Raw genomic sequence first — 57,671 nt, 5'->3', positions numbered from 1 at the left:
CCATCTGATAGGGCTGCAGGACGTAGGAGCGGATCTGGTGACCCCAGCCGATCTCCGACTTGGTGGCGTTCTCGGCGTTGGCCTTCTCTTCGCGCTTCTTCAGCTCGACCTCGTAGAGGCGGGCGCGCAGCATCTCCCAGGCGGTCGCCCGGTTCTTGTGCTGCGAGCGCTCGGCCTGACAGGCCACCGCGATGCCGGTCGGGATGTGGGTCAGGCGCACCGCCGAATCGGTGGTGTTGACGTGCTGGCCGCCGGAGCCCGACGAGCGGTAGGTGTCGACCCGGATCTCGGACTCGTTGATGACGATGTCGATCGAATCGTCGACCACCGGGTAGATCCACACGCTGGCGAAGGAGGTATGGCGGCGGGCGTTGGAATCGAACGGCGAGATGCGCACCAGACGATGGACGCCCGACTCGGTCTTGAGCCAGCCGTAGGCGTTGAGACCCTTGATGCAATAGGTCGCCGACTTGATGCCGGCCTCTTCGCCGTCCTGGTTTTCCAGCGCCTCGACCTTGTAGCCGCGCCGCTCGGCCCAGCGCACGTACATCCGCGCCAGCATGTTGGCCCAGTCCTGGGACTCGGTGCCGCCGGCGCCGGCATGGATTTCGAGGTAGGTGTCGTTGGAATCGGCCTCGCCCGACAGCAGCGCATCGACCTGACGCTTGGCGACGTCGTGACCGAGGTCGCGGATCGCCGTCTCGGCCTCGGCGATGGTCGCCTCGTCCGATTCCATCTCGCCGAGCTCGAGCAGGGTCAGATGGTCGTCGATCTCACGCGCAATGGCCCGCACCGTGTCGATCGACTTGGTCAGCTGGTCGCGTTCGCGCATCAGCTTCTGCGCGCGGGCCGGGTCGTTCCAGAGATCGGGGGATTCGGACAGGGCGTTGAGCTCGTCCAGTCGTTTCAGCGCGACATCCCAGTCAAAGATGCCTCCTCAGCAGGCTGAGCGCCTGCTGGATCTCGTCCACGATGGACTGGATCTCTGCCTTCATCGGTGTTCACCTCGAAATACGCCGGTTCGGATCGCCGCCCGGGAAAGGCGCGGACCATAGCGACGGGTCGCGGCCGTGTAAACGGCGGCACCGGCGGCGCGCCGCCCGTGCCGTCGGAGGTCACAGCGAGAAGCGGTATTCGGTGCGCTGACGATAGAGTTCGCCCGGGCGCAGCACCGCGCTCGGGAAGCTCGGCTGGTTGGCGGCGTTCGGCCAACGCTGCGGCTCCAGGCAGAAGCCGGCGTTGGGGCCGTAGCGGCGCTCGTCGAGGCCGGGCACCGACACGTCGAGGCCGGAGCCGTCGTAGAGCTGGATCCCCGGTTCGGTGGTCCACACCTCGAGGGTCACCCCGGTCTTCGGTCCCCGCACCCGGGCGGCGAGGCGCGGCAGCGGCACCGGCGCCTCGGCGAGGGCGAAATTGACGTCGTAGGCCACGCGGGTGCCGTCGACCTCGCGCCGGATCGGCCGGGGCGCGCGGAAATCGAAGTCACTGCCGGCCACCGGCAGGATCTCGCCGGTCGGGATCAGATCGGGGCGCGACGGCGTGTAACGGTCGGCGAAGATCGTCGCCTCGTGGTCGAGGATCGAGCCGGTGCCGTCGAGATCGAAATAGGCGTGGCCGGCGATGTTGACCAGCGTCGGGCGATCGGTGGTCGCCTCGATCTCCATCACCAGATGGGTGCCTTCGAGCGTGTAGGTGGCGCTGATCCGCACCAGGCCGGGGTAGCCCTGATCGCCGTCGGCGTCGACGAGATCGAAGCGCACCCGATGGTCGTCGGCGAAGCCGATGTCCCACACCCGCTTGTCGTAGCCGAGCGGGCCGCCGTGCAGCTGGTTCTCGCCCTCGTTGAGCGCGAGCTGGTACTCGACGCCGTCGAGGGTGAAGCGGCCGCCGGCGATGCGGTTGGCGCAACGCCCGCACACCGCGCCGAAATAGGGCGAATGGGCGACGTAGTGCTCCAGCCGGTCGAAGCCGAGGATCAGCGGCAGCGCGCCGTTCGGCGTCATCAGACGGATGTCGCGCAGCGCCGCGCCGCGGTCGAGGATCGACACCGCGAGCGGGCCGCCCTTGCCGAGCTCGACGTCGTGGACGACCCGCCCGTCCCTCAGAGTTCCGAACGGTATCACGGACATGGGAGGCCTCCCTCGCGTTGCGCCCGGCCGGGCTCGCGCCACTCTAGCCGGCGGCGACGTCGGTTCAATCGGTAGATCGCCGCAGGGCGGTGCGCGGGCCGGCGCGGCGTCAGGCCGCGCGGCCGACCTGGACGACCTCGCGGGTGCGTTCGAGGAAGCGGGCGACGGTGTCCTGGAGCCGGCGGTTCTGGTCGGCGAGCACGTCGGAGGCGCCGGCCACCTCGATCGCGACCCGACCTGTGGCGCCGGCGGCTTCCGCCACGGTCACGACATTGGCGGAGACGTCGTCGGTGGCGGTGGAGGCCATCTGCATCGAGCGGGCGATTTCCTGAGTGGCGGCGCTCTGCTCCTGAACCGCCGCGGCGATCACCGTGGCGGCGTCGGAGATCTCGCCGACGATGCCGGTGATGCCCTCGATCGCCGCCATGCAGCGCGCCGAGCGATCGACGACGGCGCGGATGCGGCCGGAGATTTCTTCCGTCGCGGTGGCGGTCTGACCGGCCAATGCCTTGACCTCGATCGCCACGACGCCGAAGCCGCGACCGGCCTCGCCGGCGCGCGCCGCCTCGATGGTGGCGTTGAGGGCGAGCAGCTTGGTCTGTTCGGCGACACCGCGGATCATCTCGACGACCCCGGCGATGTCGCCGACCGCCGCGGAGAGATCACCGATCGCCGCGCGCGATTCGGCGACACGGTCGGCGGCGCGGTCGGAGATGCGCAGCGCTCGCTCCGACTGACGCGAAATGTCTTCGACGGCGCCGGTCAGTTGTTCGGTGGCGGCGGCGACCGAGGCGACGGTGACCGAGGTCTCTTCGGCCGAAGCGCCGATGGTGGTCGAGCGCGCCTCGGTGTCGGCGGCCGAGTCGCGCATGGTCACCGCCGAGCGCGACAGGCCGACCACGGCGCCACCGAGCGCCCCGGCGACGCCGCCGACGGTGGTCTCGAACTCGGTCATGACCGTGCCGAAGGCCACCAGACGGCCGTCGATGGTGTCGACCGCCTCGTTCATGGTGCGGGCGGCGGCCCCGAACACCCCGACCATGCCGCGCTCGACGATGCGGCGATGGCGGGCGCCGTCGCGCACGCAGGCGAGCGTGGCGCGGGCCTCGCGGACGAAGGCGTCGGAGGTGTCGAGCAGGCGGTTGACGTCGCGGGCGAGCCGCGCCACGGCACCGCCGTCGGGCAACAGCACGATGCGGCGCTCGAGATCGCCGCGGGCGGCGTGGTCGAGTACCTCGGAGATGAGCGCGAACGAGGTTCGCGCCCGGCGCACCTGCGACAGGCAGGCGCCGGCCAGCAGGGCGGCGACCAGGGCGGCGACGGCGACGGCCGGGCTGCCGACGACGGCGCCCTCATAGACCGCGACGGCGGCGAGCAGGACGGCGAGCCCCGCCGCCAGTCCCTCAGCGCGCGAGAGAGAAGACGAATTCGTCATAGCCGATCCTCAGGTCGCGCAGGGTGGCGTGGAGCGCCGCGGTGGAGGCGGCGAGCCCGGAAGCACGATCGGCAGCGGCGTCCTCGATCGATTTCAGGCGGGCATAGAGCGGGGTCACCGCGGCGATCGCCGAACGGTCGGGAACACGACGATTGGAGTGATAGCCGACGATGCCGCCGTCGGCGGCGAAGGACGGCGTGATGTGGGCGAACACCCAGTAGTGATCGCCGGTCGCCGCCATGTTGAGCACATAGGCGAAGATCTCGTCGCCGCGGGCGATGGTGTCCCACAAGAGCTTGAACACCGCGCGCGGCATGTCGGGGTGACGAATGATCGAATGGGGCTGGCCGATCGCCTCGTGTTCGGCGAGACCGGCGATCTCCAGGAAGATGTCGTTGGCATAGGTGATGACGCCGGCCGTGTCGGTCTTGGAGACGATCACCTCGTCGAGAGCGAAGGTCCGCTCGATGCCGGTGGGGCGCACCGTGGCGGCGAATTTCCGCCGCGCCGGGGGCCTGGGGGAGGTTTCCGATCGTTCGCCGCGCCCGAATGGCATCGCTCTCTCCGAAATGACGTGACGGCACTCTCCGGCGCGCAGAGTGAAGAACTCACTAACATCTACGGGAAATTCTTCGGTTCACACCGCGGTGCTGCCCTGCGTGGCGGCTTGGGCTCGACGATGGGGTCGTGATGCGGACGTGAGCCGACGGCGGCAGACGCCGATTCGTCGAAGATTCGAGACTCGGAGAAAATGTCAGGCGTTTCGCCGAGCAACGGGGTGGGATGCGGCGAATAGTCCGCTCGCTCCATTCGGATCCGCCACATTTCATCTCGGCCGGAACGGACGCACGTCTTCGCCGATCGGCGTCTCCCGCGCCGGCCGTGCCGATCTTGCGGCGGCGCTCGTCAGCTCTCGGCCAGTGCCGCGGCGAGACGGCGCCAATGGTCCTCGGGTCCCGGCAGACCGAATCGCAGCAGCGTCGGGTCGTGGGGGAAGCGGCGGACGTGGACGCCGGCGGCGGCGAGGCGGTGGCGGACCGCCGAGGCCTGCGGATGGGAGACGAGGCGGAACAGCGCGGTGCCGCCGACCGGGGTGAAGCCGGCGTCGGCGAGCAGGCCGTCGAGGCGCTCGGCGGCGGCGGCGAGCCGGCGGCGGGTCTCGGCCAGCCATTCCGCATCGTCGAGGGCGGCCTGCCCGATGCCGATCGCCGGGCCCGACACCGCCCAGGGGCCGAAGGCGCGGCGGATCTCGGCGGCGAAATGCGGCGCGCCGAGGACGAAGCCGAGGCGCAGACCGGCGAGCCCCCAGGTCTTGCCGAAGGAGCGCAGCACGATCGTCGACGGCGGCAGATCGGCGGCGATGCTGGCGGCGGGATCTTCGACGTCGACGAAGGCCTCGTCGACGATCAGCGTGCCGCCGCTGCTCGCCAGGGCATCGGCGATCGCCGCGAGCGCGGCGGGCGAGAGGCGCCGGCCGTCGGGATTGTTGGGATTGACCACCACCGCGACGTCGGCGCCAACCAGATCGATCGGATCGTCGACCACCATCACCGAGCGCCCGGCGTCGCGCCAAGTGCGGGCGTGTTCCTGATAGGTGAAGCCGAGGATCGCCACGCGGGCGCCGGGAAGCACGCGCGGCAACATCTGGATCGCCGCCTGAGTGCCCGGGGTGGCGGCGACCCGGGCCGCATCGCCGACGCCATAGGCCCGCGCCGCGGCGGCTTCGAGGGTCGCGACGCGGGCCGGTTCCGGCAGGCGGGTCCAGTCGTCGGGATCGAGCGGCGGCAGCGGATAGGGCCACGGGTTGATGCCGGTCGACAGATCGATCCACGGCGTCGGCGCCTCGGGGTGTTCGGCGCGCACTTGCGCGAGGTCGCCGCCGTGATAGACCGGGCTCGCCGCCTGCCCTGCCGTCGCCGTGCGTTCCGGACCGTCCATGTCGCTCGCTCTCTCGCCGTCGTCGACGCCGACCCTCGCGCTGATCGCCCTGGCGATCGAGGCCGCGGTCGGCTATCCCGCCCCTCTCTACGCTGCGATCGGCCATCCCGTCACCTGGATCGGCGCGGTGATCGCTGCGCTGGATCGTCGCCTCAATCACGATGTCGACAGTTTCGCGCGACGCAAGGCGGCGGGCGTCCTGGCGCTGATCGCCGTCCTGGCGCTGACCGGCGGGGTCGCTCTGGCGATCGTCCTGGTCCTGCGGGCGGCTCTACCGGGTGCTGCGGCGCTCGTGGCGGTGGCGGTGGTGGCGGCGAGCCTGCCGGCCCAGCGCAGCCTCGACGTCCATGTGCGGGCGGTCGCCGACGGGCTCGATGCCGGCCTCGACGCCGGACGGCGGGCGGTCGGGATGATCGTCGGGCGCAACACCGGGGTGCTCGACGGGGCCGGCGTGGCGCGCGCGGCGATCGAGAGCCTCGCCGAGAACTTCTCCGACGGCATCGTCGCGCCGCTGTTCTGGACGGCGGTGGCCGGTCTGCCCGGCGGCGCCCTCTACAAGGCGGCCAACACCGCCGACAGCATGATCGGCCATCGGACGCCGCGCCACGAGGCCTTCGGCTGGGCGGCGGCGCGCTTCGACGATCTCGTCAACCTGCCCGCTTCGCGGCTGGCGGCGCTGTGGCTGATGGCCGCGGCGCTGGTCGTGCCGGGGGCCTCGGCGGCGGGGGCGTGGCGCGCGATCCGCCGCGACGCCGGCGGCCACACCTCGCCCAACGCCGGCTGGCCGGAATCGGCGATGGCCGGGGCGTTGGGCTTCGCGCTGGCGGGCCCGCGGGTCTATGGCGAGAGCCTGCTCGACGCCGCGGTGATGGGCGACGGCCGCCGCGACCTCGGCGCCGCCGACATCCGCCGGGCGCTGACGCTCTACCGGGTGGCGCTGGGGATCCAGGCGGCGGTGTTGGCGGTCGTGGCGGTAGCGATCGGGTGAGCGGCGGCGGGCGCGTTCAGGGGACGGCGCCCTGCGGGGACCGCCGAAACTCGACGTCGACCCCCAGGACCGTCTTGCGGTCCGGCGACACGTAGGCTTCCGGCGCGAAAGTCACCACGAGATGGCGGTCGTCGGTCCAGACCGGCGGGCGCTCGAGCCGATCGAGAGCGTTCTCGTCGAAACGCAACACCGGCTGCCATTTGCCGAGCCCCCAACCCTTGGCCCGGCGCATGCGGATCTCGCCGTATTGCTCGCTCATCCCGAGGCCGAAGCCATGATCGCACCAGACGAACGCCACTTCGCGCCGCCCGTCGGGCGAGGGATGACGTGACCGGATCACGTCGACCTGAACATCGAGCGCGAGCCATACCCAGGCCACGGCCCCGGCCGCGAGCGACGCGACCACGGCGATCGGCACCAGGGTCAGGATGGCGAGCATCCGCCCGCCCGAAGATTCACTCGAGGATCTGGTCATCGGGATTGCCGTGAGAGTTGGCAGCTTCCGCTCCGTGCTCACCCGTCGCGGTCGTCCCGCGGGTGCCGGTCTCTCGCCGATTGCAGCACGTCTTCCTCGTGTAGACCAATGTCCGATCGGCCGTGAGCGGGCGTTCGGCGGCGATCTGCCCGACGTCCCGTTTCCGCGCAGACGCCACCCCTCACCGCGCCAACGCCCACAGCCGGTCGAGATCGACGTGGGCCGCCACATGGGCGGCGAGCGCGTCCAATGTCGTTTCGATCCGCGCCTCGAAGGCGAGGTCGGAGGTCGCCGCGCCCCAGCCGGCGAGCAGCGCCGCGCGGGCGCGGTCGTCGGCGAACAGGCCGTGCAGATAGCAGCCGGCGACGCGGCCGTCGCGGCTGACGGCGCCTTCCCTCCGGCCGTCGGCGAGGTGGGCGAAGGGGCGGGCGCGGTCGGGGCCGTCGGTCACCCCGACGTGCATCTCGTAGCCGGCGAGCGGAGCGCCGCCGTCGGCGAGCGTGCCGGCGACGCTCTCGAGGTGCTTGTCGCCGCCGAGCACCGTCGCGACGTCGAGGAGACCGAGGCCGGGGACTTCGGCCGGCGGGCCTTCGAGGCCGTCCGGGTCGGCGACCGCGCGGCCGAGCATCTGGTAGCCGCCGCAGATCCCCAGCACCCGGCCGCCGCGGCGGACGTGGGCGAGGATGTCGATGTCCCAGCCCTCGGCGCGGAGCGCCGCGAGATCGGCGATCGTCGCCTTGGAGCCGGGCAGCAGCACCAGATCGGCCGAGGCCGGGATCGGCTCGCCGCGCCCGAGCATCACCACGCGGACGCCGGGTTCCTGGGTCAATGGATCGAGATCGTCGAAATTGGCGATGTGCGGCAGGCGCGGCACCACCACGGTGAAGGCGCCGGCGCCGGTCGCCCGCCTCGTCTCGAGCACCACCGCGTCCTCGGCCGGCAGGCGGACGGCGTCGCCGAACCACGGGATCAGCCCGAGCGCCGGCCAGCCGGTGCGGTCCTCGACGAAGGTCATGCCGGATGCGAACAGCGCCGGATCGCCGCGGAACTTGTTGACCAGGAAGCCGACGATGCGCGCCGCGTCGGCCGGATCGATCACCGCCTGGGTGCCGACCAGCTGGGCGATGACGCCGCCGCGGTCGATGTCGCCGAGCAGGATCACCGGCACGTCGGCCGATGCCGCGAAGCCCATGTTGGCGATGTCGCCGGCGCGCAGGTTGACCTCGGCCGCACTCCCCGCCCCTTCGACGATCACCAGATCGGCGCCGGCGCGCAGCCGCGCGAAGCTCTCGGCGACGGCCGTTGCGAGATTGGGCTTCCAGGTCTGGAAATCGCGCGCCGCGGCATTGCCGATCACCTTGCCCCGGACCACCACCTGGGCGCCGACGTCGGACTGGGGCTTGAGCAGCACCGGGTTCATGTCGACACTCGGCGGGATCCGCGCGGCGCGCGCCTGCAGCGCCTGGGCGCGGCCGATCTCGCCGCCGTCGGCGGTCACCGCGGCGTTGTTCGACATGTTCTGCGGCTTGAACGGCCGCACCACGAGACCGCGGTCGGCGAAGGCGCGGATCAGTCCTGCGACGATCAACGACTTGCCGACGTCGGAGCCTGTTCCCTGGATCATCAGTGCCTTGGCGTATTTTCCGGAAGTCATCTGTGAGCTACCCCGGTCAGAATTCGATGCCCAACTGCGCCTTCACGCCGGCCGCGAAGTGGTGTTTCACGGCACCCATCTCGGTCACCAGATCGGCGATCGCCAGCAACTCCGGCTTGGCGTTGCGGCCGGTGACGACGATGTGCAGATCGGGCCGGCGGGCGGCGAGGGTCGCCACCACCGCGTCGAGGGGGAGATGGTCGTAGCGCAACGAGATGTTCAACTCGTCGAGGACGATCAGGAAGATCCCCGGATCGGCCATCAGCTCGACCACCTTGTCCCAGGCGCGGGCGGCGGCCGCGACGTCGCGGGCGCGGTCCTGGGTCTCCCAGGTGAAGCCCTCGCCCATGGTGTGCCAGGCGACCAGATCGGGGAATCGCTCGAGCGCGGTGCGCTCGCCGGTCGACCAGGCGCCCTTGACGAACTGCACCACGCCGACCCGGCGGCCGTGGCCGAGGGCGCGGAGCACCAGCCCGAAGGCGGCGGTCGACTTGCCCTTGCCGGGGCCGGTGTGGACGATCAGCAGGCCCTTCTCGGCCACCGTCTTGGACGCCACTTCGGCATCCTGGACGGCCTTGCGCTTGGCCATCTTGGCCTTGTGGCGGTCGTCGTCGTTTCCCTCGGTCATCGTTCCGCTCCGCTCCGTCGTCTCGTCTGAGACCACGGCGGCGGCGGCGGCGCAAGACGTTGCGACACCTTGCCCCGACCCCGGGATGGGCGCGGCCGATGATCACGCGTTGACTCGCGCCCCGATCGCCCCTTATCTCGGACCATCGACGGTCTCTCGGGGTATCCCGAGGGTGAAAAGGGAATGCGGTTCCAAACTCGTCCGCGAGGGAGGAGATGCCGCAGCTGCCCCCGCAACTGTGAGCGGTGAGCGGCGCACCGATATGCCACTGGGGTTTCCCCGGGAAGGCGGTGCGTTCGTGTCTGATCCGTGAGCCAGGAGACCTGCCGTCGACGATCTGCAACCTGAGCCGCCGGCGGGGCGGTGAGAGGACAGCCATGCCCGACGACTCGTCTCCCCGACCCCTCTGTCCGCCCGACGCCCCCCTCGCGGGCGGCCCGACGGCGATTCTGGTCTGCACCAACTGTCGACGCGACGGCGACGACCCCGAGAGCCCGCGCGCCGGGGCGCGGCTGGCCGCGGCCCTGACCGCGGCGGCGGCGACGCGCGGCGGCGAAGCGGGGGCCGTGCGGATCGTGCCGGTCGAATGCCTGTCGGTGTGCAAGCGGCCGGTGACCATCGGCTTTTCGGCGCTCGGCAAATGGACCTATCTCTACGGCGACTTCGGAGCCGACACCGCCGAGGCGATCCTCGACACCGCCGCCCTCTACGGCACGGCTGCCGACGGACTGATCCCGTGGAAGACCCGGCCGGATGCCTTCAAGAAGGGCGTCGTCGCGCGTATTCCGCCGTTCCTCACGGGGGGAGGTGGGGCATGAAGAGGATGCTCGCCGCCACCGCGTTGCGTGACCTCCCCATCCCCGCAGCGCTCGCGGTTGTCGTCACCCTCACCCCGGCGTCCTCTCCCCCCTGGAGGGGGAGAGACAGAGAGGGGGGGCTCGGCGCATCGATTCGGGAAACGCTCGACGTCTGGATTGCCCGCGCGATCGACGCCGTGAAGACCTTTGACGTGGGTGCCCCCCCTCCCTGTCCCTCCCCCTCCAGGGGGGGAGGGAACGACAATCGCGAGCGCGTGAGCACGCCCCGTCTCCGTGGCCCATTCCCTTCTCCCCTCGTGGGAGAAGGTGGCGCGCAGCGCCGGATGAGGGGGCTCGGCCCCGCCACGAACCCGACCCGCGCCCGCTCGGCGACCGCCTCGCCCACCGCTCGCCCGACCGACGCGATCTCGCCCCCCGCCCCGTTCCCCGCCCGCTCCCGGCCTCCGAGGTGACCCCATGAGCCCCTATGCCAAGATCCCGGTGACCATCGTCACCGGCTTCCTCGGAGCCGGCAAGACCACGCTGATCCGCCACCTGATCGCCGCCGCGCACGGCCGCCGACTGGCCCTGATCATCAACGAATTCGGCGACGTCGGGGTCGACGGCGAGATCCTCAAGGCCTGCGGCGCCGACGCCTGCGGGCCCGGGGCGATCGTCGAACTGGCCAACGGCTGCCTGTGCTGCACCGTCGCAGACGACTTCATCCCGGCGATCGAGGCCTTGCTGGCGCTGCCCGAGCGGCCCGAACACATCATCGTCGAGACCTCCGGCCTCGCCCTGCCCAAGCCGCTGATCAAGGCCTTCGACTGGCCGGCGATCCGCACCCGCCTCACCGTCGACGGCGTCGTCGCGGTGGTCGACGGGCGGGCGGTCGCCGACGGCCGCTTCGCCGACGATCCGGCGGCCTCGGCCGCGCAGCGCGCCGCCGACGGGGCGATCGATCACGACAATCCGCTGGAGGAGGTCTACGAGGACCAGTTGCTCGCCGCCGATCTGGTGGTGGTCAACAAGGTCGACCTGCTCGACGCCACCGAACTCGCCGGGCTCGAGGCGACGATCCGGGCGATCCTGCCGCGAGCGGTCAAGTTCGTCGGCGTGACCGAGGGCCGGGTCGATCCGGCGGTGGCGCTCGGCCTGACCGCCGCGGCCGAGGACGATCTCGCCGCCCGGCCGTCCCATCACGAGGTCGAGGGCGACCACGACCACGACGACTTCGAGAGCTTCGTCGTCGAGATCGCCGCGACCAGCGATCCCGAAGCCCTGACCGCGAAACTCGGAGCGATCGCCGCCGATCACGACGTGCTGCGCATCAAGGGCTTCGTCGACGTCGCCGGCAAGGCGATGCGGCTCCTGGTGCAGGGCGTCGGCAGCCGCTTCCGCACCGGTTACGACCGACCCTGGGGCGCCGACGAGGCGCGTCGCGGGCGCCTGGTGGTGATCGGCCGCAAAGGGCTCGATCGGGTCGCCGTGACCGCCGCACTCGGCGGCTGAGGAGAGGTCGATGCATCTCGTCGCCGGCACCTTGCGCACTCTCGACGAGACCGCCGACGCCGTCGACCTCGCGCAGACGCCGGCCGACGTGGCGATGCTGTCCTTCTCCGATTCCGACCTCGCCGTCGCTGCCGCGGTCCACGACGCGGCCGACGGGGCGCTGCCGAGCCTGCGGTTGGCCTCGCTCGCCGACCTGCGCCATCCCTATTCGGTCGACCTGTGGATCGCCTCGGTCGCGGCGCATGCGCGTTTCGTGCTGGTGCGGCTGCTCGGCGGCCTCGACTATTGGCGCTACGGCGTCGAGGAACTGGCCGCGGCGGCGCGCGCCCACGGGGTGACGCTGGCGGTGGTGCCGGGCGACGCGGCGATCGACGAGCGGCTCGATCGGGCCTCGACCTTGCCGGTCGACGACCTGCGCCGACTGTGGCGGTGGTTCCAGGAGGGCGGGCCCGACAACGTCGCCTCGGCGCTGGCTTGGATCGCCGGGCGGATCGGATCGCCCCGGCCCTGGCACGAGCCGCAACCGCTCGCCGCGACCGCCGAGTACCGCGCCGCGCGGCGCGAGGGGGCGGGGCCGACGGCGCTGATCGTGTTCTACCGCTCCTTCGTCGCCGCCGCAGACACCGCGCCGATCGTCGCGCTCGCCGACGCGCTCGCCGCCCAGGGCTTTTCGGTCGTCGCCGACCACGTCACCAGCCTCAAGGATCCGCGGGTGGTGGCGGCGTTGGCCGAGCGGCTCGACCGGCTCGCCCCGGCGATCGTGATCAACACCACGGCCTTTTCGGCGCGGCTCGACGACGGCACCTCGGTGCTCGACCGCGCCGGCGTGCCGGTGCTGCAGGCGTTCCATTCGACCGCGGCGCGGGAGTCGTGGCTCGCCTCGTCGCGCGGTCTGGGGGCGGCCGATCTGGCGATGAACGTGGTGCTGCCGGAGATCGACGGCCGCATCGCCACCCGGGCGATCTCGTTCAAGGGCCGCGAAGCGCGCAGCGACCGCCACCAGTGGCAGCGGCAGGTCCACGTGCCCGACGCCGAGGGCATCGCCGCGGTCGCGGCGCTGGCGCGCGCCTGGGTGCGCCTCGCCGAGACGCCGCGAGCATTGCGCCGCATCGGGCTGGTGGTCTCCGACTATCCGGCCAAGCGCGGGCGCACCGCCTACGCGGTCGGCCTCGACACGCCGGCGAGCCTGGTGGCGATCGCCGAAGACCTCGCCGCCGCCGGCTTCGACGTGCCGCCGCCACCGGAGGCGGCGGTGTTGATGGAAATGTTGGAGGGGCGGGCGGGCGCCGAGGGCGGCGCGGCCGCGGGKGAGGCGCCCGTGCTCGAACGCCCCCCCGCCGCGGCGCCCTTCCCTTCTCCCCTCGTGGGAGAAGGTGGCGCGCAGCGCCGGATGAGGGGGCTCGGCGAAGCCCCGCCCGCCGAGGTCGCGATCGTCGTCCCCTCCCCCCCGGAGGGGGAGGGACAGGGAGGGGGGGAGCCCCCCGCCCCGACATCCGCCGTGAACGACCAAGCGCCGCGCCCCCCCTCTCTGTCTCTCCCCCTCGAGGGGGGAGAGGACGCTGGGGCGAGGGCGATCGGATCATCGACGCCCGCCGCATCGGCCGCCCGAACCCTCCAAGCTGTCGGCTCCGCTCCCCCCCTCCCTGTCCCTTCCCCACAAGGGAGGAGGGAACGAGGGGGCGACGCCAGCGGACGAGAGGCGACCGCGGGTGAGGCGCCCGTGCTCGAATTCGCCGCGGCGCCCTTCCCTTCTCCCCCCGTGGGAGAAGGTGGCGCGCAGCGCCGGATGAGGGGGCTCGGCGACGCCCCGCCCGCCGCGTTGGCGATCGTCGTCCCCTCCCCCCCGGAGGGGGAGGGACAGGGAGGGGGGGAGCCCCCCGCCCCGACGCCCGCCGTGAACGACCAAGCGCCGCGCCCCCCCTCTCTGTCTCTCCCCCTCGAGGGGGGAGAGGACGCTGGGGCGAGGGCGATCGGATCATCGACGCCCGCCGCGTCGGCCACCCTCCCCCTCGCCGCCTACGCCGCCGCCTTCGCAGCGCTCCCCCCGGCCTTCCGCGACCGGGTCACCGCCGCCTGGGGCGATCCCGCCGCCGATCCGGACGTCGCCGACGGGAACTTCCGCTTCGCCGTCGTCGAACTCGGGCGCCTCACCATCGCCGTACAGCCCGATCGCGGCCGGCGCGACGCGCGCAAGGGCGAGTATCACGACACCAACCTGCCGCCGCGCCACGGCTACGTCGCCTTCTATCTGTGGCTCCGCGAGGTCGGGCGGATCGACGCGATGATCCATCTCGGCACCCACGGCACCCTCGAATGGCTGCCCGGCAAGGCCGCGGCGGCGGCCGGCGACTGCGCGCCGACCCTGCTGCTCGGACCGGTGCCGGTGATCTATCCCTTCGTGGTCAACAATCCCGGGGAAGCGGCGCAGGCCAAGCGCCGCATCGCCGCGGTCACCGTCGGCCATCTCMCCCCGCCGCTGATGCGGGCCGGCGCCCATGGCGCGGCGGCCGAGATCGAGGCGCTGCTCGACGAATTCTCCCAGGCCCAGGGGCTCGACGCCCGGCGCGCCCGGCTGATCGCCGCGGCGGTGCTCGACAAGGCCCGCGACAGCGGGCTGGCCGCCGAGAGCGGCATCGCCGAAGGCATGGACCCGGCCGAGGCGCTGGTGCGGCTCGACGCCTGGCTGTGCGACCTCAAGGACGCCCGCATCGGCGACGGCCTGCACGTCTTCGGCCGCGCCGCCTCGCCGGCGCTCGGGGCCGCGGCGGCCGAAACCCTGTCCGAGGGCCTCGATCCGGCGCTGACCGGCGATCTCGCCGAGCGCCTCGCGGCCTGTGCGGCGGCAGAACGAGCCGGGCTGCTCGCCGCCCTCGACGGCCGCTTCGTGGCCCCGGGACCGGCCGGCGCGCTGTCGTCGGGCCGCCTCGACGTGCTGCCGACCGGGCGCAACCTCCATGCCGTCGATCCGCGCGGGGTGCCGACCCGCACCGCCTGGGAGATCGGCCGGCGCACCGCCGACGAGGTGATCGCTCGCTATGTCCAGGACCACGGCGACTGGCCGCAGCGGATCGTGCTCGATCTGTGGGGCTCGGCGACCATGCGCACCGGCGGCGACGATCTCGCCCAGGCCTTCGCGCTGATCGGCGCGCGGCCGGTGTGGGACGCGGCTTCCGCCCGCCTGTCGGGCTTCGAGATCCTCAAGCCGGCGGTGATCGGCCGGCCGCGGGTCGACGTGACGCTGCGCATCTCCGGCCTGTTCCGCGACGTGTTCGAGAGCCAGATCGCCCTCTACGACGACGCGGTGCGGGCGATCGCCGCCCTCGACGAGGACGACGCGACCAATCCCCTCGCCGCCGCGGTGCGCGAAGCCGGCACCGCGCCGGACGCCGGCTGGCGGATCTTCGGGGCGGCGCCGGGCGCCTATGGCACCGGCCTGTCGGTGACCCTGGCGACCGGCGGCTGGGACAGCCGCGACGATCTCGGGATGCGCTATCTCGCGGCCTCCGCCCATGCCTTCGGCCGCGACGCCGCCGGCATCGCCGCGCCGGAGGCCTTCGCCGACCGGGTCGCGGCGGCCGACGCCTTCGTCCACGTCCAGGACATGGTGGGGCAGGACGTGCTCGATTCCGACGCCTTCGCCGAACACGAGGGCGGATTCGCCGCCGCCGCGGCCAGCCTCGGCGCGACCCCGGCGCTCTATCATGCCGACACCACCCGGCGCGACCGCCCCGCCGTGCGCAGCCTCGCGCAGGAGATCGCCCGCGTCGTGCGCTCGCGCGCCGCCAATCCGCGCTGGCTCGCCGGGCAGATGCGCCACGGCCACCGCGGCGGCGCCGAGATCGCCGAGACGGTCGCCAACCTCGTCGCCTTCGCGGCGATGACCGATGCGGTGACCACCACCGCCTTCGATCTGGCGTGGGACGCCACCCTCGGCGACGACGCGGTGCGCGCCTTCCTGATCGAGGCCAACCCGCGCGCCGCCGCCGCCGTCGCCGCGAGTTTCGAGACGGCGCTGTCGCGCGGCCTGTGGGCGAGCCGACGCAATTCGGTCGCCGGCCGCATCGGCGAAACCCTGGAGGCCACCGGATGACCCGTTCCGATCACCCCGATCCCGCCCTGGTGCGCGGCTGGTGCCCCGGCGCCCGCCGACCGATGGAGAGCGGCGACGGTTTCCTCGTCCGCCTGCGCCTGTCGGGCGGGGTGATGTCGGCGACGCTCGCCGGCGACGTCGCCGATCTCGCGCGCCGCCTCGGCAGCGGCCTGATCGACCTGACCCAGCGCGCCAACCTGCAGATCCGCGGCGTCGCCGCCGGCGACGTCGACGAGTTGATCGGCGAACTCGACGCCCTCGGGGTGATCGACCCGGACGCGGCGAGCGAAGCGGTGCGCAACATCGTGGCGAGCCCGCTCGCCGGCCTCGATGCGAGCGCGCCGATCGACGGGCGCGCCCTGACCCATGCGCTCGAGGCGGCGCTGGTCGCGGATCCGGCGCTCCACGCCCTGCCGCCCAAGTTCGGCTTCGTGGTCGACGACGGCGGCCGCTGCGGCCTCGGCGACGTCGCCGCCGACGTGCGCCTGACCGGGCTCGCGACGCCCGAGGGACCGCGGGTGCTGATCTCGATCGCCGACCGACCGGGTCATGCCCGGCCGATCGCCGTCGTCGCGGTCGGCGAGGCGGCGCCCAGCGCCGTCGCGCTCGCCCGCGCCGTGGTGCGGTTGCGCGCCGACCTCGCGGAGACGCCGCGGCGGATGCCGGAGCTGATCGCCCGGGTCGGCCTCGACGCGCTGCTCGCGGCGGCGGGCTTCGGTGCGGCGATGGCCGAAGTCGCCACCTTGCCGCGACCCGGCGGCGCGAACGCCGTACTCGGCGACCATACCGCCGGCCCGGTCGGTTTCCTCGGCCTCGGCGCGCCCTATGGCCGGCTGACCGCCGACCGGCTGGCGCTGATCGGCGATCTCGCCGGCGAGCGCGGTTCGGGCGAACTCAGATTGACGCCGTGGCGGGCGGTGCTGATCCCCGGTATCGCGCCGGAGAAGATGGGCCGCATCCGCCCCTGGCTGACCGCCGCGCAGTTCATCACCAGCGCCGACGATCCACGTCTGGCGGTGGTCACCTGCGCCGGATCGAGCGGCTGTCGCAACGGCGGCCGCGACACCCGCGCCGATGCCGAGCGGCTGGCCGGCCTCGCCCGCCGCCTCGCCCCCGGCGGCACGACGCTGCATCTCTCCGGCTGCGAGAAGGGCTGCGCCCGGCCCGGCCCGACGCCGATCACCCTCACCGCCCGCGGCGATCGCTACGACCTGATCCGCGACGGCCGCGCCTGGGACGCGCCGTGGCTCGCCGGCCTGACCCTCGACGAGGCGGCTTCGGCGCTCGCCGATCTCGCCCCGTTCTGACCCTCCCGCCCTCTTCGGAGTCCCGTCCCGTGGTCCACGTGCCCTCCCCCGCCTCTCCCCCCGCCCCCCGCGACTACGTGCGCGACGGCGCGGCGATCTACGAGCGGTCGTTCCGCATCATCCGTGCCGAAGCCGATCTCGGCCGCTTCGTCGATCCGGTCGAGGAGCGCACCGCGGTGCGCATCGTCCATGCCTGCGGCATGGTCGAGATCGTCGCCGATCTGGTGTTCACCCCCGGCGCCTGTGCCGCCGCCGCCGCGGCGCTCGCCGCCGGCGCGCCGATCCTGTGCGACGCCGAGATGGTGGCGCGCGGCGTGACGCGGTCGCGCCTGCCGGCCGACAATCGGGTGATCTGCACCCTCGGCGATCCCGGCGTCGCGGCGCTCGCGGCCCTCCTCGGCACCACCCGCTCGGCCGCGGCGATGGAACTGTGGCGGCCGCATCTCGCCGGATCGGTGGTGGCGATCGGCAATGCCCCGACCTCGCTGTTCCGCCTGCTCGAGCTGATCGACTCCGGCGCCGGCCTGCCCGCCGCGGTGATCGGCATGCCGGTCGGCTTCGTCGGCGCCGCCGAATCGAAAGAGGCACTCCTCACCGACGGGCGGGTGCCGGCGCTGGTGGTGCGCGGCCGCAAGGGCGGCAGCGCCATGACCGCCGCGGCGCTCAACGCCCTCGCCTGTGAAAGGGAATGACCATGGCCCTCGATCTCGCACCCGCCGCCCCGGCGACCGGGACCTTCCACGGCGTCGGCCTCGGGCCGGGCGATCCCGATCTGGTCACCGTCCGGGCGGTGAAGATCATCGAGCGCACCCCGGTGGTGGCGTTCTTCTCCAAGAAGGGCCGCCGCGGCCACGCCCGCACCATCGCCGATCCGTGGATCGGGCCGGACAAGGTCGAACTGGCATTGCCCTATCCGATGACCACCGAGACCCATTTCGGCGAGGAGCGCTACATTTCCTCGCTCGGCGCCTTCTACGAGGAGAGCGCCGCGCGCATCGCCGAGGAACTCGACGGCGGCCGCGACGTGGCGCTGATCTGCGAGGGCGACCCGATGTTCTACGGGTCGTTCATGCACCTGCACCTGCGCCTCAAGGACCGCTATCCGACCGCCGTCACCCCCGGGGTCACCGGCATGGCCGGCTGTTGGGCAGCCGCCGGGCTGGCCATGACCTGGGGCGACGACGTGCTGTCGGTGCTGCCCGGCACCCTCGACGAGGAGGCGCTGGTCGCCGGTCTGCACGGCTGTCAGGCGACGGTGGTGATGAAGCTCGGCACCAACTTCGCCAAGGTCCGCCGGGCGATCGATCGAGCCGGCCTGCTGGCGCGAGCGACCTACGTCGAGCGCGGCACCATGGCCGGGCAAACGGTGGTGCCGCTCGCCGACAAACTCGACGACAGCGCCCCCTATTTCTCGCTGATCCTGATCCCCGGCGAAGGACGTCGGCCATGACCGTCCGCCCCCCTCCCGGCCGCCTGCGGGTGATCGGCACCGGCCCCGGCCCCCTCGCCTGGATGACCCCGGAGACCGCGGCGATCCTGGCGGAAGCGACCGACCTCGTCGGTTATGCCGCCTATGTGGCGCGCTGCCCGCCGCGCGACGGCCAGATCCGCCACGAGAGCGACAACCGCGTCGAGATCGAGCGCGCCCGCCATGGTTTGGAACTGGCCGCGGCCGGCCGCGACGTGGCGGTGGTCTCGGGCGGCGACCCCGGCGTCTTCGCCATGGCGGCGGCGGTGATGGAGGCGATCGACCGGGGTGAAGCGGCGTGGCGCCGCCTCGACGTCTCGGTCCATCCCGGCGTCTCGGCGATGCAGGCCGCCGCCGCCGCGGTCGGGGCGCCGCTCGGCGCCGACTTCTGCGCGATCTCGCTGTCCGACAATCTCAAGCCCTGGGAGGTGGTGATCCGGCGGCTGACCACGGCGGCGGCGGCCGACTTCGTGATCGCCCTCTACAATCCGAAGTCGCTCGCCCGCCCGCGCAAGATCTTCGAGGCCTTCGACGCCCTGCGCGCCGTGCGGGCGCCCGACACGGTGGTGATCCTGGCGCGCGCCGTCGGCCGGCCCGATCAGCGGCTGATCGTCACGACGCTGGCCGACGCCGATCTCGACCTCGTCGACATGGCGACCTGCGTGATCCTCGGCAATTCCGAGACGCGGGTGATCGCGCGGCCCGACGGGCGGGCGCCCTGGGTCTATTCGCCGCGCTCGGTCGGCACTTCGGAGGGCGGACGATGAGCCTCGACGAACGCGAGCACGGCCGCGACGCTGTGGACGACCGGCACGTCGGGACGCGCCGGCGGCTGGACGATCACCACCGGCAGGCCGAGTTCGCGCGCCGCGACGATCTTGGCCTTGGTGGCGGTGCCGCCCGAGTTCTTGGTCACCACCACGTCGATCTGCGCGGCGGTCATCAGGGCGCGCTCGGCGGCGAGATCGAAGGGTCCGCGGTCGAACAGCAGGACATGGTCGGGCAGCCCGTCGAGATCGCCGGGATGATCGATGGTGCGGATCACGTAATGGTGCTGCGGCGCCACCTCGAAGGCGGCGAGGCCGAGCCGGCCGGTGGTCAGCAGCACCCGGCGCGGCGTCTCGCCGATCGCCCGCGCCGCGGCGTCGAGATCGCCGACCTCGATCCAGCGGTCGCCCGATTCGCGCTGCCACGGCGGACGCGACAGGGCGACCAAGGCCACCCCGGTCTCGGCGGCGGCCGCGGCGGCATGACGCGACATCTGCGCGGCGAAGGGATGAGTGGCGTCGACCAGCACGTCGACCCGCTCGGCCCGCAACCACTCGACCAGACCGGCGACGCCGCCGAACCCGCCGATTCGCGTCGGAATCGGCTGGGCCGCCGGCGCCTCGGTGCGGCCGGCCAGCGACAGCGTGGCGTCGAGATCGGGACGGGCGGCGAGCGCCCGGGCGAGCGCGCTCGCCTCCGTCGTGCCGCCCAGGACCAAGATCCGCATGTCATCCTCCGGGAGATCGCATCATGACCGAACCCCGCACCCCACATCCGTGGCTGGCGATCCTCGGACTCGGCGAGGACGGGCTCGACGGACTGTCTCCTGCCGCACGTCGGCTGCTCGATCAAGCGGAACTGGTGGTCGGCGGTAAACGCCATCTCTCTCTGATCGGCGACGTCGCCGCCGAGAAGCTCGCCTGGCCGGTGCCGCTGACCGACGCCTTCCCGGCGATCCTCGCCCGCCGCGGCCGGCCGGTGGCGGTGCTGGCCTCGGGCGACCCCTTCTCCTACGGGGTCGGCTCGCTGATCGCCCGCGAAGTGTCGCCGGCCGAATACGTGACGATTCCGGCCCCCTCGGCCTTCTCGCTGGCCGCCAGTCGGGTCGGCTGGGCGGTGCAGGACTGCGCGCTGGTGACCCTGCACGGCCGCGCCTTCGAAAAGATCGTGCCCCATCTCCAGCCCGGGCGGCGGATCCTGGTGCTGTCCTGGGACGGCACCACGCCGGGGCGGCTCGCCGCCCATCTGGTCGCCTCCGGCATGGGCCGCTCGCGGCTGATCGTGCTCGAGGCGATGGGCGGCATGCGCGAGCGGGTCCATGCCGGCACTGCCGCCGACTTCGACCGGGTCGATCTCGATCCGCTCAACACCGTGGCGATCGAGGTGGTCGCCGACGCCGGCGCCCGGGTGCTGCCGCGGAGCCCCGGCCTCCCCGACGCCTATTTCGACAACGACGGCCAGATCACCAAGCGCGAGATCCGCGCCGTGACCCTGGCCAAACTCGCCCCGCGCCACGGCGAACTCCTGTGGGACGTCGGCGCCGGCACCGGCTCGATCGCGGTCGAATGGATGCTCGCCGATCCCGCCAACCGGGCGGTGGCGATCGAGCCGCGGCCCGACCGCACCGCGCGGATCGCCCGCAACGCCGCCGCCTTCGGCGTGCCCGATCTGGTGATCGTCGAGGGCTGGGCTCCGGCGGCCCTCACCGGCCTGCCGACTCCGGACGCGATCTTCCTGGGCGGCGGCGGTTGCGACGCCGAGCTGATCGACCTGTGCCGGACACAGCTGGCGCCGGGCGGGCGGCTGGTCGCCAATGCTGTGACGCTGGAGACCCAGGCCGAGGTCTTCGCCCATCACGCCCGCCTCGGCGGCGAGTTGGTCCAGATCTCCATCGCCCGCGCCGCGCCGCTGGGGAGTTTCCGCGGCTTCCGCCCGGCGATGCCGATCGTCCAGTGGTGTTGGGAGAAGGCGGGTGCGCCGAGCGGTGGACGACCTGGGGACGACTTCGCGAAAACGCTGGACGCGCCTGTGGACGAGGTCGGGGACGAACCTGTGGACGACCCCGGGGAAAACCCTGGGGACGGCCGGGGGACGACGCGGTGACCGCGGGGCGGTTCCTGGCGGTCGGCATCGGCTGTCGCACCGGCGTCTCGGGCGAGGCGATCGCCGCGCTGGTCGAGCGGGCGCTGGCCGCGGCGGATGCGCCCGCCCTGCCGGCGGCGCTGTTCACGGTGGTCGACAAGGTCGGCGAGGCGGGGATCGGCGAGGCGGCGGTGCGTCTCGGCCTGCCCCTGGTGCATCTGCCGCGGGCGGCGCTGGCCGCGGTCGCCGATCGGGTGACGACGCGGTCGGAGCGGGTGGTGGAGCTGTTCGGGGTGCCGGCGATCGCCGAAGGCGCGGCGCTGGCCGGCGCGGGGCGCGGCAGCCGGCTGGTGGTCGAACGGATGGCGGAAGCGGGCGCGACGGTGGCGGTGGCGATCGGCGGCGCGACGGAGGAGACGACATGACGGTCCATTTCATCGGCGCCGGCCCGGGCGCCGCCGATCTGATCACGGTGCGCGGGCGCGATCGGCTCGCCGCCGCCGACGTGGTGCTGTGGGCGGGATCGATCGTCTCCAGGGACGTGCTGGTCCATGCCCGTCCCGACGCCCGCATCGTCGACACCGCGCCCTTGTCGCTCGACGAGATCGAGGCGGAATTCGTGCGCGCGGAAAGCGACGGCCACGACGTGGCGCGGCTGCAGTCGGGCGATCTGTCGGTGTGGAGCGCGATGGGCGAGCAGATCCGCCGGTTGGAACGGCTCGGCATCCCCTACACGGTGACGCCGGGGGTGCCGTCCTTCGCGGCCGCCGCGGCGGTGCTCGGGCAGGAACTGACCCTGCCCGAGGTGGCGCAGTCGGTGGTCCTGACCCGCACTTCGGGACGGGCCTCGTCGATGCCGCCGACCGAGACGCTGGCCGCCTTCGCCGCGACCCGCGCGACGCTGGCGATTCATCTGTCGATCCACGTCGTCGATCGGGTGGTCGCCGAACTCACGCCCTTCTACGGCGCGGACTGTCCGGTGGCGGTGGTGTTCCGCGCCACCTGGCCCGACGAACGGGTGATCCGCGCGACGCTGGGCACGATCGAGGCGGCGCTCGCCGCCGACCCGATCGAACGCACCGCGCTGATCCTGGTCGGCCGTGCGCTGGCGGCCGATCTGGTGCGGGAGTCCTCACTCTACGACCCGACCTATCAGCGGCGCTTCCGCGGGCGCGACGACCGTGCCGAGTGAACCGTCACAGCCAGCCTTCGGGATCGTCGATCGGCTTGGCGTCGAGCGCCTTGAGCAGGCCGCGCACCGCGCGGAACAGGCTCCAGATGCCCACCGCGATCAGCACCAGGAGGCCGATGCCGACGAAGGACAGCACGAAGCCGATGATCCCGGCGATCAGCGAGATCCAGAAGGTCCGGATCGCCGAGGTGATGTGGCTCGCGTAGACCGTCCCGGCGACGTCGCCCCGCTTCAGGTAGGCGACGATCAGGCCGACGATCCCGGCGATGCCGACGGTCACCGCGCCGCCGAGGTAGAGGGCCCAGACGACGATCGCCCAGGTCTTGGGAGAGGCCGGCGAAGACGCATCGGGGGTTGGGGTGTAGGACATCGAAGCCTCCGGCAATGGACGAATATCAACGCCCGTCACAATGAGGGCGGCTCGGACGGCTGTCCAGCGGTGGGGGCCGCGCTCCGCGCAGAAATCCGTAGGGAAATCTGCGGTTCAGGCGCCGCGCGACGCCACGTCCCGAAAACCCGTCGAGGCGACCAGTCCGCCCTGACGGTCGAACACCGCCACTTCGAGCGCGATCGGCGCGTCGCCGAGCAATTTGGCGGCGGTCGCCCAGGCGGCCGCGGCGATCGGGCCGCCGAGATCGAAGCCGTCCGCGCGGGCGATCTCCAGCACCTCGAGCGCCGAATTGGCGCTCCGCACCCGCTCGACGGTCGCTTGCGTCGCGCCGCCGTCGGCGGCGATCCGCGCCAGGAATTCGTGGTCGACCGATCCGCGCTTGGAGTGGAGATCGGCCATCCCCTGCGCCAGCTTGACCATCTTGGCGATGCCGCCGGCCACCGTGACGCGGGCGACCGGATGGCTGCGCAGGTACTTCAACATGCCGCCGACGAAGTCGCCCATGTCGATCATCGCCACGTCGGTGAGCCCGTGCAGCGCCTGGACCGCGAGTTCGCTGGTGTGGCCGGTGGCGCCCGCGACATGGGAGAGGCCGCAGGCCCGCGCCACGTCGATGCCGCGGTGGATCGAGTGGATCCAGGCCGAGCAGGAGAAGGGCACGACGATGCCGGTGGTGCCGAGCACCGACAGGCCGCCGACGATGCCGAGCCGCGGATTGAGGGTCTTCAGCGCCAGACTCTCGCCGTCGACGATGGCGATCTCGACCTCGGCGTCCGGGGCGATGCCGGCTTCCGCCGCGACCTCGGCGATCGCCGCCGAGATCATGGCGCGCGGTACCGGATTGATCGCCGGTTCGCCGACCCCGATCGGCAGGCCGGGGCGGGTCACCGTGCCGACGCCGCGCCCGGCGCGGAAGGTCGTGCCCGCGCCCGGGGCACCGCGGCAAACGGTCGCGACGATCAGCGCGCCGTGGGTGACGTCGGGATCGTCGCCGGCGTCCTTGACCACGCCGGCGCGGGCAAAGCCGTCGCCGCGCTCCTGAGTGGCCAGCGCGAAGGCCGGACGGCCGCCGCCGGGCAGGGCGATCTCCACCGGATCGGGGAAGTCGCCGAGGATCAGCGCCCGCCACGCCGCCTTGGCCGCGGCGGTGGCGCAGGCACCGGTGGTCCAGCCGCGGCGCAGGTCCGCGGGGGCCGGATCATTGGTCGGAGGAAGGTCGTCAATCATGTCGCGAGTTGGTATCTGAACCGCCGGCGACGTCAACGGAAGGATGTACGATGATCGATCTCGGACCGCTGACGCGGCATCTGCCGGAGTTCGTGCCGGGCAGCGTGTGGCTGGTCGGCGCCGGCCCGGGTGACCCCGGCCTGCTCACCGCTCGGGCGATCCATGCCTTGGCGACCGCCGACGTGCTGGTCTACGACGCCCTGGTCGGCCCCGACATCGTCGCCCTGGTACGTCCCGATGCCGAGCGCGAATTCGCGGGCAAGCGCGGCGGCAAGCCTTCGGCCAAGCAGCGCGACATCACCGAGCGGCTGATCGAACTGGCGCGCCAGGGCAAACGGGTGCTGCGGCTCAAGGGCGGCGATCCCTTCGTGTTCGGGCGCGGCGGCGAGGAGGCGCTCGCTCTGCATCAGGCCGGCGTGCCGTTCCACGTCGTCCCCGGCATCACCGCCGGCCTCGGCGGCCTCGCCGCCGCGGGCATCCCGGCGACCACCCGCGACACCAATCAGGCGATCGTGCTGATGACCGGCCATTACGCCGTCGAGGGCCCGGAAGCGACCGACTGGGCGGCCTTCGTGCGGACCGGGGCGCCCCTGGTCCTCTACATGGCGATGAGCAATCTGCCGGCGATCGTCGCGGCCTTCACCGCCGCCGGGCTTCCCCCCGACACGCCGATGGGCTTCGTGACCCGCGCCACCACGCCCGACCAGAAGGTGCTGGTGACCACCCTGGCCGGGGCGATCGAGGACACCGCGCTCGCCGGCATCGAGGCGCCGACCATCACCGTGGTCGGCTCGATCGTGCCGCTGCGCGCCGCCCTCGGCTACGGCGACGGCCGGCCATGACCCCTCCCCCCGCCGTTCCTCGCGGTCTTCTGGTGGCGGCGCTGCGCTCGGGCAGCGGCAAGACCACCGTGACCCTCGGACTGATGCGGGCGCTGGCGCGACGCGGCCTCGCCGTGTCCGGCGCCAAATGCGGCCCCGACTATATCGATCCGGCCTTCCACGGCGCCGCGACCGGACGGCCGAGCCTCAATCTCGACAGTTGGGCGATGCCGCCGGCGCTGCTCGCCGGGCTGGCGCGCCAGGCGGCGGTCGGCGCCGATCTGGTGGTGGTCGAAGGACTGATGGGCCTCCTCGACGGGGTCGGCGACACGCCCGGCCGCAGCGGCGCCAGTGTCGACGTCGCCCGCGCCCTCGGCCTGCCGCTGGTGCTGGTGCTCGACGTCTCCGGCCAGTCGCAGTCGGCGGCGGCGGCGGTGGCCGGTATCCGGGTGCTGGCGCCGGATCTGGCGATCGCCGGGGTGATCCTCAACCGGGTCGGCTCGGAGCGGCACGTCCGTTTGGTGACCCAGGCGATGACGGCGATCGGCGTCGAGGTGCTCGGCGCGCTGCCGCGGCGGCCGGATCTGGTGCTGCCGGAGCGCCATCTCGGTCTGGTCCAGGCCGAAGAGACCGCCGATCTCGCGGCGATCCTCGACCGCCTCGCCGATTTCGCCGAGGCCCATCTGGCGATCGACCGGGTGATCGCGTGCGCCGCGCCGCTCGGCGCCCCGGATCCCTCGGGCGGGCGGCCACTGCCGCCGCCGGGCGCGCGCATCGCGGTGGCGCGCGACGCCGCCTTCACCTTCCTCTATCCCCATCTCCTGCTCGGCTGGCGGGCCGCCGGGGCGGAGATCGTCCCCTTCTCGCCGCTCGCCGACGAGGCGCCGCCGGACGATTGCGACGTGTGCTGGCTGCCCGGCGGCTATCCGGAACTCCACGCCGGACGCCTCGCCGCGGCGACGGGCTTCCGCGCCGGGCTCGCCCGCTTCGCCGAGACCCGGCCGGTGCACGGCGAGTGCGGCGGCTACATGGTGCTCGGGCGCACGCTGACCGACGCTGCCGGCACCGTCCATCCGATGGCCGGCCTCCTCGACGTCGCCACCTCCTTCGCGACGCGGCGGATGACTCTCGGCTATCGCTCGGTCGAACTCCTCGCCGACGGAATTCTGGGCCGCGCGGGGCAACGCCTCGCCGGCCACGAGTTCCACTACGCCACGGTGATCGATGCCGGGGGCGACCCGCCCTTCGCGCTCGCCGCCGACGTCCACGGCGGCGCTTCCGTGGCGACCGGCGCTCGGCGCGGGCGGGTCACCGGCAGCTTCTTCCATGTGATCGCCGGCGCCTGAGGTCGATCTCGCCGCGTCCGTCACGGCGGTTGTGTGATTCTGCGGATTGCGGGGCGCGCCGCGGACCTGCGAGCACTGGGCCTCCCATGCGCGACGAGGCCGAAGACATGGAACGCGATCTGATGAACGTGGCGACCCCTGGTCCCGAGGCGGCCCAGATCGAGACGGCGATCGTGCGGATGGTGCGCCGCTTCTATGCGGGATGGACCGATGATGCGCTGCTGGCGCCGATCCTGGCGGCTCTGCCCGAGCCCGAGGCCCATCTGGCGGTGATCGTCGACTTCTGGTCGCGCCAACTGCTCGGCACCGAACGCTACCAGGGCAAGCCGTTCCCGCCGCACTGGGCGCTGAAGATCGAGCCCGCCCATTTCGACCGCTGGATGGCGCTGTTCGCCGAGGCCGCCCGCGCCGAACTGCCGGCCGACACCGCCGAACAGGCGATCACCAAGGCCGGGCACATGAGCGTCGCCTTCCAGGCCGGGCTGTTTCCGTTGCGCGGCCCCGACGGCCGACCGATGCGCCTGCCGCACTGACCCGGCGCCGTGGGCATAAAAAAAGGCCGCCTTGCGGCGGCCCAAGTCTAGGGAGGAAACGCCCAAGGAGGGCCGTGGCCGACGCCGGAGCGCCGATCACCTTCCCAATATAATGCTGCACCGCGAAATGGCAATGCAAAAATTCCGAAAGTCGAAGAATCCGAGTCAAACGGCCCGGCCGGCGCCTCTCGCGAACGCCCGTCACCCCGACGCCGACCGAGTGGAGGCGATGCACGACCCGAGGACGCGCCGAGTCGGCGGTGACGCCCGGTAAGGTATTCCGTGTGGCGGTGAACTGAAATTATTGTGCGACACTTGGAATTACACGGACCTTCGACAAAAGAGTTCTACGAGAGACCACCACGTCGAGGCCATTCGAACGAATTGTTAACCGCTTCGACGCCAATTCTGTTGCATCGATCCCGACGATTTTGCCCGGATGCGCTGCCCATGGCTCAGAAGATTGTTCCAACGAACCGCGAGGTGACGTTCGCCCCCGACGAGATCATCGTCTCCAAGACCGATCTCAAGGGGAAGATCACCTATGCGAACCGTACCTTTTCCAAGGTCTGCGGCTATTCCCGCGCCGAACTGATGGGGGCACCACACTCGATCATCCGCCATCCCGACATGCCGCGGGCGGTGTTCAAGCTGTTGTGGGATCGGCTCGCCGAAGAGAAGGAAGTCTTCGCCTACGTCAAGAACATGACCCGCTGGGGCGACTATTATTGGGTGTTCGCCCATGTCACGCCGTCCTACGACGATCAGGGTCGGGTGGTCGGCTATCACTCCAATCGCCGGGTCCCGGAACAGCGCATCGTTCGGGACGTGATGGAGCCGGTCTATGCCGGATTGCTGGCGACCGAAGCCTCCTATTCGAGCGCCAAGGAGGGCCTCAAGGCCTCCTATGCGCAGCTCACGGACCTCGTGAAGTCGAAGGCGACCAGCTATGACGAACTCATCTTTTCGCTCTGAGGCGGTGGCGCCGGGCGTCGCGGCGCTCCTCGGCGTGGCCGTCGCGGCGGCCGGGGTCGCCTGGGGATCGACACTCGCGACCTGGATCGGGCTGGCGCTGGCGGCGCTCGGCGGCACGGCGGCGCTGGTCCTCGGGGCCCGCACCGGCGCCGGCATCGACCGGGCGATCGCGGTGTGCAACGGCTTGGCGCGCGGCGACTTCGAGACCCGCAATCTGGTGTTCGACCAGCGCGGGGCGATCGGCGAACTCACCGAAGCGATCAACGACATGGCCGACCATCTCGACGCCTTCGTGCGCGAATCGAGCGCGGCGATGGATGCCGTCCGCCACAACCGCTACTACCGCCGCATCCTGCCGCACGGCATGCACGGGGCGCTGCTCCGGGCCTCGGAGACCATCAACGAAGCGACCGACCGCATCGAGGAGCGGGTCGAGGCCTTCAACGTCTCGACCGAGGACTTCGGCGCGGCGATCAACACCATCGTCGAGACCCTGACCGCCGCCTCCCACGGCATGGGCGACGCCGCCACCCGGATGGGCGACGGCGCCGGCACCACCGACCAGCGCGCCGTCGCGGTGGTCGAGGCCTCGCAGGCCGCCACCACCGACGTCCAGGCGGTGGCCGAGGCCGCCGCCCGCCTGACCGCCTCGGCGCGCGGCATCGGCGGCGAGATCGAACGCTCCGCGACCATCGCCCGCGCCGCCGTCGACCGCGCCGAAGAGACCGGCCGCATCGTCTCCGGCCTCGCCGCGGCGGCCGAGAAGATCGGTCTGGTCACCGGCCTGATCGACCAGATCGCCCATCAGACCAACATGCTCGCCCTCAACGCCACCATCGAGGCGGCGCGCGCCGGCGAGGCCGGACGCGGCTTCGCGGTGGTCGCCGCCGAGGTCAAGGGCCTCGCCGACCAGACCGCGCGGGCCACCGGCGAGATCACCCGCCACATCGGCGAAGTGCAGACCGCGACCCGCGCCGCGGTCCAGTCGATCGAGGGCATCGGCGGCACGATCGCCGAGATCGACGCGATCACCGGCGAGATCCGCCGCTCGATCGGCGGCCAGATCACCGCCACCAACGACATCGCCCACAACGTCGATTCGGTGCTCGAAGGCACCCGTGGGGTCACCCGCAACATCCAGGGGATCAGCGGCATCGCCCGCGAGACCGTCGATCTCGCCCAGGGCCTGCGCGACACCTCCGGCTCGATCTCCATCGAGGGCGGACGCCTCGCCGAGACGGTGCGCGACTTCCTGGTGTCGCTGCGCCAGGGCCCGCTCGACCGCCGCCACGCCACCAACGGCCGGGTGCCGGCCGGCCACGACATCGAGGTCCATCGCGGCGGCCGCGTCGACGAGGGGGTGTGCGTCGACGTCTCCCTCACCGGTGCACGAATCGCCGGCGCCGCCACCAACCTCGCGGTCGGCACCGAAGTTCGGCTGTCCGGCGAACCGGGCGTGCTGATCCCGGGCGTGGTCAAATGGGTCAAGGACGGCGAATTCGGAGTCGAATTCCGCACCGCCGACCTGTCGGAGGCGGCGATCGGCCGTCTGCGCCGACTGGTCGAGCAGGACCGCGCCGCCTGACCGTGAGAGGGCGGTTCGCAAAAATATGTCCGGATGCGGGCGTGACGCAGCGCAGCAGTTCGTGCAGAAATATATGGCGGCCGGGTTTGCTCCCGGCCGTCGTTCGTTTCTCCGATCCACGGGTCCCCCCATGCAGCGCGCGTCCCTGCCCCTCCGCCTCGCCCTCTCCGTCGCCTTGCTGACGGGCGTTTGCGGTACCTCGGCCCTGGCCCAGAGCGCCGGCGGTCCGCCGCCCGCCCCGCCGGTCCAGGTCGCGGCGCCGGTGGTCAAGGACATCCAGGAGACCCTGTCGTTCACCGGCCGCTTCGACGCGATCCAGACCGTCCAGGTCAAGGCGCGGGTGGCGGGCTATCTCCAGTCGATCGCCTTCGCCGAAGGCAGCTTCGTCCACAAGGGCGACCTCTTGTGTACCATCGATCCGCGCCCCTATCAGGCGGCGGTCGATCAGGCGATCGCGGCGGTGACCGTGTCGGAGACGACGCTGCAGTTCGCCACCTCCGATCTCGAACGCGCCACCCAGTTGCAGAAGACCGGCAACATCACCGATCAGCTGTTCGATCAACGCCGTCAGGCCTTCCTGCAGGCGCAGGCGCGGGCGGTCGGCGACAAGGCGGCGCTGGCGGCGGCCAAACTGAACCTCGAATTCACCGAGATCCGCGCGCCGATCGACGGCCGGATCTCGCGTCGCCTCGTCTCGGAGGGCAACCTGATCGGCGCCGCCGACACGCTGCTGACGACGATCGTCGCGGCCGATCCGATCGACTTCTATTTCGATCTCGACGAGGCGACCTTCCTGGCGCTCGAGCGGGTGGCGGTCGAAGGCGGCACCAAGGCGTCGATCGTCGGCCTCAAGGGCGCGGTGGCGACCACCGACGAGAGCGAGCCGAAGCGGCAGGCGGTGGTCGACTTCTTCGACAACCGCGTCGATCAAGCCTCGGGCACGATGCGCCTGCGCGCCAAGGTACCGAATGCCGACCTGTTCCTGACCCCCGGCCTGTTCGGCAAGATCCGCCTGCCGATGGGCGGCCTGCACCGCGGCGTGCTGATCCCCGACGAGGCGATCGCCTCCGACCAGACCCGCCGCATCGTCTATGCGGTCGCCACCGACGGCACGGTGACGCCGAAGCCGGTCGTCCCGGGCGCCAAGATCGACGGCTACCGGCTGATCCGCTCGGGCCTCGACGGATCCGAGACGATCGCCGTCAACGGCCTCGTGCGCATCCGCCCGGGCGTCAAGGTGACGCCGCAGCGCGTCGAACTGCCGCCGGTCAAGGCCAACTGAGAAGAGGCGACCCCGCATGCGTTTCGCCCATTTCTTCGTCCGGCGGCCGATCTTCGCGTCGGTCCTGTCGATCCTGATGGTGATCGTCGGCTCGCTCGCCTTCGTGTCGCTGCCGGTCGCCCAATATCCCGAGATCGCCCCGCCGACCATCGTGGTCCGCGCCTCCTATCCCGGCGCCGATTCCGAGACCGTCGCCGGCACCGTCGCCACACCGATCGAGGAGCAGATCAACGGCGTCGAGGACATGCTCTACATGTCCTCCTACTCGTCGGCCGACGGGTCGATGCAGCTGACCATCACCTTCCGGCTCGGCACCGACCTCAACAAGGCGCAGGTGCTGGTCCAGAACCGGGTGGCGATCGCCCAGCCGCGCCTGCCCCAGGCGGTGCAGCAACTCGGCGTCACCACCACCAAGTCGTCGCCCGACTTCCTGCTGGTCGTGACGATGTACTCGCCCGACAACACCCTCGATCCGCTCTACGTGTCGAACTATGCCCGCGCCAACGTCCGCGACCAGCTGTTGCGGCTCGACGGCGTCGGCGACGTGCAGATCTTCGGCGAACGTCTCTATGCGCTGCGCGTCTGGCTCGATCCCGACCGGCTGGCGAGCCTCGGGCTCACTGCCGACGACGCGGTCCAGGCGGTCAAGGCACAGAACGTCCAGGTCTCCTCGGGCACCCTCGGCGGCCAGCCGGCGCCCAAGGACAATGCCTTCGAGATGGTGGTCCGCACCCAGGGCCGCTTCCAGGAGGCCGCGCAGTTCGAGCAGGTGATCGTCCGCTCGACGCCCGACGGGCGGGTGATCCGCCTCAAGGACGTCGCCCGCGTCGAGATCGGCGCCCAGAGCTACACCAACGCCTCGTCCTTCGACGGGCGCACCGCGGTGTCGCTCGGCGTGTTCCAGCGGCCCGGCACCAACGCGCTCGACGCGGCCAAACAGGTCCAGGTGACCATGGCCGACATCGCCCGGGGCTTCCCTGGCGGGCTCGCCTACGCGATTCCGTTCAACCCGACCGAATACATCCAGGCCTCGGTCGACGAGGTCTACAAGACCCTGGCCGAGGCGCTGGCCCTGGTCGTCGTCGTGGTGATCGTCTTCCTGCAGTCGTGGCGCACCGCGATCATCCCGGTATTGGCGATCCCCGTGTCGCTGATCGGCACCTTCGCGGTGCTGGCGGCGATGGGCTATTCGCTCAACACCCTGACCCTGTTCGGCCTGGTGCTGGCGATCGGCATCGTCGTCGACGACGCCATCGTCGTGGTCGAGAACGTCGAGCGCAACATCGCCACCGGCATGCGGCCGCGCGACGCCGCCCACACCACCATGGACGAGGTCGGCACGGCGATCGTCGCGATCTCGCTGGTGCTCGCCGCGGTGTTCATCCCGGCGGCCTTCGTGTCGGGCATCACCGGTCAGTTCTATCGCCAGTTCGCGGTCACCATCGCGGTGTCGACGATCATTTCGGCGCTCAACTCGCTGACCCTGTCGCCGGCGATGGCGGCGCTGCTCCTGCAGCCGCACGACCTCGACCACGCCCCCCGCACGTTCGTCGGGCGGACCACCCGGTGGCTGGCGGACGGCTTCAACCGCGGCTTCGACCACGTCGCCAACGGCTATGCCGCGAGCGTCGGCTTCGTGGTGCGCTGGCGCTATCTGGCGCTGGTGGTCTATGCCGGGTTGATCGGCGGCACGGTGTGGTTCGCCCAACACCTCGCCACCGGCTTCATCCCGGCCCAGGATCAGGGCTATGCGCTGGTCATCCTGCAGTTGCCCGACGGCGCCTCGCTGACCCGGACGCAGGAAGTGATCTCGCGCGCCGGACGTCTGGTGCGCGAGGTCGAGGGCGTCGCCCATACGATCGAAGTGGCCGGCGTCAATGCCGCGACCTTCACCCCGTCGTCGAACGGCGCGGTGCTGTTCGCGCCCTACAAGTCCTTCGACGAACGCCTGCCGGCGGGGCAGACCTCGGACGTCATCGTCGCGGCGATCAAGGCCAAGCTGGCGCCGATGCAGGAGGCCTTCTCGGTCGCCGTGCCGCCGCCGCCGGTGCGCGGCCTCGGCAACCAGGGCGGCTTCAAGCTGCAGATCCAGGAGAAGGATTCGGCCGACATGCGCCGCATCCTCGGCCTGACCTATCAGATGATGGGCATGGCGGCGCAGGACCCCGATCTGCGCGGGGTGTTCACCACCTTCACCGCCTCGACGCCGCAGGTCTATGTCGAGATCGACCGCACCAAGGCGCAGATGCTGAACGTGCCGATCGGCGCGGTTTTCGATGCCCTCCAGGAGAATCTCGGCACCGCCTACATCAACGACTTCAACGCCTTCGGCCGGGTCTATCAGGTTCGCGCCCAGGCCGACGACCGCTTCCGCCTGTCCAAGGACGACATCTCGCAGCTCAAGGTGCGCTCGAGCTCCGGCGCCCTGGTGCCGCTCGGCACGGTGGTCAGCATCCGCGACGTCGCCGGACCCTCGCTGATCCAGCGCTACAACATGTACACCTCGGTGCCCTTGCAGGGCAGCGCGGCGCCGGGCGTGGCGTCGAGCGTCGGCCTCGACAAGATCGAGGCGATCGCCCAGAAGGTGCTGCCGCCCGGCACCGGCTTCCAATGGACCGAACTCGCCTACCAGGAGAAGCTCGCGGGATCCTCGACCATCGCCATCTTCGGCCTGTCGGTGGTGTTCGTGTTCCTGCTGCTCGCGGCTCAGTACGAGAGTTGGGCGCTGCCCCTGTCGATCATCCTGATCGTGCCTCTCAGCGTCGGCGCGGCGCTGGCCGGGGTGATGTGGCGCGGCATGGACAACAACATCCTGACCCAGGTCGGCCTGATCGTGCTGGTCGGGCTCGCCGCCAAGAACGCCATCCTGATCGTCGAATTCGCTTCCGAGGGCGAGGTCCAGCACCGCAACGGCCCGGTCGCGGCGGTGATCGAGGCCTGTCGACTGCGTCTGCGGCCGATCCTGATGACCGCCTTCGCCTTCATCCTCGGCGTCGTGCCGCTGGTGATCGCCGTCGGCCCCGGCGCCGAGATGCGCCAGGCCTTGGGCACCGCGGTGTTCTCGGGGATGATCGGGGTGACCTTCTTCGGTCTGTTCCTGACGCCGGTGTTCTACGTGACGATCCGCAAGACCCTCGGCTGGTTCCGCACCCGCGCCAAGCGCCGGGCGGTGTCCGAGGCCAATGCCCGCGAGGCGGCGAAGGAGGCGTGAGCCCCCTCCCCGCCGGGCGCACCACGGTGCGGGCGGCGGGTCGCAGCGATCGAGTGAACGGGAACCGCCGGATCAGCCGGCCATGCGCTCGGGCAGCGCCGGAATCGAGCCGTCGGACAGGCGCTCGAGCAGCTCCTCGAGCGGTTGCGGCCGGGCGATGTGGTAGCCCTGGGCCATGTCGATGCCGATGTCCTCGAGCGCCTGCAGCGTCTCGGCGTCCTCGACGAACTCGGCGACGGTGATCGCCCCGAGCTTGTGGCCGATGTCGTTGATCGATTCGACGATCGCCCGGTCGACGAAGCTGGTGGTCAATTTGCGCACGAAGCTGCCGTCGATCTTCAGATAGTCGACCGGGAACTGCTCCAGATACGCGAAGGAGCTGACGCCGGCGCCGAAGTCGTCGAGCATGATCGAATAGCCGGCCGCCCTGAGCGCCTCGACCAGCCGCCCGGCGTGGGTCAGATTGTTGATCAGCGAGGTCTCGGTGATCTCGAAATGGATCCGGTGGGGCGGCAGCGCCGAGCCTTCCAGCTTCTCGGCGAGATAGGCGAGCAATCCCGGATCTTCGAGGGAATTGGCCGACAGGTTGATCGACACCACCAGCCGCGGCACCGCCAGGATGGCGCGGTCGTAGCGCTCCAGCACCTGACTGATCATGAAGCGATCGATCGCCGCCATCAATCCGTAGCGCTCGGCGGCCGGGATGAAGGCGCCCGGCGACAGGATCGAGCCGTCCTCTTCGATCATCCGCACCAGGAGCTCGGCGTGGTGGTGCAGGCGCCCCGAGGGGCGCAGATCGGCGATGGTCTGGGCATAGACCACGAAGCGCCCGGTCTCCAGGGCGGCGCGGATGCCGGCGGCGGTGTAGAGCTCGTGATGATGGCGGCGGGCGTCGCCCTCGGACGGGTGGTAGACCGAGACGCGGTTGCGACCGGAGGCCTTGGCGGCATAGCAGGCGACGTCGGCGCGGCTCATCACGTCGGCGGCATGCGGAGTCTCGCCGTCGACGCGGGCGAGCCCGACCGAGGCGCCGACCTCGTAGACCCGGCCGCTCCAGGCGAAGCGGGTGCGGCCGATGCGTTCGAGCAGACGCTCGGCGATGGCTTCGGCCTCGCCGATCGGCGTGTCGACGATCAGCACCCCGAACTCGTCGCCGCCGAGACGAGCGACGACGTCGGCGCGGCGCATGTGTTCGCGAATCAAGCGGCCGATCTCGCGCAGGAGCACGTCGCCGGCGGCGTGGCCGGCGGTGTCGTTGATGATCTTGAAGCGGTCGAGGTCGAGGAACACCAGGGTGTGTTCGCGCCCGCCCGAGGCGAGTTCGGCGCAATGCTCCTCGAGCCGACGCTCGAACGAGGTGCGGTTGAGCAGGCCGGTCAGGGCGTCGTGGCTCGCCATCACGGCGAGCTCCTTCTGCAGCGTGCGGGCGCGGGTGACGTCCTGGAACACCAAGACCGCGCCGAGCACTTCACCGGTGGGTTTGCGCACCGGCGAGGCCGAGGCCTTGACGTCGACGCGGGCCCCCGACCGGCCGACCAGCACCATGCCTTCGTCGCGGGCGACCCGGTCGAGGCGGGCGAGGCAGGTGGTGACGACGTTCTCGACGGGCACGTCGTCGATCTCGTGGACCACCCGGAAGACCAGGTCGCACGGCCGCCCGAGAGCGGCGGTCGCCGACCAGCCGGTGAGCGCCTCGGCGATCGGGTTGACGAAGGTCACGCGGCCCTCTTCGTCGGTGCAGATCACGCCGTCGCCGATCGATTGCAGGGTGATGCGCAGGCGCTCCTTCTCCTGCTGCAGCGCTTCGGTGAGCAGGCGATGTTCGGTGATGTCGGTGTGGGTGCCGATCATCCGGGTCGGGCGGCCGTCGGGCCCGTGGGCGATGACCTTGCCGCGATCGAGGATCCACACCCAGTGGCCGTCCTTGTGGCGCATGCGGAATTCGCACTCGAACTGCGCGGTGCGGCCCTCGAGGTGGAGATGTTCCTGATGGAGCAGACGCGGCAGGTCGAAGGGATGGACCAGCGACAGCCAGGCGTCGGATTCGCTCGACATGTCCTCGGGGCGATAGCCGAGCATGCGCGCCCAGGTCGCCGAATAGAAGGTACGGTTGCGGCCGTAGTCGTGGTCCCAGACCCCCTGGCCGGCGCTCTCCAGGGCGAAGTTCCAGCGGCTTTCGCTCTCCTCCAACGCCTTTTCGGTCTCGCGGCGGGCGCTGATGTCCTGCATCTGGACGATCATGTAGAGGGCGCGCCCGGTCGCCTCGTCGCGCACCGCCGAGACCGCGACGAAGGCCCACAGCGGCGTACCGTCCTTGTGGAGAAAGCGCTTCTCGATCGTGTAGTCGTCGTATCGGCCGGTGACCAGACCGTGCAGCCGCGGCGCCACCTTCTCGCGTTCTTCCGGAAGGGCGAAATCGCTCGACGCCCGTCCGATGATCTCGTCGGGGGCGTAGCCGAGAAATTCGCACAGCGCGCGGTTGACCGAGAAGCAACGACCGTCGAGATCGAGCAGCGCCATGCCGAAGGGCGAGTGGTTCATGGCATCGCGGAAATAGGTCTCGCTGGTCGAGATCTTCTCGCGCTCGGCGGCCAATTCCTCGACCAGCATGGCGATGCAATAGGGCAGCAGGATCGCCACGGCGATCCACGGCGCGGCGACGAGCCCGCTGGCGGCGAACGGCCAGCCCACGGCGAGCAGGCCGAAGCGCCCGGCGAGCAGGACCGACCCGATCTGCAGGACGCCGAACACCGCGGCGGGGAGCCGGCCACGGCGGACCGCGGCGACCAGCACCGGCAGCATCAGGATCAGGGTCGGCTGATGCAGCTCGAACACCGTGAACCACAGCACCGTGCCGCACATCACCAGCAGGGCGGCGTTCTCGACGGCTGCGCGCCCGCGCAACTGCGCCCGGAAGGCCGCGGTCGAGGCGGCGGCGACCAGCGGCAGGATCAGCGCGGCGCCGATCACCCCGCCGAGCGCCACCGACATCGCCACCGCGCTCCACGGACGGTCGAAGCTCAGCGCCAGAATCGCCGCGTGGAACGGCATGCCGACCAGCGTGACGACGCCGCCGACCAGCCCCAGGGCCTTCAGGAAGGTCGGGACGTTCCGGTCGAGGCGGGCTTCGCCGAGACCGCTCAGCAACGCCAAGCCGAGGCCGACCTCGACGAAGTTGATCACCACCGACGTGGCGGAAAACAGCAGCGACCCACCGACCAGCAGGCGCGCACCGATCCCGGCGACGACGAGCAGGACGATCGCCGGCCACAGCGGCGCGGGGCGCAGGCGCCACAGCGAAAAGATGAGGAAGGCGGTCGCCGGCCAGATCCTGATCAGGTCACCGGGCGCATGGAGGAGACTCACGCTGCCGATCACGAGCAGGGAATGGATCGTGACGACTGCGATCAGCGTCGGCAGCCCGCGCAAATTTCGTCCTCCCGGTCGATCGGACATCGGGAATCGCTTCCCGCGGTACCCGATCGGCTCGCGATCGGGATGGAGGATCTTCGTCTGGTTATCCCTAAGTTTCGGTGAATCTGGGCAATTTCTCAGAATTACCACCGGGGGGCGAATCCTGTCGGTGCCCGGGAAGATCCGGAAAACACCCGGAAAACGGGCACTTCAGAATGTCGCCCAACTGAAATTTCGCGTATTACGTCAGGTAAATTAGGAATACACCCGATTCATCTTTTGTAAACCATCTTCCAGCAGTCTCGGTCCCCAGTAGTTCCGATCGAGTTCTCGATCGGTTCTTCCGCAACGTCACTTCCGCAGGCGTCGCCGCGAGGCGACGATGACGAGGCCAGACCTTCCGACATCCACCGCGAATTTCACCGAAGACCAGTCCGGGGAACACGATGACGAACGACGCACAAGGTATCGACCTCGCCCGCCGATTGGCCTTCGCCCGGATCGACCAGGAGACGACGCGCAATCTGCGCGAGGTCTGGGCTTCGATCGAGCCGATCCTGCCGGACCTGCTCTGCAGCTTCTACGGCCATCTCGGCACCGAACCGATGCTGGCGCGCATGACCTCCGGTCGCAGCACCGACCTCGCCAAGGCCCAGAGCCGCCACTGGGGACGGGTGTTCAGCGGCCGCTTCGACGACGACTACGCCGCCTCGGTGAAGGCGATCGGCCGGGCCCATCACCGTATCGGCCTCGAGCCGCGCTGGTACATCGGCGGCTATCAGTACGTGCTGAACGAGATCTCAGCCCATCTGGTGCGCCGCAGCGGCCTGCGGAAGTCCCGACTGATCGCCCAGTTGCGGGCGGTCAATCAGGCGGTGCTGCTCGACATGGACTTCGCCATCAGCGTCTACCAGGAGGTGCTGATCGAAGATCGGATGCGCCATTCGGCCTTCATCGAAGACCGCGTCGCCGGCTTCCGTCAGGATACCGAGAAGTTGCTCGGCGAAGTCGACGGCAACACCCGCCGCATGGCCGGCACCGCCGAACAGCTCACCAAGATCGCCGTCTCGGCCCATGATCAGGCGACCGGCGCGGCGGCGGCGGCGGAGGAGACCGCCACCATGGTCCAGGCGGTGGCCTCGGCCTCGGAAGAACTCAATGCCTCGATCGGCGAAATCGGCCGCCAGATCTCGTCGGCGACCAGCATCGTCGAGCGCGCCAACACCATGACCACCACCATGGCCGGGGCGGTCGGCAGCCTCGCGGCCTCGGGCAACAAGATCGGCACCGTCGTCGGCCTGATCCAGGCGATCGCCGCCCAGACCAACCTGCTCGCCCTCAACGCCACGATCGAGGCGGCGCGCGCCGGCGAGGCGGGCCGCGGCTTCGCGGTGGTGGCCAGTGAGGTCAAGAATCTCGCCGGCCAGACGGCGCGGGCGACCGAGGAGATCTCGCTGCAGGTCGGCGACATTCAGAACGGCACCGGCCAGGCGGTGGCGGCGATCGAGGAGATCGGCGCGGTGATGCGCGAGATCGGCGGGGTCACCTCGTCGATCGCCGCGGCGATCGTCGAACAGGGCGCGGTCACCCGCGACATCTCCGGCTCGGTCCACCAGGCCGCCGACGGCACGATGATCCTGTCGCGCAACGTCGTGGCGGTGGAAGGGGCGATCACCCAGACCCGCGACGGCGCCCGCAACGTCTCCGACGCCGCCGGCGCCTCCGGACGCCATTCGCAGGCCCTCGCCGAGGCGGTGCGCGGCTTCCTCGAGCAGTTGAAGCACGGTCCCGACGCGGCCGCCAAGGCGCCGCAAACCCGCGCCGGCTGAGGGCCGGCGGACACGACGACGGGCTCGGGAGGACGATCGGGGCGCGCGGGGATGCGCCCCGCGAAATTCACAGAGCCGTCATGTTGCAGTGCATGACTGGCGGGACGCGGCAGACGACCCCATATGGGAGATCTCGTCGACGTTTTTCACGTCGGCCCTGCTCATCCCTTCGACGTCCCCTCCTCCCGAACCCAGGACGCTCCTCATGTCCGAACTGTTCTCTCCGCTGGTCGTCGGCGACCTCACGTTGCCCAATCGCATCATCATGGCGCCGCTGACCCGCTGCCGCGCCGCGCCGGGCCGCGTGCCGACCGAACTCAACGCCGAATATTACGCCCAGCGCGCCGACGCCGGCCTGATCCTGTCGGAAGCGACCGCGGTCACGCCCCAGGGCGTCGGCTATCCCGATACGCCCGGTCTGTGGACCGAGGCCCAGGTCGAAGGCTGGAAGCTGGTCACCGCGGCGGTGCACGCCAAGGGCGGACGCATCTTCGCCCAGCTCTGGCACGTCGGCCGGATCTCCGATCCGCTCTACCTGCACGGTGAAGTGCCGGTGGCGCCGAGCGCCGTCCAGCCCGCCGGCCACGTCAATCTGGTACGCCCGATGAAGGACTTCGTGACGCCGCGGGCCCTCGAACTCGACGAGATTCCCGGCGTGATCGCGGCTTATGTCGAAGGCGCGCGCAACGCCAAGCTGGCCGGCTTCGACGGTGTCGAGATCCACGCCGCCAACGGCTACCTGATCGACCAGTTCCTGCAGGACAAGACCAACAAGCGCACCGACATCTACGGCGGCTCGATCGAGAACCGCGCCCGCCTGCTGCTCGAGGTCACCGATGCGGTGATCGCGGTGTGGGGCAAGGGCCGGGTCGGGGTCCATCTGGCGCCGCGCGGCGATTCCAACGATGCCGGCGACAGCAATCCGGCGCCGCTGTTCACCCATGTCGCCAGCGAACTCGGCAAGCGCGGCATCGCCTTCATCTTCACCCGCGAATACGAAGGCCCCGACAGCCTGACGCCGGCGATGAAGGCGGCGTTCGGCGGCGTGGTGATCGCCAACGAGAAGTTCACCAAGGCCAGCGCCGAAGCGGCGATCGCCGCCGGTCGCGCCGACGCGGTGTCCTGGGGCAAGTCCTATATCGCCAACCCCGATCTGGTGACGCGGCTGCGTCTCGACGCGCCGCTCCAGGAGATCGACTTCTCGACCGCCTACGGCATCGGCGGCATCGGCCCCAAGGGCTACACCGACTACCCGGCGCTGACCACCGTCGCCTGACCGATCCCGATCGCCAATCGTCCCGAGAGCCCGCCCCCCCGGCGGGCTCTCGTCGTTCGGGCAGGTGGCGCGATGTCGCGACGGTCCCACGTCGATTTCGACTGGCGGCGCGCCGCCGACCGCCTATTCTCGCGAGACCGGCATGCCCGCCGGCGACCGATGCAGCGAGAGTGACCCATGGGCCGTGCGCGCTCCGGCTTCCGCCATGTCTACGATGGCGAGACCCACGTCTTCGACGATCTGAAGACCCTGCTCGCCTGCGCCACGCCGCGCCGGTCGGGCGACGAGTTGGCCGGCATCGCCGCGTCCTCGGCGGCGCGACGGGTGGCCGCCCGCATGGCGCTGGCCGACCTGCCGCTGAAGGCGGTCCTCGACGAACCGGTGATCCCTTACGAGATCGACGAGGTCACCCGGCTGATCTGCGACGGCCACGACGCGGCCGCCTTCGCGCCGGTCGCGGCGATGACCGTCGGAGACTTGCGCGAACACCTGCTCGACTGGTCGACCGATGCCGCGGCGCTCGGCCGCCTCGCCCCCGGCCTGACGCCGGAGATGGCGGCGGCGGTGTCCAAGCTGATGACCAACGGCGATCTTGTGGCGGTCGCCGCCAAGACGCGTGTGGTGACCGGCTTCCGCTCGACGATCGGCCTGCCCGGACGGCTGGCGGCCCGACTGCAGCCCAACCATCCCACCGACGACCCGGCGGCGATCGCCGCGGCGACCCTCGACGGCCTGCTCTTCGGCATGGGCGACGCGGTGATCGGCGTCAATCCGGCCAGCGACAATCTCGGCGCGGCGATCCGCCTGCTCGAGATGCTCGACGAGATGCGGCAGCGCTTCGACATCCCGACCCAGTCCTGCGTGCTGGCCCATGTCACCACCTCGATCGCCGCGATCGAGAAGGGCGCGCCGGTCGATCTGGTGTTCCAGTCGATCGCCGGCACTCAGGGCGCCAATTCGGGCTTCGGCGTCGATCTGGGCATCCTCGCCGAAGCACGCGCTGCGGCCCTGTCGCTGAACCGCGGCACGGTCGGATCGAACGTGATGTATTTCGAGACCGGCCAGGGTTCGGCGCTGTCGGCGGATGCCCATCACGGCGTCGACCAGCAGACCCTGGAGGCGCGCGCCCAAGGCGTGGCGCGGGCCTTCTCGCCGCTCCTGGTCAATTCCGTGGTCGGCTTCATCGGGCCGGAGTATCTCTACGATTCCAAGGAGATCATCCGCGCCGGCCTGGAGGATCACTTCACCGGCAAGCTGCTCGGCCTGCCGATGGGCATCGACGTCTGCTACACCAATCACGCCGAGGCCGACCAGGACGACATGGACACGCTGGCGCTGTTGCTCGCCGCCGCCGGGGTCAATTTCCTGATCGCCGTGCCCGGTGCCGACGACATCATGCTCAACTACCAGAGCCTGTCGCACCACGACCTCCTGCGCCTGCGCCATCTCCACGGGCTGCGCCCGGCGCCGGAGTTCGAAGCTTGGCTGGTCCGCATGGGGCTCGGCGATGCCGCCGGGCGGGTGCCGCCGCTCGGTGCGGGGGCGAGTGCCGTGCAGCGGCTGATCGCAACGGGAGAAGCGGCATGACGGTCCCGGTCGACGACGGATTCGCGGCGCTGCGGCGCATGACCCGCGCGCGCATCGGCCTCGGGCGGGCCGGCGACGCCCTGCCCAACGCCCCCCTCCTGGCCTTCCAGATGGCCCACGCCAAGGCCCGCGACGCGGTGCACGGTGCGGTCGATCTCGACCGGCTGACCGCCGACCTCGCTCCCCATCCGGTGATACGGGTCGAGAGCGCGGCGCTCGACCGGGCGACCTATCTGCGCCGCCCCGATCTCGGCCGACGTCTCGCGGCGGGGGCGGCCGAACGCCTGCCTGCCGGCCCCTTCGACGTCGCGGTGGTGATCGGCGACGGCCTGTCGGCGGCGGCGGTCGATGCCCATGGGGCGACCACGGCGCTGGCCCTGATCGCTCGCCTCGGCGATCTGACGATCGCGCCGATCGTCGTGGCCTCCGGCGCCCGAGTGGCGCTCGGCGATCCGATCGGCGCGGCGCTCGGCGCCGAGGTGGTGGTGATGCTGATCGGTGAGCGGCCGGGCCTGTCGGCGGCGGATTCGCTCGGCGCCTATCTGACCTTCCAGCCGGTGCCCGGGCGGCGCGACAGCGAGCGCAACTGCGTCTCCAACATCCACGGCCACGGGCTGTCCCCAGCCGCCGCCGCCGACAAGCTCGCCTGGCTGGTGCGCGAGGCTCGCCGCCTCGGCCTGTCCGGCGTCGAGCTCAAGGAGGATTCGCCGAGCGAGGCGCTGACCGCCCCCTCCGCGACGGCACTGCCCGGCGGCGCCTGACCGCCCCGACTCACGGCGCCGGGGTCTCGACCCCGGCGAAGGTGGCGCGGCCCGGCACCGCGGCGATCAGACTGCGGGTGTAGGGGTGGACCGGCGCGGCGAAAACTCGCGCCAACGGCCCGGTTTCGACGATCCGCCCGGCCTGCATCACCGCCACCCGATCGGCGATCTGCGCCGCCACGCGCAGGTCGTGGGTGATGAAGATCAGCGCCAGATCGAAGCGCCGCTTGAGGTCGTCGAGCAGTCGCAGCACCTGGGCCTGGACCGACACGTCGAGGGCGGAGACCGCCTCGTCGGCGATCAGGATCTCCGGATCGAGGGCGAGCGCCCGGGCGATGCCGATGCGCTGGCGCTGACCGCCGGAGAATTCGTGGGGGAAACGATCGGCCATCGCCGGATCGAGCCCGACCAGGGCGAGCAACTCGCCGACCCGAGCGGCGACCTCCCGCCGATCGCGGCCCGCGGCGAGCGGACCGGCGGCGATCGAGGCGCCGATGCGGCGGCGCGGATTGAGCGCCCCCCAGGGGTCCTGGAAGATCATCTGGACGCGGCGGCGCACCGCCCGCAGCGCCTCGCCGTCGTGGCCGCCGACGTCGATCCCGTCGAGGCGGATCTCGCCGGCGTCGGGCTCGATCAGCCGCACCAGACAGCGCGCCAGCGTCGACTTGCCCGAGCCGCTCTCGCCGACCACCGCCAGGGTCTCGCCGCGGGCGAGATGGAGGTCGACGTCGATCACCGCGTCGACGCTGCGGGCGCGACGGAACAACCCGCCGCCGTCGGCGTGGCGCTTGGCGAGGCCGGTGACCTCGAGGATCGGCGGCCGGGACGGCGCGGCCTCACCACTCGGGCGCGGCGCCGGGGCCGGCACGGCGTCGATCAGGGCGCGGGTATAGGGGTGCCGTGGCCGGGCCAGCACCTCCGCCGTCGGCCCGGTCTCGACCAGCCGGCCGGCTCTGAGCACCGCGACCCGGTCGGCGATGTCGGCGACGATGCCGAGGTCGTGGGTGATGAACAGCACGGCGGTGCCGTGGCGGCGCTGCAGGGTGCGGATCAACGCCAGGATCTGCGCCTGGGTGGTGACGTCGAGGGCGGTGGTCGGCTCGTCGGCGATCAGCAACGCCGGATCGAGCGCCAGCGCCGTGGCGATCACCACCCGCTGGCGCTGGCCGCCGGAGAGCTGGAACGGCCGGGCGTCGAAGATCGTCTCGGGTTCGGGCAGGCCGACCTCGGCGATCAGCGCCAGCGTCCGGGCGCGGCGCTCGGCGGCGTCGCCGATGCGATGGGCGACGAACACCTCCTCGATCTGCGGACCGATGCGCATCAAGGGATCGAGCGCGGTCGCCGGTTCCTGGAACACCATGCCGATGCGCCGCCCGCGCAGGTCGCGCCGCGCCGTCTCGTCGAGGCCGAGCAGATCGACGCCGTCGAGGCGCACCGCGCCGCCGACCACCCGCACGCCGGGCGCGGTCAGGCCGATCACCGCGTCTGCGGTCACCGACTTGCCCGAGCCGCTCTCCCCGACCAGCGCCAGGGTCTCGTCGGCGGCGAGCGTCAGCGACAGATCGATCACCGCCTGCGCCCGGTCGGCGCCGGCCGGCAGGGCGACGGTGAGATGCTCGATCGACAGGACGGGGGGGACGGCCATGGCGCTCCGGGGCGGGCGGCCCCGTCGGTCGGGACCCGCGCGCCCATGATGGCCCGCCTGCTGCGGCGGCTCAAGGCGTTGCGACGCACGGCCGCCGGGCGATCCGGGGGCGCGCCGGCGTCATCGGCGCGACATGCGCCACGGGCGACAAGGGGCCTCCCCTTCCGCCCCGAGGCTCCCCCATGACCGACTCGACCCGTCCCCTGCCCCTGCTCGGCGCCGCCCTGACGCTCGACACCCTCGCCCTCCATCGCGACTGGATCTTCGAGCGGCAGCGCGATCTCGAACTCCAGGACTTCTGCTTCGCCGAGGTGCTGTCCGGTGACTGGCGCTCGCGCGCCGACGCCGCCCGGACCGCGCTCGCCGGCTACCGCGGGCGGCTCGGGATCCACGGGCCGTTCTGGAGCCTGCCGCTCGCCGCCGACGATCCGGAGATCCGGGCGGTGGTGGCGCGGCGGATGGCCCAGGGCCTCGACGTCTGCGAAGCGATCGGCGCCACCCAGATGGTGATCCATTCGCCCTACACGACCTGGGATCATGCGAACCTCGACGAACACCGCGACGCCCGCGCGCGCCTGATCGAGCGCGCCCACCTGACCCTCGACGCGGCGGTGGCGCGCGCCCGCGACATCGGCACGACCCTGGTGATCGAGAACATCGAGGACAAGGATCCCCACGCCCGGGTCGAACTGGCGGCGAGCTTCGACGCAGCCGTGGTGCGGGTGTCGCTCGACACCGGCCACGCCCACTACGCCCACGGCTCGACCGGCGCGCCGCCGGTCGACCGCTACGTCCAGGCCGCAGGGGCGGCACTCGACCACGTCCACATCCAGGACGCCGACGGCTATGCCGATCGCCATTGGCTGCCCGGCGAGGGCACGGTGGCGTGGCCCGCGGTGTTCCGCGCCGTCGCGAAGTACTGCGACCGGCCGCGGCTGCTGATCGAGGTCAAGGATCAGGTGGGCCTGCGCCGTGGCGCCGACCATCTGGTGGGCCTCGGCCTCGCCGAGTGAGACGGGCGGGCGCTTGCCGAGCGGCGAACGCAGGAGTACCTGAAACGCAGGCCGCGGGCGCTCGCGCGCCGGATCCGTCCGATCGACGGGCGAGCGCCGCGACGCCCGATCCTTCGCCCGGAAAGGACTTGCGATGCCGTCTCTCGCCATCGACCCGCGTCTGCCGCGGTGGACCGAACAGCCCGGCCATCGCGCTTGGCTCACCGCCCAAGCGGAGGCGCTGCTGGCCTTCTTCGAGCGCCACGCGATCGATCCGGACGGCGGCTTCCACGTGCTCGACACGGCGGGGCGGCCGGTGCGCACCGCTGACGGCGGGCGGCCGCCGCGCCAGCTCCATTCGACCACGCGGATGGTCCATTGTTTCGCCGCCGCCCATCTGATGGGGCGGCCGGGCGCCGACGCGATCGTCGACCACGGCATGGACTTCCTGTGGAACGGCCATCGCGATCCGGTCAACGGCGGCTACTTCTGGGGGATCGGCGCCAACGGCCCGAGCGATCCGCTCAAGCAGGCCTATGGCCATGCCTTCGTGCTGCTGGCCGCATCGAGCGCCAAGGTGGCGGGCCACCCCGACGCCGATCGGCTGCTCGCCGACGTCGCGACGATCCTCGACGAGCGTTTCTGGGAGGACGGCCCGGGCGCCTCGGCCGAGGAGTTCACCCCCGACTGGCAGAGCTTCGACACCTATCGCGGCCAGAACTCCAACATGCACCTGACCGAGGCGCTGATGGCCGCCCACGAGGCGACCGGCGACAGCCTGTTCCTCGCCCGCGCCGAGCGGATCGCCGAGCTGATCATCGACCGCCATGCCCGTGCCGCCGGCTGGCGGGTGCCCGAACACTTCACCGCCGATTGGCAGGTCGATCGCGCCTATGCCGGCAGCCCGATGTTCCGCCCCGCCGGCACCACCCCGGGCCATTGGCTGGAATGGGCGCGGCTGCTGGTGCAGCTGTGGCAGACCGGCGGACGCCGCCATGCCTGGATGCCGGAGGCGGCGCGGGCGCTGTTCGATCAGGCGGTGACCGACGCCTGGGATCCGGCCGGCGGCTTCTGGTACTCGCTCGAATGGGACGGCACTCCGCGCATCCGCGACCGCTACTGGTGGCCGTGCTGCGAGGCGATCGGCGCGGCAGCCTTCCTCGGCTCGCTCGGCGACGATCCGGAGATCGAGGCGTGGTATCGGCGGGTGTGGAGCTTCACCGCCACCCGGCTGATCGACCGCGAGCACGGCGGCTGGCATCCGCAGCTCGACGCGACGCTGGCGCCCAACAGCGATCCGTTCTTCGGCAAGCCGGACATCTACCACGCCTTCCAGGCCTGCATGATCCCGCTCCTGCCCAAGACCGGCAGCCTGACCCGCGGCCTGCTCGCGACCGCGAAAGGCTGAGCGGCGGGACCAGACGCCGTTCGGATCGTTCGAAGACCGCGGATCGGCGCAAGGATGCGTTGACCACGCCCGGCGATTGCTCCGGGCATTGAGGTCGCTTCAACCGCATCGCGAGACTATGGGGTCTGGTCCGGCCGACCCCGTCCGCTCCCGCGTGCTGTCGAGGCGTTCTTTGAGTCTTCTCCCCCCCTCCTCCCGCCTCGCGGATTCGCTCCGCGTCCACCTCCGCGCCGCGTTCGGATTGTCGACGCTGCTCGGCCTGATGCTGATCGCCTGCGTGTGGGCGGGGACCCATTTCTATCTGCGGCTCGACCGCGAGAAGTCGCTGGAAGCGGCGATGGCCAACAGCGCCAACATCGCCCGGGTGTTCGAGGAACACGTCGCCCAGTCGGTCAAGGAGATCGACAAGACGCTGCTGTTCCTGCGCCACGCCTGGGAGGCGGACCGCGTCGGATTCGACCTCTCCGCCTGGACCAACAACGCCTATCTGCTGCGCGACCTCACGGTCCAGGTGGCGCTGATCGGTCCCGACGGACGGCTGGTGGCGACCAACCTCACCCGCGCGCCGGAGCGGGTCGATCTCTCCGACCGCCCGCATTTCCGGGCCCATCTCGGCCCCGACCGCGACGAGCTCTACATCTCGGCGCCGGTGCTGGGCCGTGTCTCGGGGCGCTGGACGGTGCAGCTGACGCGCCGCCTGTCCAATCCCGACGGGTCCTTCGGCGGGGTGATCGTCGCCTCGCTCGACCCCTATCGTCTCTCCGATTTCTTCGAACAGATCGACCTCGGACACGAGGGGGCGATCACCCTGTTCGGCACCGACGGCGTCATCCGCGCCCGCGGCGGCATCGGCACCGACCTGATCGGCCGCTCGATCGTCGGCAAGCCGCTGTTCGAGGCCTTCAGCCGGGAGACCTCCGGGTCCTATCTCGGCGACGGCACGGTCAGCGCCGGCCGGCGCCTGGTGAGCTTCCGACGGATGAAGGATCTGCCCCTGGTGGTGACGGTGGGCCTCGCCGAACAGGAGTTCCTCGCCGACTATCTCGCCATCCGCCGCAACTTCCTCGGCGCCGCGGCGATCGCCACCCTGCTGCTGCTCCTGGTGATCGGCTCGGGGATCGAGCACGAGGTCCGCTTGATCCGGGCGCGCATCGCCCAGCGGGCCAGCGAGGCCGACGTCGCCGACAAGACCCAGGAACTCGAGGCGACCCTCGCCCACATGAGCCAGGGCATCGTGATGATCGATCCGGACGAGCGCCTGCGGGTGGTCAACCGCCGGGCGCGCGAGTTCCTGCGCCTGCCGGCGGGCGGCGGGGTGCGTCTGCCGGAGGCGGCGCGGGCCCAGATCTGCGGCCTCCAGGGACGCGGCGCGGCGGCCGAGTTCGTCCTCGACGACGGCACGGTGATCGAGCATCTGGCGACGCGTCTGCCGGACGGCGCGACGCTGCACACCCTGACCGACGTGACGGCGCGCAAGCGCCACGAGGCCATCCTCGCGGAGGCCCGCGACCGCGCCGAATCCGCCTCGCGCGCCCGCACCGCCTTCCTGGCGACGATGAGCCACGAGATCCGCACGCCGCTCAACGGCGTCATCGGCATGTCGCGGTTGATCGAGGACTGCGACGATCCGGCCGAGCGGTCGGCCCATCTCGACACCATGCGCCACTCGGCCGAGCACCTGTTGCAGATCATCGACGACATCCTCGACGTCTCCAAACTCGAAGCCGATCGCATGGCCTTCGAGGCGATCCCCTTCGAGGTCGCCGAGATCGTCCGCGCCTCGGTGGAGATCGTCGCGCCGCGGGCCCGCGAAAAGGGCATCGGACTGTCCGCCGAGATGGCGCCGAACGTGCCGCCTCGGGTGGTCGGCGATCCCGGACGGCTGCGCCAGATCTTGCTCAACCTGATCGGCAATGCGGTGAAGTTCACCGAGTCGGGCGGCGTCTCGGTGACCGTCGAAGGCGCGCCGGTGGCCGGCGCGGCGGAGACCTTCGAACTGCGGATCAGCGTCGCCGACACCGGCATCGGCATGGCCGAGAGCGATCTGTGCAATCTCTTCCAGGAATTCTCGCAGCTCGACGGCTCGATCTCGCGGCGCTTCGGCGGCACCGGCCTGGGGCTGGCGATCTCGCGCAAGTTGCTCGAGAAGATGGGCGGGCGGGTCGAAGTCGCGAGCCTCCAGGGCCGCGGCTCGATCTTCACGGTGATCCTGCCGGCGCAGATCGTCGCCGCGGTCGCCCCGCCGAGCCCGGTCGGTCCGCCGACGCCCCCGGTCGATCTCGGGCCGCTCGACATCCTGCTCGCCGAGGACAATCCGACCAACACCCTGGTCGCCACCCGCGTCCTGCAGAAGCTCGGCCACCGGGTGACCGCGGTGGTCGACGGTCAGGCGGCGATCGACGCGCTGGCGAGCGCCCGCTTCGACGTGGTGCTGATGGACGTGATGATGCCGCGGATGGACGGGCTCGCCGCCACCCGGGCGATCCGCGACGGCGGCCAGACCTTCGCCGACGTGCCGATCGTCGCCCTGACCGCCAACACCCTCGACGAGGACCGCGAGCGCGCCTTCGCCGCCGGGGTCGACGGCTTCGCCACCAAGCCGGTGTCGGGCGAGCGCCTGACCGCGGCGATCGCTGCGGCGATCGCCCGGCGCGCCGCCCCCGGCACGGCAGACGGCGCGGCGATCCGCGCCGCCTGAGCGGATGCGCCGGTCCCGCGCCGGCGCGCGGGTCAGTGGAAGTTGCGGCCCTTGGGCATCGAGCGGCCGGCTTGGCGCGCCAGCGCCTCGACGTCGGCGGCGAGTTCGGGCGTGTCGCGCACCAGACGGGTGAGCGGCGCGGTCGCGGCGATCTTCGGGGCGAGCTCGATCACCGGATGCGCGACCTCGTCGGCGCGGGCTTCGGCGCGGATCTCGCCGCCCGCCTCCGACAGGCGCGACAGCCAGGCGGTGCGGTCGACCAGCTTGTCGGCGACGATGTGGATCACCCCCTGCTCGTTCTGCAGCCGGCCGTCGACGGCGATCAGCCGGCCGCCGAGCACCACCGGACGGAACTTCTCGAAGACCTTGGGCCAGACGATGACGTTGGCGACCCCGCCCTCGTCCTCGAGGGTGAGGAAGATCACCCCGCTCGCCGTGCCGGGCCGCTGGCGCACCAGCACCAGACCGGCGACGCGGACATGGGCGCCCGAGCGCAAGCCGGCCAGCGCCACCGCCGGGGTGGTGCGCACCGCGGCGAGTGCGGTGCGCAGGAAGGCCACCGGATGGCCCTTCAGCGACAGCGACAGGGTGCGGTAGTCCTCGATCACCTCCTCGCCCGGCAGCATCGGCGGCAGCGTCACCGCCGGCTCGGCGGCGAACAGATCGCCGAGTTCGGCGCGGTCGAGCAGCGGCAGGGAGCCAGCGGCGCCCCGCGTCTCCAGCGCCTCGACCGCCCACAGCGCGGCGCGGCGATCGAGCCCGAGCCCGGCGAAGGCGTCGGCCTCGGCCAGCCGTTCGAGCACGCCGCGTTCGAGGCCGCTGCGCGCCGCGACATCGGCGACCGAATCGTAGCCGCGTCCGCGCGCCGCGATCAGCCGCTCGACCGCGGCCTCCGCCAGTCCCTTGACCTGCCGGAAGCCGAGCCGCAGGGCGTGACGCGCCCGGATCGCCGGCACCTGATCGGCGTGACGGTCGATCACCCGGTCGCGGGCCCGCGGCCCGGGCTCCAGCGTGCAGTCCCATTGCGAGGCGTTGACGTCGACCGGGCGGATCTCGACGCCGTGCTCGCGGGCGTCGCGCAGCACCTGGGCGGGGGCGTAGAAGCCCATCGGCTGGGAATTGACCAGGGCGCAGGCGAAGACGTCGGGCAGATGGCACTTCATCCAGGCGGAGGCGTAGACCAGCAGCGCGAAGCTCGCGGCATGGCTCTCCGGGAAGCCGTATTCGCCGAAGCCCTCGATCTGGCGGAAACAGCGCTCGGCGAAGTCGCGCGGATAGCCCTTGGCGACCATGCCCTCGACCATCTTGGTCTGGAACGAATGGATCGTGCCGACCCTTCGGAAGGTCGCCATCGCCCGCCGCAGCTTGTCGGCCTCGGCCGGGGAGAAGCCGCCGGCGACGATGGCGATGCGCATCGCCTGTTCCTGGAACAGCGGCACGCCCAGCGTCTTGCCCAGCACCGCCTCGAGTTCGGGCTTGTGGTAGGTGACCTGCTCCAGCCCCTGGCGGCGGCGCAGATAGGGATGGACCATGTCGCCCTGGATCGGGCCGGGCCGGACGATCGCCACCTCGATCACCAGATCGTAGAAGGTCGCCGGTTTCAGGCGCGGCAGCATGGTCATCTGCGCCCGGCTCTCGATCTGGAACACGCCCACGGTGTCGGCGCGCTGGACCATCCGATAAACCGCCGGATCCTCGGCCGGAATGTCGGCGAGGCCGATCCGCCGGCCGTAATGGCTCTCGATCAGATCGAAGCCCTTGCGCAGCGCCGAGAGCATGCCGAGCGCCAGAATGTCGATCTTGAGGATGCCGAGGGCGTCGAGATCGTCCTTGTCCCATTCGATCACCGTGCGATCGACCATCGCGGCGTTCTGGATCGGCACCACCTCGTCGAGGCGGCCGCGGGTGATCACGAAGCCGCCGACGTGCTGGGAGAGATGGCGCGGGAAGCCGACGATCTCGCGCGACAGGGCAAAGACCCGGGCGAGGGTCGGATCGTCGAGGCTGAGCCCGGCGCGCGCCGCCTGCTCGTCCTTCGGCCCCTTCGACGACGAGCCCCACACCGTGCCGGTGAGCCCGGCGATGGCGTCCTCGCCGAGGCCGAACACCTTGCCGACCTCACGCAGCGCCGAGCGCGAGCGGTAGGTGGTGAGGCTCGCGGCGAGGCCGGCGCGGTCGCGGCCGTATTTGGCGTAGATGTACTGGATCACCTCCTCGCGCCGCTCGTGTTCGAAGTCGACGTCGATGTCGGGCGGCTCCTTGCGCTCCGGCGAGATGAAGCGCTCGAACAGGAGACCGCCGCGCACCGGATCGACCTCGGTGATGCCGAGGCAGAAGCAGATCGCCGAATTGGCCGCCGAGCCGCGCCCCTGGGCGAGGATGCCGCGGGCGCGGGCGAAGCGGACGATGTCGTGGACGGTCAGAAAATAGGGGGCGTAGCCGAGCTCGCCGACGATCGCGAATTCATGGGCGAGCGCCGCCTCGACCGAGGCCGGCACGCCGTCGGGCCAGCGCCGGGCGGCGCCGTCGCGGGTCAGGCGGACCAGCGCCTCCTGCGGGTTCGCCGCGCCGTCGAGATCCTCCTCCGGATATTCGTAGCGCAGTTCCTCGAGCGAGAAGGTCAGGCGTTCGAGCAGCGCCACCGATTCGGCGACGGCGCGGGGCTGATCGCGGAACAGCCGGGCCATCGCCTCCCCGTCGCGCAGGTGGCGCTCGGCATGGACCGCCAGACGCCGGCCGGCGTCGTCGAGGGTCACGCCCTCGCGGATCGCCGCGAGGACGTCGGCGAGCGGCCGACGGGCCGGGACGTGGTGGAGCAGGTCGCCGACCGCCAGCAGGCCGACGCCGGCGCTCTCGGCGAGCCCGGCGAGGCGGGTGAGGCGGCGGCGGTCGGAGGGCCCGAACAGCGGCTGGGCGGCGAGCCGCACCCATTCGCGGCCGAAGCTCTCGCGCAGGCGGTCGAGCGTCACGGCGAGATCGGCGGCGCCGGTGCCGAGCGCCCCGCGTCCGGGCAGAGGCGCCAGCACCATGCCCTCCCCCCAGGCCAGCAGATCGGCGAGCTCCAGCCGGCAGTCGCCCTTCTCGGCGCGGCGGTTGCCGAGCGTCAGCAGGCGGCACAGCCGGCCGTAGGCGGCACGGTCCGAAGGCCAGGCGAGGATGTCGGGGGTGCCGTCGGCGAAGGCCAGGCGGCAGCCGACGACGAAGCGCAGGCCCGCCTCCTTCGCCGCGACATGGCCGCGGACGATGCCGGCGACGGTGTTGCGATCGGTGATCGCCACCGCGGCGAGGCCGAGACGCGCCGCCGTCGCCACCCATTCCTCGGGATGGGAGGCGCCGGTCAGGAAGGTGAAGTTGCTGGCGATCGCCAGTTCGGCATAGGCGGTCATGAGCGCCTCCTCAGGCGAAGATGCCGTGCAGGAACCACAGCGGGCGGTTGGTCTCGCGGGAAAACAGCCCCGAGCGGAAGATCCAGAAGCGCCGCCCGTCGGGGTCCTCGACGCGGAAATAGTCCCGGGTCGCCGCCGCGGTGGAGAGCCGCGCCACCGGCGCCCCGCCGAGCCCGTCGTCGGGAACCTCGTCGTCGACCGGCGCCCCGCCCTCCGGCCCGAGCCCGAGCGGCAGACGCCACCATTCGGCGGCGATCCGCTCGGGTCCTTCGGCGCGCTCGACCCGATAGAGGGCGCGGCGCCAGCGGAAGCGCAGCGGCGGCCCGTCGGGCAGTTCGGCGACGGTGTCGATCCGCTCGGGCCGGGCGAGCAGGCGGATCGGCCGGATCGGCGGCTCGTCGGCGGCGGGGCGCCCGACCAGGCTCCAGGCGCGGGCGGCAGCGCGCCCCTCCGGCGAGGCGGCGATCACCGGGACGCTCGCCGCCTCGGGGCGGTGGGCGTCGGCGGGCCGGCTGGCGGTGATGCGGCGCGACCCGAGCCGCGCGCCGAGGCGATCGAGCAACAGGTCGAAGGCGACCTTGGATTCGGTGTCGCCGGCGAGGTCGATCTGGGCGGGATCGTCGCGCACCGCCAACGGCACCGACAGGCGGATCAGATCGATGCCGAAGCCGGTGTCGATCTCCTCGGCCTCGCCCTTCAGGCGTTCGGCGAACAGCGAGAGCAGCAGATCGGGGTCGCGGATCGGCCGGCCGGTGCCGATGCGCAGGCGCCGCACCGTGCCGTCGACCCGCCACAGCGCCAGTTCGGCGATGCGCAGGCCCTCGCCGCGCCGCTCCAGGCTCTCGGCCAGCCCGCAGGCCAGCGAATGCAGCACCGCGGCGACGTCGTCGCGGGCGACGATCGGCTCGACGAAGCGCCGTTCGGCGGCGAGCATCGCCACCGGCCGGCGCGGCGAGATCGGCCGGTCCAGCGCCCCCATGGCCTCGTCGAGGCGGTCGAGGAGATCGCGGCCGAAGCGGCGAGCGAGCGCGGCGCGCGGCAGGGCGAGGAGGGCGTCGATCGAGCCGAGGCCGAGGCGGGCGAGGTCGGCGACGCGCGATCCGGCGGGATCGATCGCCGCCACCGGCAAGGGCGCGAGCGCCGCGCCATCCTCGCCGGCCGCGACCACCCGCCACGGCGCTCCGGCGAGGCCGTGGCGCGCCACCGCCCGGGCCGCGCCGACGCTGCCGGCGACCGCCACCGTCGCGCCGAAGCCCTGGGCGGCGAGGCCCTCGACCATGCGCGCGGCCAGCCCCGCCTCGCCGCCGAACAGATGGGCGACGCCGGTGACGTCGAGCACCAGCCCGGCGTCGGGAAAGTCGCGGTCGAGGCCGACCAGCGGCGTGAAACGGTCGCACCAGTCGGCGATCGCCTCGAGGGTCTCGGCTTCGCCGGTGCGATCGCGCTCGACCACCCGGAGGTCGGGCACGCGGGCCCGCGCCTCGGCGAGCGGCTGGCCGACCGCGAGCCCGCGCGCCGCCGCCGCCGCGTCGACCGCCTCCAGCCGGTAGGCGGCGCCGACCCGGGCGAAGACCGCGAGGGGCGCGGCGGCGTCAGACGCCGTCGTATCCGCCCCGGTCGTGCGCCGTGCCGCGGTCGAAAGCCAGGACGCGCCCGCCGCCCGCCGATGCAGCCGGTCGGTCGGAAGGCGGGGCAGCTGCAGCGCCACGAAGCGCCGGGAGGGTCGCAAAAATGCGCTCATGAGCGTTCCATTCGATGTCGAACCGGCCGAGCCGGCCGTCGCGGTTCTTTTCGAGGTCGAGGCGGAAGGCCGGCCGGCCGAGGCCGGAGGCGAAACCGGCGAGGCTGCGCGACGGCACCGCCCCGACCCGCCAGCGGGTCGCCGCCGCGGTGGTGCGCGCCGCCCCGCCGACGCACAGCAGGAGGCCGAAGCCGCGCGGACCGGCGCCGCCGTCGCGGCTCGCCCGCAGCGCCAGACGGCGGGTCGCGGTGAAGTCGAGGGCGGCCGAGCGGGCGGGGATCTCGGCGACCACCGCCGCCGTGCCGCGGCAGGCGAGCCCCTCCTCGAAGGCCCACAGCGCCTCCTCCGGCCGCTCCGCGGCGACCTCGACCAGGCGGCCGGGATCGAGCCCGAAGGCGGCGAAGCCCGGGGCATGGGGCAATCCGCCCTCGCGCCGCGCCTCGGCGGTGGTGATCCACAGCACCCGCCCGACGCGCCGATCGAGCAGACGCGCGACCAGCGCCGCGGCGAAGCCGGCGACCACGCCGACGTCGCGGCTCTCGTCGCAGGCGAGTTCGTGGAGCGCCCCGAAGGCCAGCCCGCCCGCCCCGAGCCGCCGATCGACGTCCGCGACGCCGAGATCGAGGGCATCGGGCGAGGCCGCGCCGGAGGGGACGGAGGGGGTGGGGGCGGAGGCGTGGCCGCTGCCCGCCGGCGCGGCGCGGAGGCCGACGGGAACGAGTGCGCTCGCCGATGCACGGAGGCCGGCCGGGACGGATGCGCCGCCGCCTCCCGTCGGCCCGAGGGCCGCGCCGCTCGTCCGCGCCAGTTCTGCCGGGCTCCCGCCGCCGGAGGCGGACATGCCGCCCCTCACCAGTGCCTCGCGCAGGCCGTCGGGAGCAGATGCGCCGACGCCCGCCGATGCACGGAGGCCGGCGGGGACGGATGCGCCGCCGCCCCTCGCCGGCCAGAAGGCCGCACCACCCCCCTCTGGTATCGCCGAGGCACTGCCGCCGGAGACGGCCGTGCCGCCGTCGCGCCGGGCAACACCCTCGGGCATCGTCGTGCCGCCGCCTCCCGGCCCGTCCGCGCCCGCCGGCCCGAGGGCCGCGCCATGACCGGCCGCCGCGAAGGCGCCGCCGCCGTCCCGCCGGGCGACGCCCTCCGGTATCGCCGTGCCGCCGCCGCGCCCCTCCAGCACCCCGATCGCCTGCCGCAGCGTGGCGAGCCGGCTCGCCTGATCCTCCGATCGTTCCATGGCCCTGTCCGCCGCCTTGTTCCTCATTTGTTCTCCATCGAACGGCAATGGGAGTCAATGGACGCGCCGGCGGAGCGGGAAAGGAGTGGGGGACGAGGGGGAATGGAGCAGAGACGGCAGGCGCGCGCGACCGGGCCGGCGGCGAACGACGGGAACGGCGAGCGCTCCGACACGCGATTTCCCTCGAGCGGGCGAGGCGACCGCGAGAGACCGGCGACCGCGGAGGGACGGCGACCGATCCGGAAGATCGCCCGCGCTTCTCGCAAGCCCGTGCCCCATCGTCCCCTCCCCCCTGAAGGGGGAGGGACAGGGAGGGGGGCGGCGCTTCAACGGGGAGAGACACCGAGAGGTGGCAAGGCTCCGGCCCTTCCGTCCCCGCTCTGTCTCTCCCTCTCGCGGGGCGGGGACGCTCGGGAGATCGTCTTCGCCGAAGCCGGCTCGGACGTCACCGTCGTCGCCCCTTCCCCCCTCGCGCGGGCCATCGCGCAGCTCCGGCGCGCCTGCCCGACGTCACTGCGAATGTCCCCGTCGCTCCCGGTGAGCGCCCTCGACACGCGATTGCCCTCGAGAGGACAAGGCGACCGCGAGGGGCCGGCGGCCGCGGAGGGACGGCGACCGATCCGAAAGATCGCCCGCGGGTCTCGCAAGGCCGTGCCCCATCGTCCCCTCCCCCCTCGAGGGGGAGGGACAGGGAGGGGGGGCGGCGCTTCCACGGGGAGAGACACCGAGAGGTGGCAAGGCTCCGGCCCTTCCGTCCCCGCTCTGTCTCTCCCCCTCGCGGGGTGAGGACACTCGGGAGATCGTCTTCGCCGAAGCCGGCTCGGACGTCAGCGTCGTCGCCCCTTCCCCCCTCGCGCGGGCCATCGCGCAGCTCCGGCGCGCCTGCCCGACGTCACAGCGAATGTCCCCGTCGCTCCCGGCGAGCGCTTCGACACGCGATTTCCCCCGGGGGGACGGCGACCGATCCGAAAGATCGCCCGCGCTTCTCGCAAAGCCGTGCCCCCTCGTCCCCTCCCCATTGACGACAGTGAAAGGCAGAGGAGCGAGGCACCACATCCCTGATGCGAGTGAGCGAGGGCAGAGTCCGAAACCCATGTCTCGTTGACAAACAGGACTCTCCCTTAAGTCAGGAAATATTTCACACCACATTCCTAAGATTTTTCAAGAATATACAAATAAAAATTTCACAATTATTATTAAATTCGAATGACTGAGACGCGACTCCCCGAAACGCCATGACGCTTCACAACGAGAATCATGCAAGGAATACAGTTGTCTTTACTTATAATGCTTTCGACAGTATACATCGAGTCTAACAATTTTGGGTTCGCGCCGCTCGCTCCTGTCGCCTCCACCACCCGCATGTTACCTGCAGTACTAGGTCCTGTTGACGAATACGCGCGTCCATAGGCGGACAGCAGCGATGAGGACGAAGCCGAGGTAGCTGTCGGCGGTCTTGTCGTAGCGGGTGGCGAGGCGGCGGAAGTTCTTCAGCTTGTTGAAGCAGCGCTCGATCCTGTTTCGCAGGGCATAGACGTGGTCATCGACGGGGATCTGGATCTTGCGGCTTCGCCGCATCGGGATCATCGGTGTGACGCCACGAGCCTCCATCTCCTCTCGGATATTTGACGAATACGCGCGTCCATAGGCGGACAGCAGCGATGAGGACGAAGCCGAGGTAGCTGTCGGCGGTCTTGTCGTAGCGGGTGGCGAGGCGGCGGAAGTTCTTCAGCTTGTTGAAGCAGCGCTCGATCCTGTTTCGCAGGGCATAGACGTGGTCATCGACGGGGATCTGGATCTTGCGGCTTCGCCGCATCGGGATCATCGGTGTGACGCCACGAGCCTCCATCTCCTCTCGGATAT

41 protein-coding genes, 2 pseudogenes and 1 riboswitch (1 of these 44 running past the window's edge) are annotated in these 57,671 nt (G+C 71.6%); of the genes and pseudogenes, 25 read left to right on the top strand and 18 right to left on the bottom strand.

Annotation, left to right across the window (positions count from 1 at the left end):
* The 5 genes from prfB to cobD all read right to left on the bottom strand — a co-directional run.
* A protein-coding gene (gene prfB / locus EYW49_RS16565) for a peptide chain release factor 2 (RefSeq protein WP_131310736.1) occupies positions 1-995 on the bottom strand; the annotation gives its coding sequence in 2 pieces (ribosomal slippage) (positions 1-925 and positions 927-995; 1,131 coding nt in all) (it extends 137 nt beyond the left edge of the window).
* A gap of 120 nt (positions 996-1,115) precedes the next feature.
* Entirely contained in the window at positions 1,116-2,129 is a 1,014-nt protein-coding gene (locus EYW49_RS16560) for an aldose epimerase family protein (protein ID WP_131310735.1), read from the bottom strand.
* 109 nt (positions 2,130-2,238) lie between these two features.
* Entirely contained in the window at positions 2,239-3,564 is a 1,326-nt protein-coding gene (locus EYW49_RS16555) for a methyl-accepting chemotaxis protein (RefSeq protein ID WP_131310734.1), read from the bottom strand.
* The gene (locus EYW49_RS16550; protein ID WP_228259650.1) at positions 3,533-4,048 is read right to left on the bottom strand and encodes a PAS domain-containing protein; all 516 of its coding nucleotides are present in this window, start codon (positions 4,046-4,048) and stop codon (positions 3,533-3,535) included. Before EYW49_RS16550 ends, EYW49_RS16555 begins: the two co-directional genes overlap by 32 nt.
* 422 nt (positions 4,049-4,470) lie before the next feature.
* On the bottom strand, positions 4,471-5,502 hold the full coding sequence (gene cobD / locus EYW49_RS16545; protein WP_131310732.1) for a threonine-phosphate decarboxylase CobD: 1,032 nt from the start codon (positions 5,500-5,502) through the stop codon (positions 4,471-4,473).
* On the opposite strand from cobD, the gene cbiB reads away from it, so the two are divergent.
* The gene (gene cbiB / locus EYW49_RS16540) at positions 5,501-6,490 is read left to right on the top strand and encodes an adenosylcobinamide-phosphate synthase CbiB (RefSeq protein WP_131310731.1); all 990 of its coding nucleotides are present in this window, start codon (positions 5,501-5,503) and stop codon (positions 6,488-6,490) included. The genes cobD and cbiB overlap by 2 nt on opposite strands.
* A gap of 16 nt (positions 6,491-6,506) precedes the next feature.
* Here the strand turns inward: cbiB and EYW49_RS16535 are convergent, their stop codons facing one another.
* The 3 genes from EYW49_RS16535 to cobO all read right to left on the bottom strand — a co-directional run bounded on the left by EYW49_RS16535 (position 6,507) and on the right by cobO (position 9,247).
* Positions 6,507-6,965: a hypothetical protein gene (locus EYW49_RS16535; protein ID WP_131310730.1), complete on the bottom strand. Its 459-nt coding sequence runs from the start codon at positions 6,963-6,965 to the stop codon at positions 6,507-6,509.
* Positions 6,966-7,146: 181 nt separating this feature from the next.
* On the bottom strand, positions 7,147-8,619 hold the full coding sequence (locus EYW49_RS16530) for a cobyric acid synthase (protein ID WP_228259649.1): 1,473 nt from the start codon (positions 8,617-8,619) through the stop codon (positions 7,147-7,149).
* A 16-nt stretch (positions 8,620-8,635) separates the two neighbouring features.
* A complete protein-coding gene (gene cobO, locus EYW49_RS16525; protein ID WP_131310729.1) occupies positions 8,636-9,247 on the bottom strand; it encodes a cob(I)yrinic acid a,c-diamide adenosyltransferase in 612 nt (203 codons plus the stop codon).
* 132 nt (positions 9,248-9,379) lie between these two features.
* Positions 9,380-9,592: riboswitch (cobalamin riboswitch) on the top strand.
* 32 nt (positions 9,593-9,624) lie between these two features.
* Here cobO and EYW49_RS16520 point away from each other — a divergent pair.
* The 7 genes from EYW49_RS16520 to cobJ all read left to right on the top strand — a co-directional run bounded on the left by EYW49_RS16520 (position 9,625) and on the right by cobJ (position 19,188).
* On the top strand, positions 9,625-10,065 hold the full coding sequence (locus tag EYW49_RS16520; RefSeq protein ID WP_131310728.1) for a DUF1636 family protein: 441 nt from the start codon (positions 9,625-9,627) through the stop codon (positions 10,063-10,065).
* Positions 10,066-10,521: 456 nt separating this feature from the next.
* A complete protein-coding gene (cobW, locus tag EYW49_RS16515; RefSeq protein WP_131310727.1) occupies positions 10,522-11,556 on the top strand; it encodes a cobalamin biosynthesis protein CobW in 1,035 nt (344 codons plus the stop codon).
* 10 nt (positions 11,557-11,566) lie between these two features.
* Positions 11,567-15,646 (top strand): cobaltochelatase subunit CobN, encoded by a 4,080-nt coding sequence (locus tag EYW49_RS16510; RefSeq protein WP_165498296.1) that lies wholly within the window; start codon positions 11,567-11,569, stop codon positions 15,644-15,646.
* Entirely contained in the window at positions 15,643-16,953 is a 1,311-nt protein-coding gene (cobG, locus tag EYW49_RS16505; protein WP_131310726.1) for a precorrin-3B synthase, read from the top strand. Before EYW49_RS16510 ends, cobG begins: the two co-directional genes overlap by 4 nt.
* 29 nt (positions 16,954-16,982) lie before the next feature.
* Complete coding sequence (locus EYW49_RS16500; RefSeq protein WP_228259648.1) at positions 16,983-17,645, top strand: precorrin-8X methylmutase; 663 nt, start codon at positions 16,983-16,985, stop codon at positions 17,643-17,645.
* 2 nt (positions 17,646-17,647) lie between these two features.
* A complete protein-coding gene (locus EYW49_RS16495) occupies positions 17,648-18,403 on the top strand; it encodes a precorrin-2 C(20)-methyltransferase (RefSeq protein WP_407695479.1) in 756 nt (251 codons plus the stop codon).
* Positions 18,400-19,188: a precorrin-3B C(17)-methyltransferase gene (gene cobJ / locus EYW49_RS16490; protein ID WP_131310724.1), complete on the top strand. Its 789-nt coding sequence runs from the start codon at positions 18,400-18,402 to the stop codon at positions 19,186-19,188. The genes EYW49_RS16495 and cobJ overlap by 4 nt, the downstream gene beginning before the upstream one ends.
* On the opposite strand, the gene EYW49_RS16485 is transcribed toward cobJ, so the two are convergent.
* Complete coding sequence (locus EYW49_RS16485; RefSeq protein WP_165498295.1) at positions 19,146-19,916, bottom strand: cobalt-precorrin-6A reductase; 771 nt, start codon at positions 19,914-19,916, stop codon at positions 19,146-19,148. The genes cobJ and EYW49_RS16485 overlap by 43 nt on opposite strands.
* A 23-nt stretch (positions 19,917-19,939) precedes the next feature.
* Here EYW49_RS16485 and cbiE point away from each other — a divergent pair, with 23 nt between their 5' ends.
* The 3 genes from cbiE to cobM are packed head-to-tail and all read left to right on the top strand — an operon-like array spanning position 19,940 to position 22,463.
* Positions 19,940-21,292, top strand: a complete 1,353-nt coding sequence (gene cbiE, locus EYW49_RS16480; RefSeq protein WP_131310723.1) for a precorrin-6y C5,15-methyltransferase (decarboxylating) subunit CbiE — start codon at positions 19,940-19,942, stop codon at positions 21,290-21,292.
* Positions 21,289-21,696, top strand: a complete 408-nt coding sequence (locus tag EYW49_RS16475) for a cobalamin biosynthesis protein (protein ID WP_228259647.1) — start codon at positions 21,289-21,291, stop codon at positions 21,694-21,696. The genes cbiE and EYW49_RS16475 overlap by 4 nt, the downstream gene beginning before the upstream one ends.
* Positions 21,693-22,463, top strand: coding sequence for a precorrin-4 C(11)-methyltransferase (cobM, locus tag EYW49_RS16470; protein WP_131310722.1), 771 nt, complete (start codon positions 21,693-21,695; stop codon positions 22,461-22,463). Before EYW49_RS16475 ends, cobM begins: the two co-directional genes overlap by 4 nt.
* A gap of 4 nt (positions 22,464-22,467) precedes the next feature.
* Here the strand turns inward: cobM and EYW49_RS16465 are convergent, their stop codons facing one another.
* Positions 22,468-22,833 carry a DUF4870 family protein gene (locus EYW49_RS16465; RefSeq protein ID WP_131310721.1) on the bottom strand — a complete coding sequence of 122 codons (366 nt, stop codon included), beginning with the start codon at positions 22,831-22,833 and terminating at the stop codon, positions 22,468-22,470.
* A gap of 114 nt (positions 22,834-22,947) precedes the next feature.
* Entirely contained in the window at positions 22,948-24,081 is a 1,134-nt protein-coding gene (locus EYW49_RS16460) for a cobalt-precorrin-5B (C(1))-methyltransferase (protein WP_131310720.1), read from the bottom strand.
* A 50-nt stretch (positions 24,082-24,131) separates the two neighbouring features.
* Here EYW49_RS16460 and cobA point away from each other — a divergent pair, with 50 nt between their 5' ends.
* From cobA to EYW49_RS16425, 7 genes are all read left to right on the top strand, one after another.
* Entirely contained in the window at positions 24,132-24,923 is a 792-nt protein-coding gene (cobA, locus tag EYW49_RS16455; protein WP_131310719.1) for a uroporphyrinogen-III C-methyltransferase, read from the top strand.
* The gene (locus EYW49_RS16450) at positions 24,920-26,248 is read left to right on the top strand and encodes a cobyrinate a,c-diamide synthase (protein WP_131310718.1); all 1,329 of its coding nucleotides are present in this window, start codon (positions 24,920-24,922) and stop codon (positions 26,246-26,248) included. Before cobA ends, EYW49_RS16450 begins: the two co-directional genes overlap by 4 nt.
* 107 nt (positions 26,249-26,355) lie before the next feature.
* Positions 26,356-26,781, top strand: coding sequence for a group III truncated hemoglobin (locus tag EYW49_RS16445; RefSeq protein ID WP_228259646.1), 426 nt, complete (start codon positions 26,356-26,358; stop codon positions 26,779-26,781).
* Positions 26,782-27,231: 450 nt separating this feature from the next.
* Entirely contained in the window at positions 27,232-27,756 is a 525-nt protein-coding gene (locus tag EYW49_RS16440; protein ID WP_131310717.1) for a PAS domain-containing protein, read from the top strand.
* Positions 27,731-29,341: a methyl-accepting chemotaxis protein gene (locus EYW49_RS16435; protein WP_131310716.1), complete on the top strand. Its 1,611-nt coding sequence runs from the start codon at positions 27,731-27,733 to the stop codon at positions 29,339-29,341. Before EYW49_RS16440 ends, EYW49_RS16435 begins: the two co-directional genes overlap by 26 nt.
* A gap of 130 nt (positions 29,342-29,471) precedes the next feature.
* On the top strand, positions 29,472-30,623 hold the full coding sequence (locus EYW49_RS16430; RefSeq protein ID WP_131310715.1) for an efflux RND transporter periplasmic adaptor subunit: 1,152 nt from the start codon (positions 29,472-29,474) through the stop codon (positions 30,621-30,623).
* A gap of 16 nt (positions 30,624-30,639) precedes the next feature.
* Complete coding sequence (locus EYW49_RS16425) at positions 30,640-33,834, top strand: efflux RND transporter permease subunit (protein ID WP_131310714.1); 3,195 nt, start codon at positions 30,640-30,642, stop codon at positions 33,832-33,834.
* A 72-nt stretch (positions 33,835-33,906) separates the two neighbouring features.
* On the opposite strand, the gene EYW49_RS16420 is transcribed toward EYW49_RS16425, so the two are convergent.
* On the bottom strand, positions 33,907-37,263 hold the full coding sequence (locus tag EYW49_RS16420) for an EAL domain-containing protein (protein ID WP_165498294.1): 3,357 nt from the start codon (positions 37,261-37,263) through the stop codon (positions 33,907-33,909).
* A 431-nt stretch (positions 37,264-37,694) separates the two neighbouring features.
* Here EYW49_RS16420 and EYW49_RS16415 point away from each other — a divergent pair, with 431 nt between their 5' ends.
* From EYW49_RS16415 to eutC, 4 genes are all read left to right on the top strand, one after another.
* Positions 37,695-39,077, top strand: a complete 1,383-nt coding sequence (locus EYW49_RS16415; protein WP_131310712.1) for a globin-coupled sensor protein — start codon at positions 37,695-37,697, stop codon at positions 39,075-39,077.
* 205 nt (positions 39,078-39,282) lie between these two features.
* Positions 39,283-40,353, top strand: coding sequence for an alkene reductase (locus tag EYW49_RS16410; RefSeq protein WP_131310711.1), 1,071 nt, complete (start codon positions 39,283-39,285; stop codon positions 40,351-40,353).
* A gap of 177 nt (positions 40,354-40,530) precedes the next feature.
* A complete protein-coding gene (locus EYW49_RS16405) occupies positions 40,531-41,940 on the top strand; it encodes an ethanolamine ammonia-lyase subunit EutB (protein WP_131310710.1) in 1,410 nt (469 codons plus the stop codon).
* The gene (gene eutC / locus EYW49_RS16400; protein WP_131310709.1) at positions 41,937-42,701 is read left to right on the top strand and encodes an ethanolamine ammonia-lyase subunit EutC; all 765 of its coding nucleotides are present in this window, start codon (positions 41,937-41,939) and stop codon (positions 42,699-42,701) included. The genes EYW49_RS16405 and eutC overlap by 4 nt, the downstream gene beginning before the upstream one ends.
* Positions 42,702-42,711: 10 nt before the next feature.
* Here eutC and EYW49_RS16395 read toward each other — a convergent pair whose 3' ends face one another.
* Positions 42,712-44,346, bottom strand: a complete 1,635-nt coding sequence (locus EYW49_RS16395) for an ABC transporter ATP-binding protein (RefSeq protein ID WP_131310708.1) — start codon at positions 44,344-44,346, stop codon at positions 42,712-42,714.
* A 182-nt stretch (positions 44,347-44,528) separates the two neighbouring features.
* On the opposite strand from EYW49_RS16395, the gene EYW49_RS16390 reads away from it, so the two are divergent.
* The 3 genes from EYW49_RS16390 (at position 44,529) to EYW49_RS16380 (ending at position 49,444) form a co-directional block, all read left to right on the top strand.
* Positions 44,529-45,359: a sugar phosphate isomerase/epimerase family protein gene (locus tag EYW49_RS16390; RefSeq protein ID WP_131310707.1), complete on the top strand. Its 831-nt coding sequence runs from the start codon at positions 44,529-44,531 to the stop codon at positions 45,357-45,359.
* A 133-nt stretch (positions 45,360-45,492) separates the two neighbouring features.
* Positions 45,493-46,746, top strand: a complete 1,254-nt coding sequence (locus EYW49_RS16385) for an AGE family epimerase/isomerase (RefSeq protein WP_131310706.1) — start codon at positions 45,493-45,495, stop codon at positions 46,744-46,746.
* Between the two features lie 172 nt (positions 46,747-46,918).
* Complete coding sequence (locus EYW49_RS16380) at positions 46,919-49,444, top strand: ATP-binding protein (protein WP_165498293.1); 2,526 nt, start codon at positions 46,919-46,921, stop codon at positions 49,442-49,444.
* Positions 49,445-49,476: 32 nt separating this feature from the next.
* On the opposite strand, the gene EYW49_RS16375 is transcribed toward EYW49_RS16380, so the two are convergent.
* From EYW49_RS16375 to EYW49_RS16360, 5 genes and pseudogenes are all read right to left on the bottom strand, one after another.
* The gene (locus EYW49_RS16375) at positions 49,477-52,830 is read right to left on the bottom strand and encodes an error-prone DNA polymerase (RefSeq protein ID WP_131310704.1); all 3,354 of its coding nucleotides are present in this window, start codon (positions 52,828-52,830) and stop codon (positions 49,477-49,479) included.
* A gap of 10 nt (positions 52,831-52,840) precedes the next feature.
* The gene (locus EYW49_RS16370; protein WP_228259651.1) at positions 52,841-54,538 is read right to left on the bottom strand and encodes a Y-family DNA polymerase; all 1,698 of its coding nucleotides are present in this window, start codon (positions 54,536-54,538) and stop codon (positions 52,841-52,843) included.
* Positions 54,423-55,808 carry an ImuA family protein gene (locus tag EYW49_RS23475; RefSeq protein ID WP_228259645.1) on the bottom strand — a complete coding sequence of 462 codons (1,386 nt, stop codon included), beginning with the start codon at positions 55,806-55,808 and terminating at the stop codon, positions 54,423-54,425. The genes EYW49_RS16370 and EYW49_RS23475 overlap by 116 nt, the downstream gene beginning before the upstream one ends.
* 1,377 nt (positions 55,809-57,185) lie before the next feature.
* Positions 57,186-57,449, bottom strand: a pseudogene (locus EYW49_RS16365) (transposase); the annotation flags it as partial.
* Positions 57,445-57,671, bottom strand: a pseudogene (locus EYW49_RS16360) (transposase); the annotation flags it as partial. The pseudogenes EYW49_RS16365 and EYW49_RS16360, both read right to left, overlap by 5 nt.

Source organism: Siculibacillus lacustris, assembly GCF_004328075.1.
In the GTDB taxonomy this organism is placed as follows: Bacteria; Pseudomonadota; Alphaproteobacteria; order Rhizobiales; family Ancalomicrobiaceae; genus Siculibacillus; species Siculibacillus lacustris.
The sequence above is the reverse complement of the archived record's forward strand: the minus strand, read 5'-3'. Positions and strand labels throughout refer to the sequence as shown.

Coding starts and splice junctions, on each gene's coding strand:
- EYW49_RS16465 (WP_131310721.1), bottom strand. CDS start 22,833: ATGTCCTACACCCCAACCCCCGATGCGTCTTCGCCGGCCTCTCCCAAG.
- cobM (WP_131310722.1), top strand. CDS start 21,693: ATGACGGTCCATTTCATCGGCGCCGGCCCGGGCGCCGCCGATCTGATC.
- cobA (WP_131310719.1), top strand. CDS start 24,132: ATGATCGATCTCGGACCGCTGACGCGGCATCTGCCGGAGTTCGTGCCG.
- cbiB (WP_131310731.1), top strand. CDS start 5,501: ATGTCGCTCGCTCTCTCGCCGTCGTCGACGCCGACCCTCGCGCTGATC.
- EYW49_RS16485 (WP_165498295.1), bottom strand. CDS start 19,916: ATGCGGATCTTGGTCCTGGGCGGCACGACGGAGGCGAGCGCGCTCGCC.
- EYW49_RS16395 (WP_131310708.1), bottom strand. CDS start 44,346: ATGGCCGTCCCCCCCGTCCTGTCGATCGAGCATCTCACCGTCGCCCTG.
- cbiE (WP_131310723.1), top strand. CDS start 19,940: ATGACCGAACCCCGCACCCCACATCCGTGGCTGGCGATCCTCGGACTC.
- EYW49_RS16435 (WP_131310716.1), top strand. CDS start 27,731: ATGACGAACTCATCTTTTCGCTCTGAGGCGGTGGCGCCGGGCGTCGCG.
- EYW49_RS16460 (WP_131310720.1), bottom strand. CDS start 24,081: ATGATTGACGACCTTCCTCCGACCAATGATCCGGCCCCCGCGGACCTG.
- EYW49_RS16445 (WP_228259646.1), top strand. CDS start 26,356: ATGGAACGCGATCTGATGAACGTGGCGACCCCTGGTCCCGAGGCGGCC.
- EYW49_RS16555 (WP_131310734.1), bottom strand. CDS start 3,564: ATGACGAATTCGTCTTCTCTCTCGCGCGCTGAGGGACTGGCGGCGGGG.
- EYW49_RS16450 (WP_131310718.1), top strand. CDS start 24,920: ATGACCCCTCCCCCCGCCGTTCCTCGCGGTCTTCTGGTGGCGGCGCTG.
- EYW49_RS16430 (WP_131310715.1), top strand. CDS start 29,472: ATGCAGCGCGCGTCCCTGCCCCTCCGCCTCGCCCTCTCCGTCGCCTTG.
- EYW49_RS16425 (WP_131310714.1), top strand. CDS start 30,640: ATGCGTTTCGCCCATTTCTTCGTCCGGCGGCCGATCTTCGCGTCGGTC.
- eutC (WP_131310709.1), top strand. CDS start 41,937: ATGACGGTCCCGGTCGACGACGGATTCGCGGCGCTGCGGCGCATGACC.
- cobD (WP_131310732.1), bottom strand. CDS start 5,502: ATGGACGGTCCGGAACGCACGGCGACGGCAGGGCAGGCGGCGAGCCCG.
- EYW49_RS16405 (WP_131310710.1), top strand. CDS start 40,531: ATGGGCCGTGCGCGCTCCGGCTTCCGCCATGTCTACGATGGCGAGACC.
- EYW49_RS16535 (WP_131310730.1), bottom strand. CDS start 6,965: ATGACCAGATCCTCGAGTGAATCTTCGGGCGGGCGGATGCTCGCCATC.
- cobG (WP_131310726.1), top strand. CDS start 15,643: ATGACCCGTTCCGATCACCCCGATCCCGCCCTGGTGCGCGGCTGGTGC.
- cobO (WP_131310729.1), bottom strand. CDS start 9,247: ATGACCGAGGGAAACGACGACGACCGCCACAAGGCCAAGATGGCCAAG.
- EYW49_RS16520 (WP_131310728.1), top strand. CDS start 9,625: ATGCCCGACGACTCGTCTCCCCGACCCCTCTGTCCGCCCGACGCCCCC.
- EYW49_RS16410 (WP_131310711.1), top strand. CDS start 39,283: ATGTCCGAACTGTTCTCTCCGCTGGTCGTCGGCGACCTCACGTTGCCC.
- cobW (WP_131310727.1), top strand. CDS start 10,522: ATGAGCCCCTATGCCAAGATCCCGGTGACCATCGTCACCGGCTTCCTC.
- EYW49_RS16560 (WP_131310735.1), bottom strand. CDS start 2,129: ATGTCCGTGATACCGTTCGGAACTCTGAGGGACGGGCGGGTCGTCCAC.
- EYW49_RS16375 (WP_131310704.1), bottom strand. CDS start 52,830: ATGACCGCCTATGCCGAACTGGCGATCGCCAGCAACTTCACCTTCCTG.
- EYW49_RS16495 (WP_407695479.1), top strand. CDS start 17,648: ATGGCCCTCGATCTCGCACCCGCCGCCCCGGCGACCGGGACCTTCCAC.
- EYW49_RS16415 (WP_131310712.1), top strand. CDS start 37,695: ATGACGAACGACGCACAAGGTATCGACCTCGCCCGCCGATTGGCCTTC.
- EYW49_RS23475 (WP_228259645.1), bottom strand. CDS start 55,808: ATGGAACGATCGGAGGATCAGGCGAGCCGGCTCGCCACGCTGCGGCAG.
- EYW49_RS16390 (WP_131310707.1), top strand. CDS start 44,529: ATGACCGACTCGACCCGTCCCCTGCCCCTGCTCGGCGCCGCCCTGACG.
- EYW49_RS16385 (WP_131310706.1), top strand. CDS start 45,493: ATGCCGTCTCTCGCCATCGACCCGCGTCTGCCGCGGTGGACCGAACAG.
- cobJ (WP_131310724.1), top strand. CDS start 18,400: ATGACCGTCCGCCCCCCTCCCGGCCGCCTGCGGGTGATCGGCACCGGC.
- EYW49_RS16530 (WP_228259649.1), bottom strand. CDS start 8,619: ATGACTTCCGGAAAATACGCCAAGGCACTGATGATCCAGGGAACAGGC.
- EYW49_RS16440 (WP_131310717.1), top strand. CDS start 27,232: ATGGCTCAGAAGATTGTTCCAACGAACCGCGAGGTGACGTTCGCCCCC.